We start from the raw sequence: 42,123 nt of genomic DNA, 5'->3' as shown, positions 1-42,123 counted from the left end.
CCAGGGCTTTAGAATGGGGAGTTTGGCGGTGACCTACTTTCACATGGGTAATCCACACTATCATCGGCGCTAAATCGTTTCACGGTCCTGTTCGGGATGGGAAGGCGTGGGACCAACTTGCTATGGCCGCCAAACAAAAAGGGTATTAGAAAGCCGTTTTGTGAAGCGTCTTTGGACTGTTTTCACAAGGTTCGCTTTTTGTAAGTCGCGTATTATGCGCCTTACGTAAACTTAAATCAACAGGTAATGAATTGTATGCTTATTGTAGTAAGCTTCATCATTCGAAGTTCTTCAAATGATAGAGTCAAGCCTCACGAGCAATTAGTATGAGTTAGCTTCAAGCGTTACCGCTCTTCCACACCTCACCTATCAACGTCCTGGTCTCGAACGACTCTTTAGTGTGGTTAAACCACAAGGGAAGTCTCATCTTCAGGCGAGTTTCACGCTTAGATGCTTTCAGCGTTTATCTCTTCCGAACTTAGCTACCCGGCTATGCCACTGGCGTGACAACCGGTACACCAGAGGTTCGTCCACTCCGGTCCTCTCGTACTAGGAGCAGCCCCCGTCAAACTTCCAACGCCCACTGCAGATAGGGACCAAACTGTCTCACGACGTTTTAAACCCAGCTCACGTACCACTTTAAATGGCGAACAGCCATACCCTTGGGACCGACTACAGCCCCAGGATGTGATGAGCCGACATCGAGGTGCCAAACTCCGCCGTCGATATGAACTCTTGGGCGGAATCAGCCTGTTATCCCCGGAGTACCTTTTATCCGTTGAGCGATGGCCCTTCCATACAGAACCACCGGATCACTATGTCCTGCTTTCGCACCTGCTCGACTTGTGGGTCTCGCAGTTAAGCTACCTTTTGCCATTGCACTATCAGTCCGATTTCCGACCGGACCTAGGTAACCTTCGAACTCCTCCGTTACTCTTTGGGAGGAGACCGCCCCAGTCAAACTGCCTACCATGCACGGTCCCCGATCCGGATAACGGATCTGGGTTAGAACCTCAAAGTCACCAGGGTGGTATTTCAAGGACGGCTCCACAGAAACTAGCGTCTCTGCTTCAAAGCCTCCCACCTATCCTACACAAGTGACTTCAAAGTCCAATGCAAAGCTACAGTAAAGGTTCACGGGGTCTTTCCGTCTAGCAGCGGGTAGATTGCATCTTCACAACCACTTCAACTTCGCTGAGTCTCGGGAGGAGACAGTGTGGCCATCGTTACGCCATTCGTGCGGGTCGGAACTTACCCGACAAGGAATTTCGCTACCTTAGGACCGTTATAGTTACGGCCGCCGTTTACTGGGGCTTCGATCCGATGCTTGCACATCTTCAATTAACCTTCCAGCACCGGGCAGGCGTCACACCCTATACGTCCACTTTCGTGTTAGCAGAGTGCTGTGTTTTTAATAAACAGTCGCAGCCACCTATTCTCTGCGGCCCCACATCGCTTACGGAGTAAATCCTTAACGTTATGGGGCATACCTTCTCCCGAAGTTACGGTATCAATTTGCCGAGTTCCTTCTCCCGAGTTCTCTCAAGCGCCTTAGAATTCTCATCCTGCCCACCTGTGTCGGTTTGCGGTACGGTTCGATTTAAGCTGAAGCTTAGTGGCTTTTCCTGGAAGCGTGGTATTGGTCACTTCAGTTCCGTAGAACCTCGTTATCACTTCTCGGTGTTAATGAATTCCCGGATTTGCCTAAGAATTCCACCTACCGGCTTGAACAAACTATTCCAACAGTTTGCTGACCTAACCTTCTCCGTCCCCACATCGCACTTAAATCAAGTACAGGAATATTAACCTGTTTCCCATCGACTACGCATCTCTGCCTCGCCTTAGGGGCCGACTCACCCTACGCCGATGAACGTTGCGTAGGAAACCTTGGGCTTTCGGCGAGGGGGCTTTTCACCCCCTTTATCGCTACTCATGTCAACATTCGCACTTCTGATACCTCCAGCATGCTTCACAACACACCTTCGCAGGCCTACAGAACGCTCCCCTACCACATACGCTTACGCGCACATCCGCAGCTTCGGTTATAGATTTGAGCCCCGTTACATCTTCCGCGCAAGACGACTCGACTAGTGAGCTATTACGCTTTCTTTAAATGATGGCTGCTTCTAAGCCAACATCCTAGCTGTCTGGGCCTTCTCACTTCGTTTACCACTTAATCTATCATTTGGGACCTTAGCTGGCGGTCTGGGTTGTTTCCCTCTTGACACCGGACGTTAGCACCCGATGTCTGTCTCCCGAGGAATCACTTGATGGTATTCTTAGTTTGCCATGGGTTGGTAAGTTGCAATAACCCCCTAGCCATAACAGTGCTTTACCCCCATCAGTGTACCTCGAGGCACTACCTAAATAGTTTTCGGGGAGAACCAGCTATCTCCGAGTTTGTTTAGCCTTTCACCCCTATCCACAGCTCATCCCCTAATTTTGCAACATTAGTGGGTTCGGACCTCCATTACCTGTTACGGCAACTTCATCCTGGCCATGGATAGATCACTCGGTTTCGGGTCTACGCCCAGCAACTAATCGCCCTATTAAGACTCGATTTCTCTACGCCTCCCCTATTCGGTTAAGCTCGCTACTGAACGTAAGTCGTTGACCCATTATACAAAAGGTACGCAGTCACGGAACAAGTCCGCTCCCACTGTTTGTATGCATCAGGTTTCAGGTTCTATTTCACTCCCCTCCCGGGGTTCTTTTCGCCTTTCCCTCACGGTACTGGTTCACTATCGGTCGATGATGAGTATTTAGCCTTGGAGGATGGTCCCCCCATATTCAGACAGGATTTCTCGTGTCCCGCCCTACTTGTCGTTAGCTTAGTACCTTAATTGAGATTTCGAATACGCGACTATCACGCTCTATGGTCATACTTTCCAGAATGTTCTTCTATCTCGACTAATATCACTAACAGGCTTTTCCGTGTTCGCTCGCCACTACTTACGGAATCTCGGTTGATTTCTTTTCCTCTGGGTACTTAGATGGTTCAGTTCTCCAGGTTCGCTTCTCTAGACCTATGTATTCAGTCTAGGATACTCAATAAATTGAGTGGGTTTCCCCATTCGGACATCGCGGGATCAAAGCTTTATTGCCAGCTCCCCCACGCTTTTCGCAGGCTTACACGTCCTTCTTCGCCTATCATCGCCAAGGCATCCACCTGATGCACTTATTCACTTGACTCTATCATTTCAAGAACCTCTGACTTTGTTTAACTGGACAGTTGACGTGTCTTCCTTAAACTTGATTCTCTCTTACAATAAAGCTTACTACTTGGTTGTTACGATTAACGCCTTTTGAATTCGTTAATCGCAGATACAATCATCACCCAAATTACTGTGTTATTTAAGCGGCCTGTAAAGGCTGACTTACGTCTTGCTTAAACAACAACATTGTCTTTTGTTTGTTGATTTCGGCTTTCTAATTTTTTAAAGATCAATGCGTTGCTTTTTATGTGTTTCGCTTTGTACTGCTTATCCGCTCACACGCTTCGCAAATCAAAGACGACTAGTATACCATTTCCTTATTAACAAGGAAACAAATAACAGCCGCAGCTGTTAATCTTCTTTGATTTGCAAAGTTACTACAGCAGTCAGTGGTGGAGGCAAACGGGATCGAACCGATGACCCCCTGCTTGCAAAGCAGGTGCTCTACCAACTGAGCTATGCCCCCTCTGATGTATTGATACTTCGTTGCTCAGTCGCTCACATACATAAGTATGCTTCGCTTCTTCTCGCCTCGTCTGAATACATCATACTCAGCTAACTCCGTACCAACCACAACCATCACCTATAAGTCTTACTTAATAAGTGGTGGGTCTGGGAGGACTTGAACCTCCGACCCCACGCTTATCAAGCGTGTGCTCTAACCAGCTGAGCTACAAACCCAGGTCGTTGCTGTTTCTTCTTGCATCTTCATTTCAGTTTACCGATAAGTGTGAATGCGTCAAGCCTCTTCTATCTCTAGAAAGGAGGTGATCCAGCCGCAGGTTCCCCTACGGCTACCTTGTTACGACTTCACCCCAGTCATGAAGCATACCGTGGTAAGCGGACTCCTTACGGTTATCCTACCTACTTCTGGTATCCCCCACTCCCATGGTGTGACGGGCGGTGTGTACAAGACCCGGGAACGTATTCACCGCAGTATGCTGACCTGCGATTACTAGCGATTCCGACTTCACGCACTCGAGTTGCAGAGTGCGATCCGGACTACGATCGGCTTTATGAGATTGGCTCCACCTCGCGGCTTGGCTACCCTCTGTACCGACCATTGTATGACGTGTGAAGCCCTGGTCATAAGGGCCATGAGGACTTGACGTCATCCCCACCTTCCTCCGGTTTGTCACCGGCAGTCTCATTAGAGTGCTCAACTGAATGGTAGCAACTAATGACAAGGGTTGCGCTCGTTGCGGGACTTAACCCAACATCTCACGACACGAGCTGACGACAGCCATGCAGCACCTGTGTTACGGTTCCCGAAGGCACTCCTCCGTCTCTGGAGGATTCCGCACATGTCAAGACCAGGTAAGGTTCTTCGCGTTGCATCGAATTAATCCACATCATCCACCGCTTGTGCGGGTCCCCGTCAATTCCTTTGAGTTTTAATCTTGCGACCGTACTCCCCAGGCGGTCAATTTCACGCGTTAGCTACGCTACCAAGAGCTTTTAATCTCCCAACAGCTAATTGACATCGTTTAGGGCGTGGACTACCAGGGTATCTAATCCTGTTTGCTACCCACGCTTTCGAGCATGAGCGTCAGTGTTATCCCAGGGGGCTGCCTTCGCCATCGGTATTCCTCCACATCTCTACGCATTTCACTGCTACACGTGGAATTCTACCCCCCTCTGACACACTCTAGTTATCCAGTTTCAAATGCACGTCCCAAGTTGAGCTCGGGGCTTTCACACCTGACTTAAATAACCGCCTGCGCTCGCTTTACGCCCAGTAATTCCGATTAACGCTTGCACCCTACGTATTACCGCGGCTGCTGGCACGTAGTTAGCCGGTGCTTATTCTTTAGGTACCGTCATGACTCATTGGTATTATCAACAAGCTTTTCTTCCCTAACAAAAGTACTTTACAACCCGAAGGCCTTCTTCATACACGCGGCATGGCTGGATCAGGGTTCCCCCCATTGTCCAAAATTCCCCACTGCTGTCTCCCGTAGGAGTCTGGGCCGTGTCTCAGTCCCAGTGTGGCGGATCATCCTCTCAGACCCGCTACTGATCGTCGCCTTGGTAGGCTTTTACCCCACCAACTAGCTAATCAGACATCGGCCGCTCAAATAACGCAAGGTCCGAAGATCCCCTGCTTTCCCCCTTAGGGCGTATGCGGTATTAGCCACTCTTTCGAGTAGTTATCCCCCATTACTTGGTACGTTCCGATGTATTACTCACCCGTTCGCCACTCGCCATCAGGTGCAAGCACCCATGCTGCCGTTCGACTTGCATGTGTAAAGCATGCCGCCAGCGTTCAATCTGAGCCAGGATCAAACTCTTATGTTTAATCTCTAAGCTAATATAACTTCTGGTCTGCTTCTCAAAAGAAAAGAACGAGAAATGATTAATATCATATCTTGTCTTTACTTCTTTAGCAGTGTGAGGCTTTTCGCACTCACACTTATCGGTAATCTGTTTTTAAAGAGCTGTGCTACGACACCTAATAAAGCAACCGAAGCGGTTGTTTCGTTGCTGTGTCAGCAGCGAAGAAGCCGAATCTTACGCACATCTCACCAACTCGTCAACACCCAAGCAACAATATATTTACATGAAAATGAAAACTTGCTGATTTACTTGCGTTTTATAGGAAAATTATTTTATGCACCCGGCCAGAAGCCTTGTGTTTACTGTATGAACCCCGTTCACAAGCCATACAAAATTCTCTAAACAGACCGAAAATAAATCCAATATCTCCTAATTAAGCATCACAAACTGTTCTAGCAACACCATCACATCCAACTTACAGGCCGCTTTAAGAATGAATACCTGTATACCTATATAGAATGAGCTATATTTAAAACTGTATTTAGGATGAACTGCGCTTGCCACTAAATTCAATAGCTACTACTCAATGCGCCATCTATATTAATTAAAGACACATATATAGTACAAATCCCACTGTTCATATATAGACAGATATCGGTATTAATTAAGTAACCATACACACCCAATACAAATGCGGCCTGTAAAGTTATTTACAGGCCGCTTCTTTAATATTATTAAGTACGCTTCACAACACTTAGAAACTGTACCCCGTTTGCAATTCATCATCGCCTACCAATTCTACGATTAAGGCATAGAATGGTTGCAATTCATTATAGCGGCGGGTGGTGCGGCGCAAGTAGTTTAAGAAACGCGGGATTTCTGGGCGGTATTTGTCTTTGTTGTCACGGTGATAGAGGCGCGCGAAGATGCCGGCCACTTTCAAATGGCGTTGTACACCCATGTATTCAAACTCGCGGTAGAAATCGTCAAAGTTGGGATTCACTGGCAAGCCGGCAGCGCGGGCTTTTTCCCAATAGCGGATGACCAAATCCAATACAAAGTCTTCTTCCCATTCGATGAAGGCATCTCTTAATAAAGACACCAAATCGTAGGTAATCGGGCCGTACAAGGCGTCTTGGAAGTCCAATACTCCAGGGCGGCCGCGAGTCAACATCAGATTGCGCACGATGAAATCGCGGTGCACATACACTTTGGCCTGTTGTTCGATAACAGGCAACAAGACTTTTTCGGCAGCATCCCACCATTGGCGCTGTTTGAAATTCATCGGTTTGCCCAATTCTTTGGCCATAAACCATTCAGGGAACAAATTGATTTCGCGTTTTAAAACGGCTTCGTCATAAGGCGGCAATTGGTTTTCTTGACTGGCTTGTTGCAACACGATTAATTCATCAATCGCATCCAATAATAAGGCTTTGTGTACTTCAGGACGGGCATCGTGTTCCAAAGCGGCCAAATAAGGGATATTGCCCAAATCTTCCAAGGCCATAAAACCCAATTCGATGTCGTAATGCAACACATCGGGCACGTTCACCATTTGAAACAATTGTTGTACTTTTAAATACGGTTCAATGGACATTTTTTCAGGTGGGGCATCCATGGCAATGACGGTAGTGCCATCGCTGAACACAGCACGGAAATAGCGGCGGAAATCGGCATCGGCAGCGGCAAATTGCAGCTCGAGGGCTTGATCGGGGTATTGGCTTTGTAACCAAGTATGTAAGGCTTGTTGTCGTTGCATGGTGTTTTCAAGGTAAAATAAATGGCATTTTAACCTAGTTTTCCCATGTTTAGCGTCGCTAACCACCCCCAGTCGGTGGTAAGCTGCCAACAGTTTTGTTCAGATGGGTCGTTTTTAAGGCAATTATGGCTATATTGAAGCTTACCTTCACTCCAATTTATGCTGCGCTGTTTTTAGGCGTGGTGCAACAAGCATATGCAGAACAGCAGCCTTTGTCCCTAGGCTCCAAAAACCCGCATTGTGTCGCGCCAACGGCAACCATGATCGTCCCAGCCAAAACCAGCGGTGGCGAAGCCTTGTTGCCCGACTATACCCGTTTGACTGCCGATAAGGCTGCTGGACAAACCCATAACCGTGCCCGTGCTGAAGGCGATGTGATTTTAGAGCGCAATAGCCAAATCTTGAATGCAGAATGGGTGGACGTGGATTTGGTCAATAATGTCACCCGCGCCGGCGACCAATTCACCCTCAGCGACAGCGCCAATAACAGCAACATCAATGGTGAACGCTTGGTCTACAATATGGACACGCGCCAAGGTGAGGCGGAGCGTTCACGCTTTGAAACCGCGCAAGAAGACCGCCGTATTCAAGGTGTGAGCGAGAAAATGACCATGTTGGGTGACAACCGTTACCAGTTACAGGACGCTAAAATCAACACCTGCGACCCAGGTGATGATTCTTGGCACATCCGCGCCAGTCAAGTGACGGCCGATTACAATGAAAATGTGGGCGTGGCCCGCCATGCTGCTTTGGTGTTTAAAGGTGTGCCGATTTTGTACACGCCGTGGATGGATTTTCCACTCAATGGCAACCGCAAAAGTGGCTTACTGCTGCCCACCATCAAAGCAGGCTCCAATGGTTTTGAGTTAGAAACGCCGTATTACTTCAATTTAGCTCCCAATTACGATGCCACCATCGCTCCGCATTTGATGACAGACCGTGGTCTGGCCATCAGTGGTGAATTTCGTTATTTACAGCCCGATTACCAAGGGCGTGTGTATGGCAAATGGCTGCCCGATGACCGCAAAAACGATGAAAACAACCGCTATGAATTAAGTTGGCAACACCAGCAACAATTCAGCAACACCTTGTCTGGCGGCGTCGATTTCAACCAAGTATCTGATGACGATTATGTGCGCGATTTTGGCAGCCGTGCCGACGTGCAACGCAGTAACCATTTAAACCGCCAAGCGTGGGTGGACTATAACGATGAATTGTGGGACGGCGATTTCCTCGCCCGTTTGCAAGTGCAAAAATACCAAACCTTGCAAAACAAACAGCGCACCATTGATGAACCTTATCGCATCATGCCGCGTTTGAGTGCGACGTATTTAAAAGACTTCGATCCTTACCATGCAACCTTAAATGTGTTTGGCCAGTTCACCAATTTTGAACACGATACCAAGCAAGCCGGTCAACGTGCGGTGCTTTACCCCAGCTTGGGTTTTGATTTCACCCGCCCTTGGGGTTATGTGCGACCGAAAATCGGTGTGCATGCCACCCATTACAATTTGGAAGAAGATGCCACCCAACATGATGGCAGCATCAGCCGTACCTTGCCGATATTCAGTGTCGATTCGGGTTTAACATTTGACCGTCCCTATTCGTTTGATGGCCGCGATTACATCCAAACTTTGGAACCACGCTTGTTCTATACCTATATTCCAAGCAAAGACCAAAGCCGTTTTCCAAATTTCGATACCACCGAAGACAGTTTGACTTACGAGTCGCTGTTCCGCGAAAACCGCTTCTCAGGCCAAGACCGCATCAATGCCGCCAACCAAGTCACTACTGCTTTAATGACGCGCTTCTTGGAAACCCAAACCGGTAAAGAGCGTTTCAAAGCCGGTGTCGGTCAGCGCATTTACTTCAAAGACGATGATGTCGATTTGCGCGGCAATGTGTACAAACGCGAACAAGGCAAATCGGATTTCTTTGTATTGGGTGGCGGACAACTGCATGAAAAATTGTATGCAGAAGGCCAATGGCACTACAATCAAAACTTGGCCGAAACCGAAAGCTTCAGCATAGGCGCCAAATACGAGCACGCGCCCGGTCGCAATATCAGCGCCCGTTACCGCTATGACCGTGATACCGAAATCTATTCCGACCATTTCGACCGCAGCGAACAAATCGACATCGGCGCGCAATGGGCAGTGAACCAAAACTACTCATTGGTGGCACGTCAATACTATTCCTTGTCGGAAAATCGACCACTAGACCAATTGTTTGGGGTGGAATACAAGAGCGATTGCGGTTGTTGGAACGCCAGTGTGGTGGCACAACACTATGTCAGTGATTTGAATCAAAGTAAAAACGCGGTTTTCTTCCAGTTACAATTGCGTAATTTGAGTAACCTTGGCAATAACCCCGTTGAAGTGTTGCGTGATAGCATCCCGAGCTACCAACCTTTAACCGATGAAAAGGCAAAAAAATGAATGTAAAACCATTGGCTGTGGCCGCTTTATTGGCTATGACTACCAGTGTTTGGGCAGCTCCTGCTGTGCAAAGTGTCGATCGCGTGTTGGCGGTGGTGGACAAACAAGTGATTACCTTGGGTGAATTCCAAGATGCCTTGCAACGCAACCGTGCTGCTTTACCTAAAGGCAGCAGCATTACCGATCAACAGCTGCAAAGCAAAACCTTGAGCAATTTGGTAGACCGCTCACTGATGGTACAAATGGCAGGTCGCACTGGCATTCAAGTGAGCGATACCGAAATCAAACAAAACATGGGTTTGGTCAACCGTGGTGCGGAGATGTCTGAGCGCCAATGGCAAGCCGCTGTGCGTGATGAACTGTTGGTGGAAAAATTAAAACAGCGCGACTTGTACAGCAAAGTGCGCGTCAGCGATGCCGAAATCACCCAAGCAATCGACAGCTTGCCTGAAAAAGACAAAAAACAAAGCAGTGGCCACACCGTAACAGCTTACTTGCCACAACACATTTTGATTACTGTCGACTCCAAAACCAAAGATGCCGAGGCTTTGGCAAAAATCCGTGAATTGCGCTCGCGCATCAGCAATGGTGAAAATTTTGAAACCGTCGCACGTTCACAATCACAAGATCCTGGCAGCGCCAAAAACGGCGGTGTCTTGGGCTGGGCAGTAGACGGCATGATGGTGCCTGAATTTGAAAACGCCATGAAATCCTTGCCCAAAGGTGCATTGAGTGAGCCTGTGCGCTCGAGCTATGGTTATCACATCATCCGTGTCTTGGACACACGCCAACAAGATGCTGGCGATGCCGAATTGCGCGCCAAAGTGCGCAAACAATTGGTTGAGAGCAAATCTGAACAGTTGTACGAAAACTGGATCAATCAATTGCGCCAAAGCGCGTTTGTCTCCGTGCGCCAATAAACCACATCCAAGCTGCCCTAGGGCAGCTTTTTACATACCGCCCTAGTTGGAGTGCAAGTCCACCATGTCTTACCCTGTTTTAGCCATTACCAGCGGTGAACCCGCAGGCATAGGCCCCGATATTTGTTTGGACATCCCACAATTTGATTTGCCTGTACGCTGTGTGATCTTGGCCGACATCAATTTGATGCGTGAACGTGCGCGCCTCTTGGACAAAGAGGTGCACATCGTGCCTTACCAAGCCGAGTTGGCGCCGCAAGACAAAACGGTGTTAGAAGTATTGCACATGCCTTTGGCCGAACCGTGCCAAACAGGTGTGTTGAATGTGCGCAACGCACCTTATGTGATTACTTTGCTCGACCGTGCTCACCAAGGCATTATTGCCGGTGAATTTGCAGGCATGGTGACCGCACCTTTGCACAAAGGCATCATCAACGATGCCGGTCGCCCTTTTAGTGGCCACACCGAATATCTGGCTGACATCAGCCATACCCCGCAAGTGGTGATGATGCTGGCTGGTGGTGGTTTGCGTGTGGCCTTGGTCACTACCCATTTGCCGCTCAAAGACATTGCTGCCCACATCACCCCCGAATTGCTCAGTTCAGTGGTGCAGATTTTGCATCACGATTTGCAACACAAACTCCACATTGCGCAGCCGCGCATCTTGGTTACAGGCTTAAACCCACATGCGGGTGAACAAGGGCATTTGGGACATGAAGAATTGGATGTGATCATTCCAACGCTGCAAAATTTACAGGCCGCTGGTTTGGATGTGCGTGGCCCTTACCCTGCCGATACGGTATTTGAACCTTTTATCTTAAAAGACAGCGATGCAGTGTTGGCAATGTACCACGACCAAGGCTTGCCAGTATTGAAATACGCCAGTTTTGGCCAAGGGGTCAACATCACCTTGGGATTGCCGTTCATACGCACCTCTGTAGACCACGGTACGGCCTTGGATTTGGCTGGCACAGGCCGCGCCATGTCTGGCAGTTTACAGGCCGCTATCGCGGCAGCATTGGAGATGTTGCCACCGCAATGTTGAATGTGAGTTAACGGCAATTTACCGCCTCAAGCATTGTTTTATCAGTGGCTATTCATTAACATAATGTACTATTAACAAATTACTGTGCCTTCATGACCACGCCTTTTATTGAGTTTGATGCCGTCAGCTTCGCCTATGCCGAACGTCAAGTGTTGCGCAATGTCAGTTTTCGAATTGATGTTGGCCATTTTGCGGCCATCATGGGCGGCTCAGGCAGTGGCAAAACCACATTATTGCGTTTGATGACGGGGCAGTTGCACCCCGACCAAGGACGTGTGCTCATCCATGGCAAAGATTTGCGCCAATTCAGCCGTGCCGAACAACACGATTTGCGCCGCAAAATGGGCGTGCTGTTCCAATTTGGCGCCTTGTTCACCGATTCCAATGTGTTTGACAATGTGGCGTTTCCCCTGCGCGAACACAGCAGTCTGCCTGAATCCATCATCCGTGATTTGGTGACCTTAAAACTCAATGCCGTTGGCCTGCGCGGGATAGAACAATTGATGCCATCGGAATTATCAGGTGGCATGTCGCGTCGCGTCGCTTTGGCACGCACCATTGCACTCGATCCACAATTGATGTTGTTTGATGAACCGTTCACCGGCTTAGACCCCATTTCTTTGGGCGTCATCGCCTTATTGGTGGCACGCATTACCAAAGCCTTACAGGCCACCAGTGTGATGGTCACGCACGACATCCACCAGTCTTTGAACATCGTCGACCAAGTCATCTTCTTGGCCGATGGTGAAGTCATATTCAGCGGCACGCCTGATGAAATCCGCCGCACCGACTCGCCATGGGTACACCAATTTGTGCACGGCGAACCCGATGGCCCCGTACAATTCCGCTATCCTACGGAATCGACCCTAGAACAACAATTGATGACGGCGAAACCATGACGATTTTCCATACCATAGGCCGCCAAACCCTGAATTTTATTCAGCATTTGGGCAGCATTAGCCTATTTTTACTCTCTATTTTGCGCGCTTCGGGCACCAGTATCGCCCGTCCGCGTCTAACCGTGCGCCAAATGTATTTTGCGGGCGTGATGTCAATTTTGATCATTGCAGTGTCAGGCGTGTTTGTCGGCATGGTATTGGGTTTACAAGGCTATACCCAATTGAACAAATTCAAGGCTGCCGATGCCTTAGGCTTTGCCGTCGCCGCTGGTTTACTGCGTGAATTGGGCCCTGTACTAGCCGCACTATTGTTTGCCAGCAGCGCTGGCGGGGCGATGACCAGCGAAATTGGCTTGATGAAAACCACCGAACAGCTGTCGGCCATGGATGTAATGGCGGTGAATCCCGTCGCGCGCGTGGTGGCACCGCGATTTTGGGCAGGGGTGATTTCGATGCCGTTTTTGGCTGCCATTTTCAATGTTTGTGGCATATTTGGTGCTTATTTCATTGGTGTCAAACACTTGGGCTTGGATGGCGGTATTTTTTGGTCACAAATGCAAAGCAATATTGATTGGTCGTATGATGTGTTAAACGGCATCATCAAATCGGTGGTTTTTGGCATCGCCGTGACCTTGATTGCTGTGTACAACGGCTTTAACAGCCGCGCCACACCTGAAGGCATTTTACGAGCCACCACCCAAACCGTCGTCGCCAGCGCCTTGGCCATCTTGGGTTTGGATTTTGTGTTAACCGCATTTATGTTTACTGAGTAATGATTATGAAACGCAGCGTCTTAGAATTGTGGGTTGGAATTTTCGTGGTATTGGGTGTCGCCGCCTTATTGTTCTTATCGTTTCGAGTGGCCAGTGGCGGCAGCGATAGCAACAGTGGCGACAGCTATACCGTTACCGCTTCGTTTAACGACATAGGCGGCCTGAAAGTCAAAGCACCGGTGAAATCCGCCGGTGTGGTGGTTGGTCGTGTCACCGGTGTGGTGCTAGACCCCAAAGATTACCGCGCCAAAGTGTCGATGCAATTGCAAAAGCAATACCAATTCAGCACCGATACCTCAGCGCAAATTCTCACCTCTGGCATTTTGGGTGAGCAATACATAGGCTTGATGCAAGGCGCGGAAGAAGAACACTTGGCCAATGGCAGTAATATTGATTTGACCAGTGACGCCTTGGTATTGGAACAATTAATCGGCAAATTCATGACCAGTTTTGCCGAAAAGAATGCCGGTGACGCAGAAGCACCTGCTAAATAAATCAAAAGCGGCCTGTAAGCCCTTTTGCACAAATATTGATGATCACTTAAGGAACAACAATGAAGAAATTTGCATTAATGAATGCCTTGGCAGTCGGTGTATTGAGCATCGGTATGGCCATGGCCAGCCCCCAACAAGCCGTGACCCAATTGCGCGGCAATGCCGATCAAGTGTTGAGCATTTTGAGCCAAGCCAATGGCAGCAACAACGCTGCTGTGCGTCGCCAAGCTGAAAATTACGCCATCCCTTACTTCGACTTTGAACGCATGACTGCTTTGGCTGTGGGCGCACCTTGGAAACAAGCCACGCCAGCGCAAAAAGCCGCGTTGACCCAACAATTTAAAACCTTGTTGATTCGCACCTACAGCGGCACCATGTTAAAATTCAAAGGTGCTAAAGTACAGGTGCAAGGCAACCCTATCGTCAACAATGGCGGTAAAGAAGTGGTTGTGAAAACCAAAGTCGTGGCACAAGGCAAACCGGTGAACATGGACTACACCATGTACCAAAGCGGTAGCAAATACCGTGTGTACAATGTCGCTGTGGAAGGCGCAAGCTTGGTAACGGTATACCGCAGCCAATTTAACGAAACCATTAAAAAATCAGGTATTGATGGTTTAATCAGCCAATTGAAACAAAAAAATGGTTAAAACATGCAATTAACACACCAAGATGATGTGTTATTCCTTAAGGGTGATGCGACAGTATCCAGCATCACCCGCGAGGATTTGCGCTTGCTTGAGCAAGCGTGCCAACAAACCACACACGTGGTCGACTTGTCGGGTCTGGAAAAAGTGGATTCCACTTGTGTGGCTTTGCTCATTGCCATCAAACGCGCTTTGGGGAAACAAGCGTGGCAATTGCGAGCAGTGCCTGCGGCTGTGACCGCCTTATTAGAATTGTATGAACTGGAGTGGTTAGCATGAACTTAAAATTAAAACAATACACGCTCATCCTCGCCGTCGGCATGGCTGCGTCGGCACCGGTTTGGGCCGACAACCACGACCCATTGGAGCCATACAATCGCTTTATGTACCGCATCAACGACGGCATAGACCGTACGGTATTGGTGCCGGTGGCACGTGGCTACCAAAAAGTCACCCCCAAACCCGTGCAATCTGGTGTGACCAACTTCTTTGACAATTTGCGCGACGTGGTCAGCATAGGCAGCAATTTGCTGCGTTTGGACATCGAAAAAGCCAGTACCGACTTGGTGCGCGTTGGCATCAACACCACGTTTGGCTTGGGCGGTTTGATCAACATCGCCGATGCCGCGCAAATGCCGAACAACAAAAACTCTTTGGGCGATACCTTCGCCACTTGGGGTTGGAAAAACAGCAATTACTTTGTCTATCCGTTAACTGGCCCTTCGACCGTACGCGATGCCGTCGGTGATACCGTGACCCGCGTGTATTCTGTTGAAGGTGCGTTAATCGATTCAGACGGCTGGAACTGGGCTTTGACCGCCTTAAAAGGCGTGGACAAACGCGCGCAATTATTGGTGTATACCGATGGTTTGGACATGGCCGCGGTTGACCGCTATGCCTATACCCGCGATGTGTTCATGAACATGCGCGCCAACCAAGTCGGTGGTACGCCTCCAAGCGCCGAATACGACAGCACCAATATCGACGACTTGGTGCCTGCCGATGCAGACACCCCTGCTCCCACCGACGATGCTGCGCCCAGCGATGACAGCAGCTTCAACAGCGAGGTATTAACGCCCAGCGCTGACACTGCCACCGTGACCGAATTGACAGGCGAACAAAGCGCCGAAGCTGCTGATGCTGCTAGCGCAGCAGACGCCAGCGCCGCTGCAATGGAAGCAGATACAGAAGCTTTGGTGATTGCGCCGGCGCAAGACACTGACGAGCTGTCTTTGTTACACTGAATTATCCGCTAAGTTTTAGCCATTTCATTGATTGTGAAGGAGAACACCATGTACGAGGTGAATCGCAGCGTCTTGGTTTTGGTACCCCAAGCCCCATTTTGGAATTGGTTGTCCCACTTGCCTGAAATGAATCTGGATGGCTTGGAATTAGAAGATTTACAGGCCGATGCCAATGCCTATTTGATCGACCCTGTCGATGAAATCGACGAGGCTTGGGATTTCATCTCCGCCAGAATCGACACCGTCTTCAGCGCCGAATTGGCAGACTGGTGTGAAGACAGCAGCTTGTGGCCTGACTTGCATCCCGATATTTTCTTCGAGTGGTTTGATGTGCGCTTGTCCAGCATCATTACCGATTTGAGCCATGCGTCCTTAGACCGTGAAGCCTTCGAGCCGATAGACTTAAACGACCCAGAATAAACCCATGATACACAGCACCGAAATCACCGTCCGCGGCTACCATTTGGATTTGTACCGCCATGTAAACAACGCGCGCTACCTCGAATTTTTAGAGGAAGCGCGTTGGCAGTTTATGGAAGACTCAGGCTTAATCGCCGAATTTGATGGCAGCAAACTCGGATTGGCCGTGGTCAACATCAACATCAATTACCGTCGCGGCGCCTATGTGAACGAGCAATTGCACATCCGCAGCCAGTTCAAAAAAATTGGCCACCGCAGCGCGGTGATGGAACAAGTGGTGTATTTGAAAGACAGCGACACGGTGGTGGCCGACGCCACCATCACCTTTGTGCTCATCGACATCAAAACCGGTAAGGCGCTGACTTTGGACGGCGACGTGGCCGCGTCTTTAAGCCGCTTATTAGAACCCGAAGCATGAAGAAATTCTTATTGCCGGCGCTGGCCGTGTTGGTGTGTGCCTTGGTTGCATTTGCCTTGTTTGCCAACCAACGCCCCGCTGCCACGCCTTTTTCCTTGCTGGACTTGAATAATCAACCGGTGACTGAACAGCAATTGCAAGGCAAAGTCACCCTCATCAATTTTTGGTATCCGTCTTGCCCAGGATGCGTTATCGAAATGCCGAAACTCATCGACACGCAAAACCAGTTTGCGGGCACCGCTTACCAAACCATCGCCATTTCCTTGCCGTTTAATACTGAAGCCGAAGTGCGCGCGTATGTGGCCGAGAAAAAGCTGCCGTTTACCGTGGCCATAGACAAAAGCGGCCAAGTCGGCGATGCCTATAAAGTAACCTTGGCACCGAATTCCTTTCTCATCGATAAGCAAGGCAAAGTCATCAAAGCCTATTTGGGCGAACCCGATTGGGCCGAATTGCACCAATTGATTGCCAGTGAATTAAAGCAATAAATTCGCAAATACACAGCAATAAGCGGCCTGTAAACGATTTACAGGCCGCTTTTTAAATCCATTTATTGTTTAAACCATCGCCAATTCACTCCAGCAAACCATACCTAACACGCTGCTCAATGCTCACCCACCAGCATCCATGGAAAGAGAAAGCAGCCGCATCGGTGCAGCCATAACCTCAAATCACATCTGTTTTGCCCTGATTGACAGCATCAGCGGCCTGTAAATCAGTTACAGGCCGCTTTCATGTCTTTTCTCTCAATCAGCGACTGTGTTCTTGCAACCACTGCTGTTGCCGCGCCAACACGGATTCCGCACGTTCGCCCACCACCTCAGCGTACACACTCGGTGCTGTCGCACCCTCGGAATTAATCATCAATACCCGCGCTTGTGCGTCCAAACCCATGGCTTGCATTTGCGCACGGTTGGCGGCCAATTGATTCAAAGCCGCCAAACCAGCCACGCCCGATTCGCCAGCCAATAGCGGCATGTCACGCTCACTGCCTCGCGCCAGTTGTCGCATCGCCGCGATGGCTTCAGCATCGCTGACGGTCATAAAATAATCGACACTGGCGGCCAAGAAGCGCCATGCCAACGGCGAAGCCGCGCCACAGGCCAAACCCGCCATGATGGAATCCACCGAACCTTGCGCCATACTCGCCTGCCCTTGCAAAGCGCTTTGCCACAGGCAATCCGCTTGCTCAGGCTCGACCACGATAAACTGCGGTCGCTCCTCACCACAGCGCTCCCACCAATACGCCAATACCCCCGCCGCCAAACCGCCGACACCACCTTGCAACAACACATGGGTATACGGCTGAGCATTTTGCTCTGCCAATACTTCGGCGGCAATGGTGGCATAGCCTTGCATCACATCGCGCGGCACCGCTTCATAGCCATCATACGAGGTATCGGAAATCACCTGCCAGCCATGTGCTTGCGCCAAACGCGCCGCTTCCAGCACCGAATCATCATAATTGCCGACGATGCGCACTATCTCCGCGCCATAGGCTGCAATCGCGGCTTCACGCTCAGCGCTGACATGCGCATGCAACACGATGACGCAGCGGCAGCCCAATGCCTGTGCCGCAGCCGCCAAGGCACGGCCATGATTGCCATCGGTGGCACTGATAACGGTATGCGCTTGCAACTGCGCTCGATAGCGTCCTGCCAATACTTGCGCCACTTCCCATTCAGGATGCAAACGCAGCACATGCCGCAGCAAGGCAATGGGCGCACCCAAGGCTTTGAAGCTGCCCAAAGGCGAGCGCACCGACTCATCTTTGACGCTGAAGCGGGCGATGCCCAAGTCTTGCGCCACATCGGGCAAATCGTATACCGGCGTGGGCATAACGGCCATGTCGTCCCAAGCCGCCCAATATTGGCGATTCAAGCGCTCTTGTTCGCTGTTCATCAGCGCTGCCAATTCGGTTGGATAGGCTTGGTATTGCAGGCGTGGATTGGCTAATAACATGGTTACTTCCTCTTTAATATGTGGACACATGAAATAATAATCGCCAAGCTGCCCAGAATTTTCTGTAATATCGCCGTAGAAACGCAATGTTTTATTGATTTTAGTACTTAAAATGGAATGTTATTGATGACTGCCCCACTCGATGCTTACGACAAAATCTTGCTGCGTGCCTTACAGGCCGATGCCTCGCTGTCACAACAGCGCTTGGGACAATTGGCCAACCTGTCTACGGCAGCAGTGAATCGGCGCTTAAAAGCCTTGCAACAAGCGGGCGTCATCGAGCGCCACAGCATTGTGATTAATCCCAAAGCCGTCGGCTGCGGCCTGACCATCGTGGTAGAAGTGCAAGTGGCGGATGAGCGCATAGACTTACTGGACGACATGCAGCGCCAATTTCAGCGCTGTAACGAGGTGCAGCAATGCTATTACGTCGCCGGCGGCTGCGATTTTGTGTTGATCTTCTTGGTCGCCGACATGGAGCATTACGTCGACCTCACCCACCAATTGTTCCACGCCAACAGCAATGTCAAAAGCTTCAAGACTTTGGTGGCGATGAACCGCGTTAAAACGGGCATGGATGTGCCGATTGTGTGATTGTTTTCCTCAGTTCATGATTTCATTGCATCCATGCGGCCTGTAAACACCTTACAGGCCGCATAAACATGACTTATTTAAATCAAAACAAATACCCAGCCACACAGCCGCAGCAAGTGTAGTCTGCTATAATCAATCTCATTTTTTTTATTGCCGACAAAACAACACCATGAGCACACAACGCAAATTGCTGGTGACCAGCGCCCTACCTTATGCCAACGGTAACATTCATTTAGGCCACATGGTCGAACACATTCAAACCGACGTGTGGGTGCGTTTCCAAAAAATGCGCGGCCATGAGTGTTATTACGTCTGTGCCGACGATACCCACGGCACGCCGGTGATGTTGGCAGCGCAGAAAAAAGGCATCAGTCCTGAAGACATGATTGCGCAAGTGCGCGAAGACCATTTGGCCGACTTTACTGGCTTTGGCATCGGCTACGACAATTACTACACCACCCATTCGGATGAAAACCGCGAATTGTCGGCCGAAATTTACCAAGCCTTGAAAGCCAATGGCAAAATCGTGTCTCGCACCATCGAACAATTGTACGACCCTGAAAAGCAAATGTTCTTGCCCGACCGCTTTGTCAAAGGCGAATGCCCTAGCTGCCACGCGCAAGACCAATACGGCGACAATTGCGAAGTGTGCGGTGCCACTTACAGCCCAACCGAATTGATCAAACCGTTCTCCGCCATCTCAGGCGCGACACCGGTCTTGAAAGAATCAGAACACTATTTCTTCCGCTTGGGCGAATGCGAAGACTTCTTGAAACAATGGACCGCTGGCAGCACCACTTTGGCCGATGGCCGCGTGCAAAACCATTTGCAGCCTGAAGCCTTGAACAAAATGAACGAGTGGATCGAAGGCGGCTTGCAAGACTGGGACATTTCCCGCGATGCGCCTTATTTCGGCTTTGAAATTCCCGATGCGCCCGGCAAATACTTCTATGTGTGGCTGGATGCACCCATCGGCTATATGGCTTCGTTCAAAAACTTGGCCGCGCGTTTGAACTTGGATTTCAATGAGTTCTTCAAGGCCGACAGCCAAACCGAAATGTACCATTTCATCGGCAAAGACATTTTGTATTTCCATGCCTTGTTCTGGCCTGCAACTTTGCAATTCGCCGGTTTGCGCGCGCCTACCAGCGTGTTTGCACACGGTTTCTTGACCGTAGACGGCCAAAAAATGTCCAAATCTCGCGGCACTTTCATCACCGCCAAATCTTATTTGGACGAAGGTTTGAACCCAGAATGGATGCGCTATTACATCGCCGCCAAACTGAACAACCGCATTGAAGACATCGATTTGAATTTGAATGACTTCATCGCCCGCGTCAACAGCGACTTGGTCGGCAAATACATCAACATCGCCTCACGCGCCGCCGGTTTCGTGCACAAACGCTTCGATGGCCAATTGGCCGATGTGGCGGGCAGCGAGTTATTGCAACAATTACAGGCCGCATCTGCTGGCTTGGCGCAAAGCTTTGAAGAGCGTGAATACGCCAAAGCCTTGCGCGAAGTGATGGCTTTGACCGACATCGTCAACGAATACGTCGATGCCAACAAACCGTGGGAATTGGCTAAACAAGAAGGCCAAGACGCGCGCTTGCAACAAGTGTGTTCTGAGCTCATCAATGCTTTCCGCATCCTCACCGTGTATTTGAGCCCAGTGTTGCCGAAATTGTCTGCTGCCGTGGCCGAATTCTTGAACACTGCTGCCTTCACTTGGGCAGACGCCAACACCACCTTGCCAGATGGCCATGCAATCAACAAATACAGCCACTTGATGCAGCGCATCGAGCCTGAGCAAATCGACAAATTAATCGCAAACAACAAACAAGCCGTGGCCGACGCCAAAGCAGCCAAAGAAAAAGCCGCCAAAGCGGCCGATTTCGAGCCTGTGGCCGAAACCTGCTCGTTTGATGACTTTATGAAAGTCGATTTGCGCGTGGCCAAAGTGCTCAATTGCGAAAAAGTGGAAGGCAGCAGCAAATTGCTCAAATTCAGCTTGGACTTGGGTTTTGAAGAGCGCACCATCTTCTCAGGCATCGCCGCCAGCTACCCTGAGCCAGAAAAACTCATAGGCCGCATGGTCGTGGTCGTTGCCAATTTTGCCCCACGCAAAATGGCCAAATTCGGCATGTCCGAAGGCATGATTACCTCAGCGGCCAACAAAGACCACAGCCAATTGTTCTTATTGGACGTGGACACTGGCGCGACACCAGGCATGAAAATCGGTTAAGCATGATTGTTGAAGTAATGTAAACCACAGCACCAGCGGCCTGTAAGCATTTACAGGCCGCTTGTTGGTTTATTGCAGCACAACTTGCTGCATTGCATACACAGCTATTGTTGATGCGGCCACCACCGCTTGCCAACAGCTGCCATCGGCAAACGTCAGTTGCAAGCCATCTTGATACCCTTGTTGGTTGACCATCACCCATGCATCCACCAAAACCTTGCCATCCCAGCCATGCCAATCATGGATGCGGCCTGTAAACTCTTCATCGAAGATGTCGACTGCCGATTCGTGTCCGCTGACGACCACGGATGGAAACAACTCATCATAATTCTCCTCCACACGCAGCGATAAAGTCTGGCCGGTGTGCCAGCAAATTTCCATTGCCCATATTTCATTGCGCTGATCTTCTCGATGCATTTTCACCACGGTGATTTGCGGCCGCAAGACACACAATTGCGGCAGTGTCATTTCGGTAATCTGACTAAGAGGTATGGCCTCCAGCATGTTTGGCAATGGCGGCTCAGACACATCTTGCCAGTCTTGGTATGCCTGCCATATTTGCAAAGTCGAAGCTTGGGCACGAACGTGCCAACAGCCCTCGCCTTCGCGCCAAAAACCAAATTGTAAAACAGAGCACACTCCTGCTTCAGGCTCACGCAGCCAATGAAACGCCCACATATCACCATCATATTGATGCCACTCCCATACCCGCCAGTGGCTGTCTAGGTTTAAAGGCTCGTGTGGCAAACAGACATTGAAGTGCACATCGTCGCCGGCGGCTTGCACACACAAACGGTAGCCTTGATCCATCTCCATTAACATGGCCTTGATGTCACCGCTGTCATTCAAATAGAACTGAATAACAACAATATCGTCACATTGTTGATGAAAATCATACAAATACATGTGTGTCTCCTGTGAGTTAGTGCTTATTCAACTGCACGGCATAGCGACAGCCTCTAAGCCAAATCAAACACATATTCATCACTTCTGCGCAACTCAACATTCCGACAATTGAATGGTGGTGGCCGTTTTAATGGTGTTACAAAGTTTGGGCAATGCATTGCGTACCAGCAGCAAGATGAACCCTTATTGTGACAGAGGAGTTAGCATGGCCGTTCCCAATCATCCCCAACAATACATCAATGGCGCATGGCGCGAAGGCGGTTCCAGTGCCGTGTTGGAAAACCACAATCCGTTTAACCAAGAATTGATACAGCGCTACCAAGGCGCCAGTGCCCAAGACTTGAACGACGCGGTGGCAGCGGCCAAAACGGCGCAAAAAGCATGGCAACGCACCACACAACGCGAAAAAAGCCAAAAAATGCTGGCCTTGGCGCAAGTTTTGGAACACCGCCAAGCCGATTTGTACGACATCTTGCGCGCCGAATGCGGCTCGGTAGACTTGAAGTGCGGCGCTGAATTTTATGGCACCTTAGACCACATTCGCATGGCGGCGCATTTTCCCTATCAAATGGACGGCAAAATCATCCGTTCGGAAATGGCGCAAGCGCGCAATAATTACATCATCAAAAAGCCCAAAGGCGTTATCGGCGTGATTGCGCCGTGGAACTTCCCGTTTTTACTGGCCATGCGCTCGGTGGCACCCGCAGTGGCCACTGGCAATGCCGTGGTGTTGCGCCCGTCTACCACCACACCAGCCTCGGCGTTTTTCATCGCCGAATTGTTTGATGAAGCTGGCTTCCCGCCTGGGGTGGTCAATGTGATTTCGGGCTTAAGCACCGAAATAGGGGACGCATTGGTCACCCACCCCGACATTGCCTTGATTTCCTTCACCGGCTCGACCGAAGTTGGCCGCCACATCGGCGAATTGTGTGGCAAACACTTGAAAGACGTGTCGCTAGAACTCGGTGGCAACAGCTCTTTGTGCGTGTTGCCTGATGCCGATTTAAAACAAGCGGCCAAAGCCGCCATTTGGGGCTCGTATTGCCATGCCGGACAAATCTGTATGGCGGTGAACCGCGTCATCGTGCACCAAGATGTGTATGCCGAGTTTGTGGATTTGGCGGTACAGGCCGCCTTGGCGGTAAAAGTGGGCGACCCTGCTGACAAAGCGGTGTTCTTAGGCCCACTGACCACGGCGCAGCAAGTGCAACAAGTGGAAGCCACCATCGCCCAAACCATCGCCGCCGGCGCGACCGTGGCCTTAGAAGGCAAAACCGAAGGGCAGTTGATGTATCCGTGGGTGTTGAGCGATGTCAGCAATGACATGCTCGCGGCCAAATGCGAATTGTTTGGCCCTGTGTGCAGCATCTTGCCCGCCAGCTCGGAACAAGAAATGTTGGACATGGCCAATGCCACCGATTATGGCTTAAGCTCGGCCGTGTTCAGCGGCGATATCTACCGCGGCATGCAATTCGCCCAAAACATCGAAACCGGCATGGTCTTCGTCAACGACCAATCGATTAACGAGGAAGCGCACATCATCTTTGGCGGCGAAAAAGATTCAGGCATAGGCCGCTTCAATGGCCAATGGGTGGTGGACAAATTCACCACCGAACAGCGCATCGGCGTACAAGAAGAAGACAGGGTTTATTTCTAAGTCAGTAGGTACGTGGCAATACCCTGTCATGGCGTGTGGCATTGCACTTTTCAGCCCTCACCGTCCCTAAACCAGCGGCCTGTAAGCATTTACAGGCCGCTTATTGATGCACGCAAATATTGTCGTCAATAAGACGATGGCAACGGTATTTTTCGGTACAATTTGAGCACTTGTTGTCCAACCCTGTTTCGGAGTCATCGCCACCATGTCTGTGAAAACCGTGTTCAAAACTGTGCGCAAATGGCTGGGACGGGGCGTGTTATTGTTGTGCATCGCCATTGGCTTGGCCATGCTGGGCTGTCAATTACCCCCACTGCAAGGACGGACTGCCACCATGAGCCTGACTGCCGCCGAAATCCAACTCACGCGCTTGGGCCAAGCCGCCGCCATCGAACAGGCCAAACACCCCGAATTAAGCGGCCTGTATTTGCTCTCAGACCCGCATGAAGCGTTTGCTGCACGGGTGAAATTGGCGCAGCAAGCCCAGAAAACACTGGATGTGCAGTATTACATTTGGCGCGGCGACACCACCGGCACCTTGCTGCTGGAGGCTTTGCATGCGGCGGCCGAACGCGGCGTGCGCGTGCGCCTATTGCTAGACGACCACGGCACCAATCAACTCGACACCGAATTGGCGGCTTTGGATGCCCATCCCAATATCGAAGTGCGTTTGTTCAACCCGTTTGTGTTCCGCCCATTCAAATTATTCGGTTTTGTCACCGATTTCTCACGCGCCAATCGGCGCATGCACAACAAGAGTTTTACCGCCGACAATGCTGCCACCATCTTGGGCGGGCGCAATGTCGGCGATGAGTATTTTGGTGCCACCGATGGGGTGTTGTTTGCCGATTTGGATGCGCTGGCGGTGGGCAGCGTGGTGCCGCAAGTGTCGCAATCGTTTGATGATTATTGGCAAAGTGGCTCGACCTACCCGTTGACCGACATCGTCAAACCGCTGACGCCTGAGCAATTGGCACAAGTGGGCGAGCAAGTGAAGCTGGTCGACCGCTCCACCGCCGCGCGCGAATACAAACAAGCGATATTGAACATGGCGTTTGTGCAACAGTTTTTGGAGGGGCAATTGGCGCTGGAATGGGCACCGACCAAATTCATTGTCGACCCGCCTAGCAAAGGCTTGGGCGGCGCCAAAGAAAAAGAATTGCTGTTAACCCACATGCACGATGCCATAGGCAATCCACGGCAAACTCTGGATGTGGTGTCGCCGTATTTCGTGCCAACTGATGCTGGCACCGATTATTTTGTCGGCTTGCAACAGCAAGGCATACGCGTGCGCATTTTGACCAATTCCATGGCCGCGACCGATGTGTTGGCGGTGCATTCAGGCTATGCACGCCACCGCCAACGCTTGGTCGATGCCGGCATCGAATTGTATGAATTGAAACCCGATTTGACCGCGCCGTTTGAGGGCAAAAAAAACTTGGGCTTTATGGGCAGCTCGGGTTCTAGCCTACATGCCAAGACTTTCGGTGCCGACGACCAAAGCCTGTTCATAGGCTCATTCAATTTCGACCCGCGCTCCATGCATTTGAATACCGAATTGGGCATCGTGGTACAAAGCCCCAAATTTGGACAGGAAATGGACCGATTGTTTACGGTAATTGTGCCGCAACGCAGTTGGCGCATCCAGCACGATGCCCAACAAGGGCAGTTGCAATGGGTTGATGGCGGCAAAACCCCACCGCAAATCTTGACCGAGGAGCCAATGACATCATGGTGGCAACGCGCAGGGGTGACGTTTTTCAGTTGGTTGCCGATAGAATGGCTGCTGTAAACGCGGCAACCATCATGGTTGATAGTCATCGCTAGTTCAGCATGTATGCACATTAAACAAGCGGCCTGTAAATGTTTACAGGCCGCTTGTTTGTTGCAGATACGGGGCTTACCAAATGTCTGAATTGACTTTGTCTTTGTACTTCGGATGTGCATCCAGTTTGAATTCAGGGTCGGTTTTGCCTTGTTTGAGCTGGCTGACATAGTCGCGCAACAGCATCAACGCAAACGGGGTCAGCAACACGATGGCAATCAAATTGATGCTGGCCATCACGCCCATAAACAAATCGGCCATAGACCAAATCAACGGCACGCTGGTAATCGCGCCGAAATACACCATCACCAACACCAATACGCGAAACAGCGTCATCAGTTTGCGGTTATTGTGAATGAATTGCACATTGCCCTCGGCATAAGCGTAATTGCCAATGATGGACGAATAGGCAAACAAAAACAAAATAATCGCCAAAAAGTCGTCGCCCCAACTGCCGATTTGGCTTTCCAAGGCCATTTGCGTCAAAGTCACGCCCTCAAAGCCGGCATCGTGATACAGGCCAGAAGCCAAGATGATGATGGCGGTACAAGTACACACCACAAACGTATCGACAAACACGCCCAACATTTGCACCAAACCTTGATTGACGGGGTGTTTCACATCGGAAGCAGCGGCGGCATTCGGTGCCGAACCCATGCCGGCTTCATTGGAAAACAGGCCACGTTTGATGCCTTGTATCATCGCCATCGACACCATAGAGCCAAAGAAGCCACCGGCCACGGCATCAAATTGGAAGGCTTTGGTCACGATTAAGGCAAACAAATCCGGCAAAATGGCGTAGTTTTTCGCGGCGATGTACAGCGCCACCGCCAAATACAACAAGGCCATAAACGGCACAAAACTCTCGGCCACGCGCGCAATGCGTTTGATGCCGCCAAAAATAATCAGCGCCGTCATGATGACCAAAAACACGCCCACCCACGACACTTCAACCTCCAACGCGCCCAGATGCAGCATCACATTGGCCTTGTCCCAGCCCCAAGCATGCGCGGTAGAGCTGACGATGGCATTGGCTTGCACCGCGTTAAAGACAAAGCCGTAAGTGAAAATCAAGGTGATGGCGAACAACACCCCCATCCATTTTTGCTTTAAACCTTGGGTGATGTAATAGGCAGGGCCGCCGCGAAATTGCTGGTTTTCGGTATCACGCACTTTGAATAGCTGCGCCAATGAAGACTCGACAAAGGCCGAACTCATGCCCAGCAAAGCAGTCATCCACATCCAAAACACCGCACCGGGGCCGCCGATGGCAATGGCGATGGCCACACCCGCGACATTACCGACACCGACACGGCTGGCCAAGCCAGTGACAAAGGCCTGAAACGGAGTAATACCATGCGCGTCATCACCGGCTTGGCGACTGGATTTCATGGTGCGCAGGCTTTGGGCAAACAAGCGAAATTGCACCCCACGGGTCAAGACGGTGTAAAACACCCCCACCACCACCAAAAATACCACCAAGAAATCCCATAATGGGTTGTTTAAGGTTTGCACCCATGCCATCAAAGTGGCATTTAATTGTTCATTCATAAAACTGTACGACTTATCTCAAAAGAAGCTGCAGCTTAAGTCTTGCCTGACTGCGCACACACGCCGCCGACGCAAACCCAACAAATCTGCGGTTAAAATATGTATTTTATGCTGATTTTAATTATTAAATTGAAATTTTTTTTCATTGATTAATAAATCATCGCAATTAACACAGAAGAAGATTTTATTTTTTAGACAAATATACAGATTAGTTTTATTTTGAATGAGATGCAGGCAAACCGCGTGGCGACTGCGGCAACACGACGAAATGAATCAGTCTCTCAGGGCACAGCGATGGACTGGCTGCCTAACAAGCGCCCATCTGCATATAAAAGCGGCCTGTAACTGCTTACAGGCCGCTTGTATGACGTGTTTATCGCTGCGTGAACATTAATCCGAACGCTGCATCAAGAATTTGGCTTTGAATTCATCCCATTTTTGCTTGCGCGCCGCTTGGCGCTCGTGTTTTTTCTCGGCTTGGATGGTTTTTTTCACTTCGGAAGCGGCGTTTTCATACGCAGCCACCGCCGATTCCACCTCAGACTCCACTTCTTCATAATCCCAACGCTGCAATTTCGCGTGTTGGGCGGCGAAAAACGCGTCCAATTCGGCGGTATCGCTTTCGTCTGCTTCCACCAATAAGGCAGTGGCGCTGCGCGGGATGGACTTGCTGATGGCTGTTAACACCACCTCATCGTGTTCTTGGTGCTCCAAATCGGCCAATGAACCCATGAGCGAGCCCATGGAATAGCCAAGCAATACGCCGACAGGGCCGCCCAATACGCCGACCACCATGCCGATTAAACCGCCTTTGAGCGCCGATTTGCCTATGCTGTTGCTGTCGGCATCTTTGAGCTTGATTTTGCCGTTTTCGGTTTTGGCGATGATGGCAACTTGGTTGACGCCGCGTATGCCTGCATGGGTCAATTCACTGAAAACGCGGTACGCCGTGTCGGCTTCGTTCCAAGTGGCCAATAAGATGTTTTTACTCATGCCCTACCCTCCCATCCTGCTTGATTTGTGTGTGGAAAAGCTGCTAAAAAACCGTTTTGTGCATCTTACCTCAGCGCCGAATATTCCCGCTAGCTGGCAGCGCGTAAATCTGTGTGGTGCGCATTGGCGCCAACACATGCAGCAGTGAATGGCTGATTATCAGGCAGGGTTGATGACCACATTGCTCGCAAGCAATATGCGATGGCTATCCTGTTTGTTGTGCTGATAAAGCGGCCTGTAAAGGCTTACAGGCCGCTTTATCATTGCCATTCGCGCACATGCTGAGTCTGCGCAACCGTATACAAATCAACTCTCTGCATGTCCATGCCACAACTCAGCCGCCAACACACTGCGTTTTATCGCCCAAGCGCGTGTCGCAGCGGTTTGCATTACAATGCCCATTCCACTGTTCATCTGTTTATCTGCTCATTGGGAGACTGCGTATGCGCTTGCTAATCTTGCTGCTGGGGCTGAGCCTCATACTGGCCGCTCACGCCGACGGCTTATTCATTCATGAAGACCCTCAACACGAGGGACAGTGTTTTCTCACCAATGCCGCTGGCAAGCGTGTGTTTGATGGCGAATACGATACCCAATGTGTGGGCATAAGCGGGAGCCAAGCACATGCAGACTCGAATGCGGATGCAGATGTGGATATAGATGTGCTCGGTTACCAAAGCGTGCATTTATGGCATTTTCGCGGCCAAGACAGCGTGGTCATCAATGTGGAAGGCGAGGTGTTGTACCACACTTATTGGTTTGATAACGGCCCTGATTATGTTGAAGATGGTGTGTTTCGCATCCGCGATGCTGCTGGCAAAATCGGTTACGCCGATGGCGTGACCGGCCGCATCGTGATTGCGCCGCAATATGCGTGTGCGGCGCAATTTGAGGGCGGAATTGCCGAAGTGGCATTGCGTGGCGAAGTACGGCGTAAAGACGATGAACACAGCATCTGTGTGGGCGACTATTTCAAAATTGATAAACAAGGTAAACGCGTGCACGAGTGATTAGGTGAGTTGAGCGGTTTTACAGTACAATATCCGCCTTTATATTGAACCCGTTACACGAAAGAAAACAACATGGAAGCGGAAATCATCAACCAATTAAACAACACGCTCGACGATTTGGCGCAGCGCAACCACGACATTCGGGGGTATCTTTGACTACGATGGCAAAAAAGACCGCCTAGAAGAAGTCGTGGGTTTGTCTGAAGACCCAGAATTGTGGAACGACCCGAAAAAAGCGCAAGAAATCGGCAAAGAGCGCAAATTGCTTGAAGGCATCGTCGTCAACTTGGACGAAATCAGCTCAGGCATAGAAGACAGCCGCATGTTGCTGGAAATGGCGGTGGAAGAAGAAGACGCCGACGCGTTTGCCGGCGTACAAGACGACATCGCTACCTTAGAGCAGCGCATGGCAGACTTGGAATTCAAGCGCATGTTCAACCAAGAAGCCGACAGCAACAACTGTTTCATCGACATCGTCGCTGGTGCAGGTGGTACCGAAGCAGAAGACTGGGCCGGCATGCTCTACCGCATGTACACCCGCTATGCCGAACGCAAAGGCTTTAAAGTCGACATCTTGGAAGAAGACTTTGGCGAAATCGCCGGCATCAACCGCGCCACCATCAAGCTCGAAGGCGAATACGCTTACGGCTTGCTGCGCACCGAAACCGGCATTCACCGCTTGGTACGCTACTCGCCTTTCGACTCGAACAACAAACGCCATACCTCGTTTGCCTCCGTTTTCGTCTACCCAGAAGTCGACGATTCGTTTGAAATCGAAATCAACCCTGCCGACTTGCGTGTCGACACTTACCGCGCCTCCGGTGCCGGTGGTCAGCACATTAACAAAACCGACTCGGCCGTGCGTTTAACCCACGAACCAACAGGCATCGTGGTGCAGTGTCAGAACGACCGTTCACAACACCGCAACAAAGACGAAGCGATGAACATGTTAAAAGCCAAATTGTTTGAATTGGAAATGCGCAAACGCAACGAAGCCAAACAAGACTTGGAAAACAGCAAATCCGATGTGGGTTGGGGCCACCAAATCCGCTCGTATGTGTTCGACCAATCGCGCATCAAAGACTTGCGCACCGGTTACGAAGTCGGCAACATCAAAGCCGTCATGGACGGCGACTTGGACGACTTCATCCAAGCAAGCTTAAAACAAGGCGTGTAACAACAGTACATGTTCCATGTGAAACCAAGCAAACAAGCGGCCTGTAAAGTTTACAGGCCGCTTTTATGATGAAGTTTCAAATTCCTACAACCTTATTGGTCACCTGCATCAACACAAACACATCCGGACACAAGATGGCATTTGGTTCATCATCCACAGCAACTCTCATTGCTGTGCATCACCGTTTGCTGGCGTGATGCTACGCGGTGGCTCGCAACGCTTGGGTCGCCGCTTCATCCACGGTTAACGATTGCGGATGGATCACCACCCCATAATAGCGCTCGGCGGATTCAATGCTGATGTATTCGTCCAACACGTCTTCCAATACATCTGCGACAGGCCGCTTGTGTGGATTGCCCCAACCGCCACCGCCGGTGCTTTCAAACATAAACACTTCATCTGCCTCAAATTTGTGCGCGGCCAGCAAGGGATTCTTCCACTCTCCTTCTGCATTAAATCCGCCTATCACGTGGGTGTCACCATTGGCGAGTATGTGGCTAGACCTTTGCACCACACTGGGCAAACCACCTGCCACCCCAGGACTGCCTTCAATGGTTCTGGAAGTTTCCATGCCCACTGCGCCACCGCCCAAGAAGCGCACTTTAAACACAGAGCCCAAACCACCGCGGTGTTGTCCTGCCCCAGCCGAGTCTTGTCGTAATTCAAAGGCTTCGTAGGCAATCGGGAAAAACAGCTCCGCAGTTTCTGCCGCCATATTCATGCAGTTGCCCAAAGGGTCCATGGTAACACTCATACCATCTGCGTATGGCGTACCGCCCCATCCGCCTGCGGGCAAATCTGAAAACACGTCGGTCTCCCCAGTTTCGGAAACACAGCTGGCCACAAACCAGTTGGCATCTGCGCCTGTAGACCCTGTCACCTTATGCGGAATGGCTTTGGCCAAGGCTTGCCAAATGGCACTGGTGATTTTTGAAGAAGTTAAAGTGGTACAGGCAATGGTTGGGGCTGGCCACTGTGCATTCAACCAACACCCTTCAGGCAAAATCACCTCAATCGGATTGAACAGGCCTTGGTTTTGAGGCGCATCTGGCACCAAGAAAAACTGCAAGGAATACAAAGCCGCCGAAATCGTATTCGCTTTCGGTGAGTTAATCGCGCCTTTGCAAATCGGATCTGTACCTGAAAAATCGACGGTGATATTGCTGTCTTTTACAGTCAATTTGACTTTTAACTTCACTTTGTCATGACTGATACCATCTGTATCGGCATAGTCTTCCGCTTCATAAACGCCATCTGGGATGTCTTTAATGCTCGCGCGCACCATGTTTTCGGTATAGGTCTGAATTCTTTTCATCGCCAAAGTCACGGTTTCGCGACCATAACGATCACATGCGCGTTGGATTTCCGTTTCCGCGGCCAGTAATGCGCCCAAGTGAGCTTGTAAATCACCTTTGATAAAATGGGGTGTTCTGGAATTATTCAAAATAATCGACAATAAATCCTGATTGACTTTGCCCTGTGAAAAAATCTTCAACGGCGGCAGACGCAAGCCTTCGGCCGCAATGTGGGTGCTGAAAGCTTGGCCTCCAGCGGCACCGCCACCCAAATCCATCCAATGCCCGCGACTCACGGCATAGCCGACCAAATGGTCATGGTGGTAAATGGGTTTGACAAAGGTGATGTCATTGATGTGGGTACCCCCTTGGTAAGGGTCATTAACCACCAGCACATCCCCTTCGACAATATTTTCTTTACCAATACCATTAACAGCCGCTTCGGCGCTGAATTTCATCGCCGCCAAATGAATCGGGCAGTTTGCCGCTTGGCTTAACAGCTGCAAATCCGCATCATAAATGGCATTGGAAAAATCCAGCATGTCCGCCAGAATCGGCGAAAATGATGACCGTTGCAATACCGTCGCCATGCGATCACTGGCAAAGTCAAACACACTGCGCAACACCTCAAAAGTGATGGGGTTTAATTCAGTTGTTACCACATTGTTATTTGTCGTTGAGCTCATATCTGTTCTCCAATCTTTATTTGCCAGCGGCCATACTTACATTTGCCAATTCCTCATCATTTGCAGCACTGCTTTCAATTTCAATGATGAGTGTGCCCATCTCATTCAAATAGGCATGGGTTTGTGGCGGCAAGACTGTACACGCATGCTCATATTCGATGATGGCCGGCCCCTCAATGTGGTCTTGTGCACCTAAGGCCTCTCCATCAAATACGGTACACAACTGCCATGCGCCATCGAAATAAACCTCTCGTTCACCTTTGATGAGGTCTTGGTCGCTAACCCTATTGAATTCCAAATGTGGCGGCTCATCCATCTGACCTATGGCCGTGACACCCAATGAAACAAATGCCGGCGCAAAATCGTTTGAGCTCACCCCAAACTCTTGCTCATGTACTTTGTGGAATTCTTGTTCAATCGCAGCCAGACTGCTCTGGGTAATCTCTCCATCTGGCAAGCTGACATCTACTTCATACGATTGACCCACATAGCGCATTTGCGCTGTTTTTGAGATGCTGATGCGTTCGACCTGCGCATAGCCTTGTTCCAGCAATGCTTGTCGCGCTTTTTCCATCAACTCTGCAAAAATGGCATTGATCTCATTGAGATTGGCGGCCTGTACGGGTGAATAATAAAATTTTTCAATGTCTTGACGCAGATCCATGACTGTCGCACCAAATGCAGAAGCCACACCGGCATGAGGTGGTACGATGACTTTCGGTATGTTCATGGATTTGGCCACAATACAGGCATGTAAGGCACCGGCCCCGCCAAAACTGGCATAGACAAAGTCGCGTGGATCACGCCCTCTGGACACCAAAACTTTTTTCACTGCTTGGGCCATGTATTCACAGCCGATGCGTATCATGCCTTCGGCTGTCTCAAGCGTAGACAAGCCTATTTTTTTCGCCAATTCAGACATCGCAGCTTCTGCCGCCGGTATGTCCAATTGGAATTTGCCATTTAAGGTTGGATCTAGCCGTCCCAACAACAGGTTGGCATCGGTAATGGTAGGTTGCGTACCGCCGCGGCCATAACACACTGGCCCGGGCTCAGAACCGGCACTTTTTGGACCAACTCGAAGCGAACCACCCGCATCTATCCAGCCGATAGAGCCGCCACCCGAACCGATGCTGTGAATGTCCAGCATAGGCACCACAATCGGCACTTCCCATTCCAGCTCATGATTGCGCGTGATTAAGCCTTGGCCATTTTCAACAATGGACACATCAAAACTGGTTCCCCCCACATCGGTATGAACGATATGGTTAAACCCAGTCTTGGCGGTCAAATAACTGGCATAGGCCACACCACCAGCAGGACCAGATTCCAGCATGTCTTCAGGGTGATTGCGAGCAGTTGCCGCAGACATCACCCCACCGCTGCTTTTTAATATCAACAATTGACCCTTAAAGCCGTTTTCAACCAAGCGCGACTCCAAATCATCCATGTATTTCACCATCACCGGCATACAGGCCGCTCTGACAGCAGTGGTCACAAACCGGCCATGCTCGCGAAAAATAGGTCGAGTTTCTGATGACAAAACAATGTGTACTGATGGGCAAATCTCGCGCAATATGTCGCGCATTTGTTGTTCGTGTTTGCCACTTGCATACGAGTTGATAAACCCAATGGCAACAGCTTGCACTCCAGAAGCTTTGATTTTGTGCGCAATCTCTTGTGCTTGTTGGATGTCCAACGCTCTGACCGTTTTCCCTTGCGCATTCATGCGCTCCGAGACGGTGTAGCGGAAACGACGTCGAATAATCGGTTTGGGTTTGGTTTGATACGGATCGTACAAAAATTGGCGGTGCTGGCGACCGATTTCAATGGTGTCTCTGAACCCATCGGTGGTGATGAGAGCCGCATCGGGGTAGCTTCTTTCAATCAAAGCATTGGTCGCCGTAGTGGTACCATGCATTAAATAGGAAATGTCCGCCATATCAATATTGGCTTTTTTAATTGCCTCCAAAACAGCTATTGAGCGGTCGTGTTTTGTGGTTAAAACTTTTGCTGCAACTTGTTGACCAGTCTTTTCTTCCCATGCAAACAAATCGGTAAACGTGCCCCCTACATCGACACCAACTCTCCACATGTCACTTCTCCTTATGGTTGTTTATTCGTTGTTGAGCTTCAATTTGTATCGTGCTAGCGGTACGGGGTCAATGCTATGAAAGTAACAAACTCATACAGCCTCTTATACCATAGTACGAAGAATTTTTTATAATTAAATTAATGACTTAGAATATGGAATTAAAAAATCGCCGTGATTTGAACAAAAAATGAACTGTTTGTCTGTCAACGGTATAACGACTGAGGCTGAAACTGTATGTTTACCGCCCTTACAGCTTGGACAATGCAAGTGTCTTAAACAATACCCTATGACTCAATGCATTGATTGCCAAGTAAATGAAGCAGATGTGTTCAGCCAGAAAAAACCGGCAGCCTATTCAAGCGCATGGTGACATTGAGCAGCCAATCTGCAAGAAGTCTGCTTTAAATCATGTAAAGCCATATAAAAGCGGCCTGTAAACATTTACAGGCCGCTTGTGGGATTACCTCATTACCTTGTTCAATCGTAATAAAAACCATAAGCACTGAAAACATAAGCAACAGGGGACACCGCGACTTTGATTTTTAAGCCCTGTCCATCGGCAGAACGTGATTTGCGTAAATACTGACTGTCATGCACGGACATCGCGGTACGCACATCCAATTCGGGTATCCAAATTTCCAATTGGGTCGAAGAAGTGCTGCGGTATTGCATGGTTTTAAATGACTGTACCTCAACATCCCATCCCTGCTACCATGTCCATGAAAGCAATGCCCATACACACAAAACTGTTTTGCTGCCGCTCCATACAAATAAACCCATCATGATGGTATACGCCATGTGATCATAAGCATAAAAGCCACGACCACCTTGTGCTTGGGTGCGCTTATCGCGCACATAGGTTTGCCGCCACATCCACACCCATAATATTCCCATACCTGCCCACAATAGCCATGCCAGCGGACGGTAGCTGATGTGTATAGGCAAAAACATCCCCACAACCATCGCGAACATCATGCATACTTTTATGGTAGCAAACATCATTCATTCCTTATGAAAAAGCGGCCTGTAAACGTTTACAGGCCGCTTTGGATATCGCTGAAGCGATTAAGCAAACACGCTTAACAATTGTTGCACCACGGCTTTGGGCATAAAGAACATCCAGCCCCACACAAACGCGACGATCCACACCATATACGGTACGGTTTTGGCTTGGCCTGTGCACAGTTTCACCAAGGCATAGCTGATAAAGCCCATGGCGATGCCGTCGGCGATGGAGTAAGTGAATGGCATGAACACGATGGTCAAGAATGCCGGTACGGCTTCGGTGATGTCGTCCCATTTGATGCCGGTAATGCCTTGTATCATCAACACACCGACATAAATCACCGCAGGCGCAGTGGCATAACCCGGTACGCTTTGAGCCAAAGGCGCGAAGAACAAACACGCCAATAACAACAAGCCCACCACGATGGCGGTCAAACCCGTGCGGCCACCCGCGGCCACACCAGACGCCGATTCAATGTACGGCGTGGTCGACGAAGTGCCCAACATCGCACCAGCGGTAATCGCGGTCGAGTCAGCCAATAAAGCGCGTTTCAAACGCGGCAATTTGCCATCTTGCAGCAAACCCGCGCGGTTGGCCACACCGACCAAAGTGCCGGTAGAGTCAAACAAATCCACCAAGAAAAACACAAAAATCACACCTATCATCGCAGGGGTGAACAAGTCTTTGAAATCCATTTGCATGAAGGTCGGTGCAATCGACGGTACGGCGCCCACCACGCCGACGATTTTGTTATAGCCCATCAAAGTCGACAAGGCAGTCACCGCCAAGATGCTGATGATGATGGCACCGCGCACGCGGTAGTGGTGCATGATGACGATTAACAGCAAGCCAAACAAAGTGAACAAAGGACCGTGGGTTTGCAAATCGCCCAAGCTCACATAAGTGGCTTGATTGGCAACGATGATGCCCGAGGTTTTCAGGCCGACCAAGGCCAAGAACAAACCTATGCCGCCACCTATGGCCAGTTTCAAAGTCATCGGAATGGCGTTAATCAAGGCTTCACGGATGTTGGAGAAGCTCAAGGCGAAGAACAACAAGCCAGACACAAATACTGCGGCCAAAGCCACTTGCCAAGGCACACCCATGCCCAAACACACGGCGTAAGTGAAATAAGCGTTCAAGCCCATGCCCGGTGCCAAGGCAATCGGGTAATTGGCCACGGCGCCCATCACAAAACAGCCTATGGCGGCGGTCAAACAAGTGGCCACAAACACCGCGCCATGGTCCATGCCGGTTTCGGCCAGAATCAAGGGGTTAACGATGACGATGTAACACATGGTGAGAAAAGTGGTGAGGCCAGCCAAGGCTTCGGTGCGGACGGTGGTGCCGTTTTGACTCAGTTTAAAATAGCGCTCAAGAAAGCCGCCTGATGGGGGCGTTTGGCTCATGTGGGTTTCCTTCAAAATACTGCGACGCGTGTGCGGTTAAAAAATGTAAAACAAAACAGAATTATAATGCGATTTTGTGCACAGCAGCGTGAAAATTTCCGCGCATTCACTCGGCAGCGTGGCGATTGAGGATGGCTTTGGCCGCCACCACGCCCTCGGCCATGGCCGTGGCGATACACGGATGTTGCTTTTGTGTCACTTCGCCTATGGCATAGACATTGGGCAACGAGGTTTGCAAAAATTCATCGGTGGCGACAAAGCCGCGTTCATCACGCGCGACGCTCAAACCTTCCGGCACACTGGCTTGCCAACCGTAAAACACCGCCCACGCATCAAAGGCCACGCCATTGATGCTCATAGAAGCGGCCTGTAAATCATATGCGCCCACATGCACGCGCTCGGGTGCACAGCGCGCTTGCCACAAGCGTTGTGCCCGCACATGGCGCGCATACACATGCACATCCGCGCCTTGTTCGGCCAACCATACTGCGTTTTCAAACGCATTGTCGCCGCCGCCCAACACGGCAATTTTCTTGTTCGCCACTTGCTGTTGCCAAATGTGATTGCCGGGGCCTATCCAAATGTGCGGATTGGGTGGTATCGCCTCGGGCAAGCCTTTAGCGCACACGCCAGTGGCCAACACCACATGGCGCGCACGGTAGACATGCCAACCGCCCTCGCCGTCCAAACTGTGCACACAATATTGGTCGGCCAGTGGGTGCACTTGGGTCACGCGCTGTTGCAGCAATACCGGAATGTGGTGCAAGGCCACGGTTTGCGCCAAGGCATGCGCCGTGTCCAAGCCGGTCGCCAACGGCGCGTTCGCCTCCCAACCGCCAGCCAAATCATTGTGCAAACACAAACCGCCCACCGCATCGGCCGCTTCCAATACCCACGCTTGCATGCCCATGCGCGTCAGCCACAAGGCGCAAGAAATCCCCGCCGGCCCTGCGCCGATGATCAAGACCTCACAGTGTTTGTAAGCGGCCTGTAAATCCAAGTCACACGTCAATTCCATTGCGTTCACCCTTCTTCGCTTTGAAGCTGTTTTTATTTGCTTTTTAAGCTGATTCTAGCCGAATTTTGCCCACAGGGTCGCCCTGTTTAGGCAAGTGTTGGGTGTGTTATCATGCACGTTTGGCTTTATGTACACAGAAAAGAATGGCACAGCATGAATCCTGCTTCTGACAGTGCTTTAATCATTGATAACGCACACAAAACCTATAAGAATGGCTTTACCGCCCTCAAAGGCGTGAGCTTTGATGTGAAACAAGGCGAATTTTTTGGTTTGTTGGGCCCCAATGGTGCCGGCAAAACCACGCTGATTTCGGCGATGTCGGGTTTGGCACGCCTCACCCAAGGCAATATCAGCATCATGGGCTATGACACGCGCAAAAACCCCAACCAATGCCGCATGAGCTTGGGCGTGGTACCGCAAGAATTGGTGTTCGACCCGTTTTTCACCGTGCGCGAAGCCTTGCAATTCCAATCCGGCTATTTTGGCATCCGCAAAAACGAGGCATGGATAGACGAATTGTTGGCCAAATTGAATTTGGAAGACAAAGCCAGCACCAATACCCGCAATCTGTCTGGTGGCATGAAGCGCCGCTTGATGGTGGCACAAGCCTTGGTACATCGTCCGCCTGTCATCGTGTTGGACGAGCCGACCGCTGGCGTGGACGTGGAATTGCGCCAATCGCTGTGGGTGTTTATTGAAGAATTGCACCAGCAAGGCCACACCATCATCCTCACCACCCATTATTTGGAAGAGGCGCAAATGCTGTGCAACCGCATTGCGATGATGAAACACGGTGAATTGGTGGCGCTGGATTCTACTGCCAATTTGCTCAAGTCTGGCCAAGGCATACGCGTGTCGCTGTTGTTGTCGGCACCGTTGCCTGCGGCTTTGCAAAAATGGTGTGTGCCGAGTGAAGGCGAAAACACGGTGTTGCAATTGGATGAATATGCGCAATTGGCGTATGTGTTGTCGACTTTGCAATACGAAAAAGTGGAAGTGAAGAATTTAACCGTGTTGGAAAACGATTTGGAACAGGTGTTTTTACAATTGATGCACGACGACAAGAAAGGGGTGGTGGCATGTTAACCGGCTTTCCTACCCTGTTGAAAAAAGAGGTATTGCGCTTTTGGAAAGTGGGCTTTCAAACCATTTTCGCGCCGGTGATTACCGCGCTGCTGTACCAATTGATTTTTGGACATGTGATGAAAAACCAGCCGGACATCTTGCCCGGCGTCAGCTATGCGGCGTTTTTAATCCCCGGCTTGGCGATGATGTCGATGACACAAAACGCGTTTGCCAATGCCTCTAGCTCCTTGATTCAATCGCGCTTGAGCGGCAATTTGGTGTTTATCTTGTTGCCACCGATTTCGATTTGGGCCTTTTTCCTTGCTTATGTCGGCGCGGCGATTGCGCGCGGTTTGTTTGTCGGCATCGGCGTGTTGGCGGTGTGTGCCTTCTTTGGTTTACCCTGGCCAGTGTCCATCACTTGGACGATTCTGTTTGCCATCATGGGCTGCGCCATCATGGGCACTTTGGGCTTATTGGCCGGCATCGTGGCGGAAAAATTCGACCAAATGGCGATGTTCCAAAACTTCCTCATCATGCCGCTGACGTTTTTATCCGGCGTGTTTTACTCGATTAACAGCTTGCCAGCGTTTTGGCGCACCATCAGCCATTTCAATCCGGTTTTCTATATGATAGACGGTTTTCGCTACGGCTTTTTCGGCCACAGTGACGTGTCACCGTGGTTGTCTTTGTCCGTGGTCACAATTTGTTGGCTTGCCACCTCTATCGGCATCTTAATGCTGTTAAAATCTGGCTATAAATTACGTCATTAATAAAGGTCTGCAATGTTAACTCCGGAACAAGTTCAAGCGATGATTGCCAATGTATTGCCGTGCGAGCACATCGCCGTGGAAGGCGATGGTCACCACTTTTTTGCCCACATCGTGTCGAGCGAATTTGAAGGCAAGGCACGCTTGGCGCGCCACCGCTTGGTCAAAGACGGTTTGGCCGATGTCATTGCCAGCAATGAATTGCACGCTTTGTCAATCGCCACAGCCGCCACGCCGAGCGAATGGGCTGCGAAACAACAATAATTCTTAAAACCCAAGATATGCGGCCTGTAAATGGTTTACAGGCCGCTTATGAAGAAAGAAAACCCCTGTGGATAAATTACGAATTCACGCCAATGGCCCACTCAATGGCGAAATCACCGTTTCTGGCGCCAAAAACGCGGCTTTGCCGTTGATGTGCGCGGCTTTGCTCACCAAAGAAACCCTGCGCTTGACCAATGTACCGATGCTGCGCGATGTCAAAACCACGCACAAATTGCTCGAAGGCATGGGCGCGACTGTGTCTACCGACGGTGTGAGCGTGTTTGACATCAATTGCGGCACTTTGAACGAATTGTGCGCACCGTATGATTTGGTCAAAACCATGCGTGCCTCCATCTTGGTATTGGGCCCAACTTTGGCGCATTTTGGCGAAGCACAAGTGAGTTTGCCTGGTGGCTGTGCCATCGGCTCCCGCCCTGTCGACCAGCATTTAAAAGGCTTGGAAGCGATGGGTGCCGACATTGTCATCGAGCACGGTTATGTCAAAGCCAAACTGAAAGCCAAACGCTTGCAAGGCACGCGCATCGTGATGGACATGGTCACTGTCGGCGGCACGGAAAACCTGATGATGGCCGCATGCTTGGCCTCGGGTACCACTGTGTTGGAAAACGCCGCTTTGGAACCTGAAGTGGTGGATTTGGGCGAATGCCTGATCAAAATGGGCGCGAAAATCTACGGTTTGGGCACCCCTACCATCACCATCGAAGGCGTGGAAAGCCTGCACGGCGCAGAACACGCGGTGGTGGCCGACCGCATTGAAGCCGGTACTTTCTTGTGCGCGGTAGCGATGACCGGCGGCAAGGTATTGCTGAAAAATGCCGCACCGAAAACCATGATGGCGGTGTTGGACAAATTGGTCGAAGCCGGCGCGCACATCGAAGCAGGCGACGATTGGATTTTAATCGACATGCAACACCGTCCACGCCCTGTGAACATTCGCACCTTGCCACATCCAGCCTTCCCTACCGACATGCAAGCGCAATTCATGGCGATGAATGCCATCGCCGATGGTCCATCCAAAGTGACTGAAACCATCTTTGAAAACCGCTTTATGCACGTGCCTGAGCTCAATCGCATGGGTGCGCAAATCACCACCGAAGGCAATACCGCCATGATGCAAGGCGTAGAGCATTTGTCTGGCGCGACCGTGATGGCGACCGATTTGCGCGCGTCTGCCAGCTTGGTGATTGCCGGCTTGGTGGCCAGTGGCGAAACCATCGTCGAACGCATTTACCACTTAGACCGTGGTTATGAAAACATCGAAGCCAAATTGGGCGGCGTCGGTGCCGATATTGTTCGCATCAGCGAATAATCCACTTACAATCGGCCTGTAAACGCTTACAGGCCGCTTGTTTGCATGAAAGCAGTGCCATGAAATACGTTTCTTTGGGTTTGGCCGTGTTGTGTGCCATGGGCCTCAGCGCTTGCCAACCTTCTTCAACTGACCACAAGACCGCAGCGCATGCCAGTGCTGCCACCAATATTGCCAAAGCTACCCCCGATTTTCACGGCAGCGACATCAGTGCCGAGGGCATAGGTGGCGATTTCAGTCTTACCAACCAAGATGGCAAAACCATGACTTTGGCCGATTTCAAAGGCAAGTTGGTGGTGTTGTCGTTTGGCTATACCCGCTGTCCTGACGTGTGCCCAACCACTTTATTGGATTTGGCACAGGTGATGACTTTGCTCGGTGACGATGCCAAAAAAGTGCAAGTGGTGTTTGTGTCGGTAGACCCAACACGCGACACGCCGGCGATTTTAAAAGACTATGTGCCGCTGTTTAACGACCAATTCATCGGTCTGACCGCCAAAGACGATGCCGCGATGGCGCCGGTGTTAAAAACATGGAAAATCGCCATGAGCAAAGTGCCGGTCAAAGACGGTCATTACAGCGTCGACCACAGCGCCGGCATGTATGTGCTCGATGCCAATGGCAAGGCCAAGCTCTACCTGCCTTACGCCACCAAACCAGAACAAATCACCGCCGACCTCAAAGCGCTGCTGAAATAACACCGATGTTTGAACTTG

At 50.5% G+C, this 42,123-nt stretch carries 35 protein-coding genes, 2 tRNA genes and 3 rRNA genes (1 of these 40 only partly in view); 24 read left to right on the top strand and 16 right to left on the bottom strand.

Features of this window, described 5'->3' with window-relative positions; all coding sequences use genetic code 11:
• Positions 1-20: 20 nt before the first annotated feature.
• From rrf to amgK, 6 genes are all read right to left on the bottom strand, one after another.
• A 5S ribosomal RNA gene (rrf, locus tag BN3003_RS00525) occupies positions 21-134 on the bottom strand.
• A 166-nt stretch (positions 135-300) separates the two neighbouring features.
• Positions 301-3,192 (bottom strand): 23S ribosomal RNA (locus tag BN3003_RS00520).
• A gap of 413 nt (positions 3,193-3,605) precedes the next feature.
• Positions 3,606-3,681 (bottom strand) — tRNA-Ala (locus BN3003_RS00515).
• A gap of 138 nt (positions 3,682-3,819) precedes the next feature.
• A tRNA-Ile gene (locus BN3003_RS00510) sits at positions 3,820-3,896 on the bottom strand.
• A 79-nt stretch (positions 3,897-3,975) separates the two neighbouring features.
• A 16S ribosomal RNA gene (locus BN3003_RS00505) occupies positions 3,976-5,513 on the bottom strand.
• The 16S, 23S and 5S rRNA genes sit together here with 2 tRNA genes alongside, the layout of an rRNA operon.
• Positions 5,514-6,246: 733 nt before the next feature.
• A complete protein-coding gene (gene amgK, locus BN3003_RS00500) occupies positions 6,247-7,251 on the bottom strand; it encodes an N-acetylmuramate/N-acetylglucosamine kinase AmgK (protein WP_058304786.1) in 1,005 nt (334 codons plus the stop codon).
• Between the two features lie 125 nt (positions 7,252-7,376).
• Here amgK and BN3003_RS00495 point away from each other — a divergent pair, with 125 nt between their 5' ends.
• The 12 genes from BN3003_RS00495 (at position 7,377) to BN3003_RS00440 (ending at position 17,037) form a co-directional block, all read left to right on the top strand.
• A complete protein-coding gene (locus BN3003_RS00495; protein WP_058304785.1) occupies positions 7,377-9,689 on the top strand; it encodes an LPS-assembly protein LptD in 2,313 nt (770 codons plus the stop codon).
• Positions 9,686-10,609, top strand: a complete 924-nt coding sequence (locus BN3003_RS00490; protein ID WP_058304784.1) for a peptidylprolyl isomerase — start codon at positions 9,686-9,688, stop codon at positions 10,607-10,609. Before BN3003_RS00495 ends, BN3003_RS00490 begins: the two co-directional genes overlap by 4 nt.
• Positions 10,610-10,673: 64 nt before the next feature.
• The gene (gene pdxA, locus BN3003_RS00485) at positions 10,674-11,654 is read left to right on the top strand and encodes a 4-hydroxythreonine-4-phosphate dehydrogenase PdxA (protein ID WP_058304783.1); all 981 of its coding nucleotides are present in this window, start codon (positions 10,674-10,676) and stop codon (positions 11,652-11,654) included.
• 92 nt (positions 11,655-11,746) lie between these two features.
• The gene (locus BN3003_RS00480; RefSeq protein ID WP_058304782.1) at positions 11,747-12,553 is read left to right on the top strand and encodes an ABC transporter ATP-binding protein; all 807 of its coding nucleotides are present in this window, start codon (positions 11,747-11,749) and stop codon (positions 12,551-12,553) included.
• Positions 12,550-13,326 (top strand): lipid asymmetry maintenance ABC transporter permease subunit MlaE, encoded by a 777-nt coding sequence (mlaE, locus tag BN3003_RS00475; protein WP_058304781.1) that lies wholly within the window; start codon positions 12,550-12,552, stop codon positions 13,324-13,326. The genes BN3003_RS00480 and mlaE overlap by 4 nt, the downstream gene beginning before the upstream one ends.
• A gap of 5 nt (positions 13,327-13,331) precedes the next feature.
• Positions 13,332-13,820: an outer membrane lipid asymmetry maintenance protein MlaD gene (gene mlaD, locus BN3003_RS00470; protein WP_058304780.1), complete on the top strand. Its 489-nt coding sequence runs from the start codon at positions 13,332-13,334 to the stop codon at positions 13,818-13,820.
• A 59-nt stretch (positions 13,821-13,879) separates the two neighbouring features.
• The gene (locus BN3003_RS00465; RefSeq protein WP_058304779.1) at positions 13,880-14,470 is read left to right on the top strand and encodes an MlaC/ttg2D family ABC transporter substrate-binding protein; all 591 of its coding nucleotides are present in this window, start codon (positions 13,880-13,882) and stop codon (positions 14,468-14,470) included.
• 3 nt (positions 14,471-14,473) lie between these two features.
• Positions 14,474-14,746, top strand: coding sequence for an STAS domain-containing protein (locus BN3003_RS00460; protein WP_058304778.1), 273 nt, complete (start codon positions 14,474-14,476; stop codon positions 14,744-14,746).
• The gene (locus tag BN3003_RS00455; protein ID WP_082625471.1) at positions 14,743-15,711 is read left to right on the top strand and encodes an MlaA family lipoprotein; all 969 of its coding nucleotides are present in this window, start codon (positions 14,743-14,745) and stop codon (positions 15,709-15,711) included. Before BN3003_RS00460 ends, BN3003_RS00455 begins: the two co-directional genes overlap by 4 nt.
• A 48-nt stretch (positions 15,712-15,759) precedes the next feature.
• A complete protein-coding gene (locus BN3003_RS00450) occupies positions 15,760-16,131 on the top strand; it encodes a hypothetical protein (RefSeq protein ID WP_058304777.1) in 372 nt (123 codons plus the stop codon).
• A gap of 4 nt (positions 16,132-16,135) precedes the next feature.
• The gene (locus BN3003_RS00445; RefSeq protein ID WP_058304776.1) at positions 16,136-16,549 is read left to right on the top strand and encodes an acyl-CoA thioesterase; all 414 of its coding nucleotides are present in this window, start codon (positions 16,136-16,138) and stop codon (positions 16,547-16,549) included.
• Entirely contained in the window at positions 16,546-17,037 is a 492-nt protein-coding gene (locus BN3003_RS00440; protein WP_058304775.1) for a peroxiredoxin family protein, read from the top strand. The genes BN3003_RS00445 and BN3003_RS00440 overlap by 4 nt, the downstream gene beginning before the upstream one ends.
• A 262-nt stretch (positions 17,038-17,299) precedes the next feature.
• On the opposite strand, the gene BN3003_RS00435 is transcribed toward BN3003_RS00440, so the two are convergent.
• Positions 17,300-18,511, bottom strand: a complete 1,212-nt coding sequence (locus BN3003_RS00435) for a diaminopropionate ammonia-lyase (RefSeq protein WP_058304774.1) — start codon at positions 18,509-18,511, stop codon at positions 17,300-17,302.
• Positions 18,512-18,637: 126 nt separating this feature from the next.
• Between BN3003_RS00435 and BN3003_RS00430 the strand changes: the two genes are divergently transcribed.
• Both BN3003_RS00430 and metG read left to right on the top strand, forming a co-directional pair.
• On the top strand, positions 18,638-19,105 hold the full coding sequence (locus tag BN3003_RS00430; protein WP_058304773.1) for an Lrp/AsnC family transcriptional regulator: 468 nt from the start codon (positions 18,638-18,640) through the stop codon (positions 19,103-19,105).
• Between the two features lie 169 nt (positions 19,106-19,274).
• Positions 19,275-21,350, top strand: a complete 2,076-nt coding sequence (gene metG, locus BN3003_RS00425) for a methionine--tRNA ligase (RefSeq protein ID WP_058304772.1) — start codon at positions 19,275-19,277, stop codon at positions 21,348-21,350.
• A gap of 69 nt (positions 21,351-21,419) precedes the next feature.
• Here metG and BN3003_RS00420 read toward each other — a convergent pair whose 3' ends face one another.
• On the bottom strand, positions 21,420-22,256 hold the full coding sequence (locus tag BN3003_RS00420; protein ID WP_058304771.1) for a DUF6334 family protein: 837 nt from the start codon (positions 22,254-22,256) through the stop codon (positions 21,420-21,422).
• Between the two features lie 205 nt (positions 22,257-22,461).
• On the opposite strand from BN3003_RS00420, the gene BN3003_RS00415 reads away from it, so the two are divergent.
• Together BN3003_RS00415 and BN3003_RS00410 are read left to right on the top strand one after the other, a co-directional pair.
• Positions 22,462-23,913, top strand: a complete 1,452-nt coding sequence (locus BN3003_RS00415; protein ID WP_058304792.1) for an aldehyde dehydrogenase family protein — start codon at positions 22,462-22,464, stop codon at positions 23,911-23,913.
• A gap of 205 nt (positions 23,914-24,118) precedes the next feature.
• Entirely contained in the window at positions 24,119-25,705 is a 1,587-nt protein-coding gene (locus BN3003_RS00410) for a phospholipase D family protein (protein WP_058304770.1), read from the top strand.
• A 108-nt stretch (positions 25,706-25,813) separates the two neighbouring features.
• Here the strand turns inward: BN3003_RS00410 and BN3003_RS00405 are convergent, their stop codons facing one another.
• Both BN3003_RS00405 and BN3003_RS00400 read right to left on the bottom strand, forming a co-directional pair.
• Entirely contained in the window at positions 25,814-27,289 is a 1,476-nt protein-coding gene (locus BN3003_RS00405; protein ID WP_058304769.1) for an alanine/glycine:cation symporter family protein, read from the bottom strand.
• Between the two features lie 390 nt (positions 27,290-27,679).
• The gene (locus BN3003_RS00400; RefSeq protein ID WP_058304768.1) at positions 27,680-28,282 is read right to left on the bottom strand and encodes a DUF1269 domain-containing protein; all 603 of its coding nucleotides are present in this window, start codon (positions 28,280-28,282) and stop codon (positions 27,680-27,682) included.
• 443 nt (positions 28,283-28,725) lie between these two features.
• Between BN3003_RS00400 and BN3003_RS00395 the strand changes: the two genes are divergently transcribed.
• Together BN3003_RS00395 and prfB are read left to right on the top strand one after the other, a co-directional pair.
• Positions 28,726-29,292, top strand: a complete 567-nt coding sequence (locus BN3003_RS00395; protein ID WP_058304767.1) for a hypothetical protein — start codon at positions 28,726-28,728, stop codon at positions 29,290-29,292.
• Positions 29,293-29,364: 72 nt separating this feature from the next.
• Positions 29,365-30,469 (top strand): peptide chain release factor 2 gene (prfB, locus tag BN3003_RS00390; RefSeq protein ID WP_108721464.1). Its coding sequence is split into 2 segments (ribosomal slippage): positions 29,365-29,445 and positions 29,447-30,469, totalling 1,104 coding nucleotides; the frame shifts between segments, so codons are not numbered across the junction.
• 199 nt (positions 30,470-30,668) lie between these two features.
• Here prfB and BN3003_RS00385 read toward each other — a convergent pair.
• The 6 genes from BN3003_RS00385 to BN3003_RS00360 all read right to left on the bottom strand — a co-directional run bounded on the left by BN3003_RS00385 (position 30,669) and on the right by BN3003_RS00360 (position 37,978).
• On the bottom strand, positions 30,669-32,450 hold the full coding sequence (locus tag BN3003_RS00385) for a hydantoinase B/oxoprolinase family protein (RefSeq protein WP_199822532.1): 1,782 nt from the start codon (positions 32,448-32,450) through the stop codon (positions 30,669-30,671).
• Positions 32,451-32,466: 16 nt separating this feature from the next.
• Positions 32,467-34,545: a hydantoinase/oxoprolinase family protein gene (locus BN3003_RS00380; RefSeq protein WP_058304766.1), complete on the bottom strand. Its 2,079-nt coding sequence runs from the start codon at positions 34,543-34,545 to the stop codon at positions 32,467-32,469.
• A 477-nt stretch (positions 34,546-35,022) separates the two neighbouring features.
• Positions 35,023-35,217, bottom strand: coding sequence for a hypothetical protein (locus BN3003_RS00375; RefSeq protein ID WP_058304765.1), 195 nt, complete (start codon positions 35,215-35,217; stop codon positions 35,023-35,025).
• Between the two features lie 36 nt (positions 35,218-35,253).
• Positions 35,254-35,547: a hypothetical protein gene (locus BN3003_RS00370; protein WP_147645279.1), complete on the bottom strand. Its 294-nt coding sequence runs from the start codon at positions 35,545-35,547 to the stop codon at positions 35,254-35,256.
• Positions 35,548-35,610: 63 nt separating this feature from the next.
• A complete protein-coding gene (locus BN3003_RS00365) occupies positions 35,611-36,960 on the bottom strand; it encodes an NCS2 family permease (protein WP_058304763.1) in 1,350 nt (449 codons plus the stop codon).
• A 106-nt stretch (positions 36,961-37,066) separates the two neighbouring features.
• Positions 37,067-37,978 (bottom strand): NAD(P)/FAD-dependent oxidoreductase, encoded by a 912-nt coding sequence (locus tag BN3003_RS00360; protein ID WP_058304762.1) that lies wholly within the window; start codon positions 37,976-37,978, stop codon positions 37,067-37,069.
• A gap of 153 nt (positions 37,979-38,131) precedes the next feature.
• Between BN3003_RS00360 and BN3003_RS00355 the strand changes: the two genes are divergently transcribed.
• The 6 genes from BN3003_RS00355 to BN3003_RS00330 all read left to right on the top strand — a co-directional run.
• Positions 38,132-39,064 carry an ABC transporter ATP-binding protein gene (locus BN3003_RS00355; protein WP_058304761.1) on the top strand — a complete coding sequence of 311 codons (933 nt, stop codon included), beginning with the start codon at positions 38,132-38,134 and terminating at the stop codon, positions 39,062-39,064.
• Positions 39,058-39,816 carry an ABC transporter permease gene (locus BN3003_RS00350; RefSeq protein WP_058304760.1) on the top strand — a complete coding sequence of 253 codons (759 nt, stop codon included), beginning with the start codon at positions 39,058-39,060 and terminating at the stop codon, positions 39,814-39,816. Before BN3003_RS00355 ends, BN3003_RS00350 begins: the two co-directional genes overlap by 7 nt.
• Before the next feature lie 12 nt (positions 39,817-39,828).
• Complete coding sequence (locus BN3003_RS00345) at positions 39,829-40,077, top strand: BolA family protein (protein WP_058304759.1); 249 nt, start codon at positions 39,829-39,831, stop codon at positions 40,075-40,077.
• Between the two features lie 67 nt (positions 40,078-40,144).
• Entirely contained in the window at positions 40,145-41,407 is a 1,263-nt protein-coding gene (gene murA / locus BN3003_RS00340) for a UDP-N-acetylglucosamine 1-carboxyvinyltransferase (protein ID WP_058304758.1), read from the top strand.
• A 59-nt stretch (positions 41,408-41,466) separates the two neighbouring features.
• Positions 41,467-42,105: an SCO family protein gene (locus BN3003_RS00335; protein ID WP_058304757.1), complete on the top strand. Its 639-nt coding sequence runs from the start codon at positions 41,467-41,469 to the stop codon at positions 42,103-42,105.
• A 5-nt stretch (positions 42,106-42,110) separates the two neighbouring features.
• On the top strand, positions 42,111-42,123 hold the start of the coding sequence (locus tag BN3003_RS00330; RefSeq protein ID WP_058304756.1) for a 1-aminocyclopropane-1-carboxylate deaminase/D-cysteine desulfhydrase. The gene runs 881 nt beyond the window's last position; only the first 13 of its 894 coding nucleotides appear in the window; the start codon lies at positions 42,111-42,113; its stop codon lies beyond the right edge, outside the window.

The organism is Vitreoscilla massiliensis (assembly GCF_001457815.1).
In the GTDB taxonomy this organism is placed as follows: domain Bacteria; phylum Pseudomonadota; class Gammaproteobacteria; order Burkholderiales; family Neisseriaceae; genus Vitreoscilla; species Vitreoscilla massiliensis.
The sequence above is the reverse complement of the archived record's forward strand: the minus strand, read 5'-3'. Positions and strand labels throughout refer to the sequence as shown.

Coding starts and splice junctions, on each gene's coding strand:
- BN3003_RS00460 (WP_058304778.1), top strand. CDS start 14,474: ATGCAATTAACACACCAAGATGATGTGTTATTCCTTAAGGGTGATGCG.
- BN3003_RS00370 (WP_147645279.1), bottom strand. CDS start 35,547: ATGATGTTTGCTACCATAAAAGTATGCATGATGTTCGCGATGGTTGTG.
- BN3003_RS00355 (WP_058304761.1), top strand. CDS start 38,132: ATGAATCCTGCTTCTGACAGTGCTTTAATCATTGATAACGCACACAAA.
- BN3003_RS00455 (WP_082625471.1), top strand. CDS start 14,743: ATGAACTTAAAATTAAAACAATACACGCTCATCCTCGCCGTCGGCATG.
- BN3003_RS00395 (WP_058304767.1), top strand. CDS start 28,726: ATGCGCTTGCTAATCTTGCTGCTGGGGCTGAGCCTCATACTGGCCGCT.
- BN3003_RS00490 (WP_058304784.1), top strand. CDS start 9,686: ATGAATGTAAAACCATTGGCTGTGGCCGCTTTATTGGCTATGACTACC.
- BN3003_RS00385 (WP_199822532.1), bottom strand. CDS start 32,450: ATGAGCTCAACGACAAATAACAATGTGGTAACAACTGAATTAAACCCC.
- BN3003_RS00360 (WP_058304762.1), bottom strand. CDS start 37,978: ATGGAATTGACGTGTGACTTGGATTTACAGGCCGCTTACAAACACTGT.
- BN3003_RS00495 (WP_058304785.1), top strand. CDS start 7,377: ATGGCTATATTGAAGCTTACCTTCACTCCAATTTATGCTGCGCTGTTT.
- BN3003_RS00420 (WP_058304771.1), bottom strand. CDS start 22,256: ATGTATTTGTATGATTTTCATCAACAATGTGACGATATTGTTGTTATT.
- BN3003_RS00375 (WP_058304765.1), bottom strand. CDS start 35,217: ATGCAATACCGCAGCACTTCTTCGACCCAATTGGAAATTTGGATACCC.
- BN3003_RS00350 (WP_058304760.1), top strand. CDS start 39,058: ATGTTAACCGGCTTTCCTACCCTGTTGAAAAAAGAGGTATTGCGCTTT.
- BN3003_RS00465 (WP_058304779.1), top strand. CDS start 13,880: ATGAAGAAATTTGCATTAATGAATGCCTTGGCAGTCGGTGTATTGAGC.
- BN3003_RS00345 (WP_058304759.1), top strand. CDS start 39,829: ATGTTAACTCCGGAACAAGTTCAAGCGATGATTGCCAATGTATTGCCG.
- amgK (WP_058304786.1), bottom strand. CDS start 7,251: ATGCAACGACAACAAGCCTTACATACTTGGTTACAAAGCCAATACCCC.
- BN3003_RS00435 (WP_058304774.1), bottom strand. CDS start 18,511: ATGTTATTAGCCAATCCACGCCTGCAATACCAAGCCTATCCAACCGAA.
- mlaD (WP_058304780.1), top strand. CDS start 13,332: ATGAAACGCAGCGTCTTAGAATTGTGGGTTGGAATTTTCGTGGTATTG.
- BN3003_RS00400 (WP_058304768.1), bottom strand. CDS start 28,282: ATGAGTAAAAACATCTTATTGGCCACTTGGAACGAAGCCGACACGGCG.
- BN3003_RS00415 (WP_058304792.1), top strand. CDS start 22,462: ATGGCCGTTCCCAATCATCCCCAACAATACATCAATGGCGCATGGCGC.
- BN3003_RS00480 (WP_058304782.1), top strand. CDS start 11,747: ATGACCACGCCTTTTATTGAGTTTGATGCCGTCAGCTTCGCCTATGCC.
- BN3003_RS00335 (WP_058304757.1), top strand. CDS start 41,467: ATGAAATACGTTTCTTTGGGTTTGGCCGTGTTGTGTGCCATGGGCCTC.
- BN3003_RS00405 (WP_058304769.1), bottom strand. CDS start 27,289: ATGAATGAACAATTAAATGCCACTTTGATGGCATGGGTGCAAACCTTA.
- BN3003_RS00430 (WP_058304773.1), top strand. CDS start 18,638: ATGACTGCCCCACTCGATGCTTACGACAAAATCTTGCTGCGTGCCTTA.
- BN3003_RS00365 (WP_058304763.1), bottom strand. CDS start 36,960: ATGAGCCAAACGCCCCCATCAGGCGGCTTTCTTGAGCGCTATTTTAAA.
- mlaE (WP_058304781.1), top strand. CDS start 12,550: ATGACGATTTTCCATACCATAGGCCGCCAAACCCTGAATTTTATTCAG.
- BN3003_RS00410 (WP_058304770.1), top strand. CDS start 24,119: ATGTCTGTGAAAACCGTGTTCAAAACTGTGCGCAAATGGCTGGGACGG.
- BN3003_RS00450 (WP_058304777.1), top strand. CDS start 15,760: ATGTACGAGGTGAATCGCAGCGTCTTGGTTTTGGTACCCCAAGCCCCA.
- BN3003_RS00440 (WP_058304775.1), top strand. CDS start 16,546: ATGAAGAAATTCTTATTGCCGGCGCTGGCCGTGTTGGTGTGTGCCTTG.
- BN3003_RS00445 (WP_058304776.1), top strand. CDS start 16,136: ATGATACACAGCACCGAAATCACCGTCCGCGGCTACCATTTGGATTTG.
- pdxA (WP_058304783.1), top strand. CDS start 10,674: ATGTCTTACCCTGTTTTAGCCATTACCAGCGGTGAACCCGCAGGCATA.
- BN3003_RS00380 (WP_058304766.1), bottom strand. CDS start 34,545: ATGTGGAGAGTTGGTGTCGATGTAGGGGGCACGTTTACCGATTTGTTT.
- metG (WP_058304772.1), top strand. CDS start 19,275: ATGAGCACACAACGCAAATTGCTGGTGACCAGCGCCCTACCTTATGCC.